Genomic DNA, 55,867 nt, shown 5'->3' with positions numbered 1-55,867 from the left:
GGTGGAGGAGTAATTGCCGATTTGGTTAGGGGGCGCAGGCCCACTGTCACCAGTGAGTCGCCACTTGAGACAACAGCGCGTGTTGAGCCTGTTTCTGAGCCGTTATCGCCGAGCCGCGTATCAGCAGGTGAGCCTGATAATGCATCGCCTTTACTTGACCAGACCATTTCGCGTGAGGCTGACAATTACGCCTACAGTCGCGCATATGATGACGTAATCCCTGAGTATCAGCAGTCGCTTCAGAACCTGCAGCAGGGCCGAATCGATAACGTAGCTGACCTGCGGGCGGAGATAGCCGCAAATGAGCATGCAGCCAGTCGGCTGGATGCAACACTTAAATCGCGGACTGAGCAATATCAGCAACAGCGTATTAAGTATCGTGATGCACGTCAGCGAGCGCTGGCCGATATTGAAAGTGAAAAGCAGGCTCTCTCTTCACGTAACGACGATATAAATCAGGCTCTGGAAGGTAATGCCGCGGCAGAGAAAGCCTCAGGTGAGCTGAGTGCAATCGGTCGCGGAGAAATCCCTGTCGGACTGGCAGGAAGAATCAGCGATCGTGCCGGTCAGATAAAGTCCGGGCTGCAGCGCACCTCTCTTGCCGAGGGAGTACGAACAGCCGCGCAGAGAATCGACGACGCCCACTGGACTCAGCGGCAGAATGCTTTTAGAGCAGGACTGTCGCACATGATGCAGGGTAAAGCGCCAGACGTTGAGCCTTTCTTCGATATGACCGCGCCCGAACTGCGGGAGCCATCTATCGAGCAAATCAGAAAGGGACCGCGCAGCGACACCGAGCCATCTACAGTGAACGCCAGCAGGGATGCAGAAGCAGACTACCAGCGAGCAAGTCGTGATGATGCTGACCTGCTGAATGCTCAGGAAGATTTTGAATCTGAACTGGCGCTGGCTAAAAGCCGTGTCGATGAGCTGGACTCACCGGAACTGCGTGAGGCGTTGGGTGAAATTCAGAAGCAGGTCAGTGACGAAAGTCTGGTTAAAGGGTATCAGGAATATGCAGCCTGTATGCTCAGGAGAATGTAATGGCTAATCAGTTTCTGACGCAGTGCGAGCAAGCAGTCAACAAGGCAGCCGGACGTGAACTGTCTGAGAAGGAGATGGAAACGCTGGTGCGCGACATGGAAAATACCGTGAAGCGTATCCGGGCTGAGAATGAAGGGATTTCACTGCAGGATGCGGCGCTACGCGCAGCGGAAGAGTTAGGTAATCAGGAAAAGCTGGCAAACGTCATTGAGGCGCGTAACAAGGCAATCAATACCCGGGTGGCAGCTGAGCGACTGGCATTCCTGCGAGACAGCTTCCCGGATCGGCCAGACATTGGGCTGTCAGCTATTCTTGTTGGTCGCAACGAGGCTCGAACCGGTAGCCGTTCATCTGCTTCATCAGAGCAGTTTCAGTTGCGCTCCAAATACCTTTCAGGCCTGAATCATGACCTGGAACAGGCTGATGTACTGAAGTTCCTTGCGGCCGGCACAAATGATGCTGAGGTCGCTGATGCAATGTGGCGACTGGGTAAGGGTGAGTCGACCAGTGGCCTGCGGCCTGAGTCAGTGAAAATTGCGGAGATTATCACCAAGTGGCAGGAAGCAGCTCGCATTGACGCGAACAAGGCTGGCGCATGGATTCGTAAAATGCCTGGCTACATTGCCCGTCAGGGGCATGACATGATGAAAATCCGTGCCGCGGGCTTTGATGCGTGGAAGCAGTCAATCCTGCCGCGGCTGGACAATGCCACTTTTGAGGGGGTGACTGACACTGACGCCTTCCTGCGGAGTGTTTATGATGGCCTCGCATCTGGTGTCCATTTGTCCTCCGAAAAGCCTGACTGGATGAAAGGCTTCAAAGGCTCGCAGAACGTTGCACGCCGTGCCAGTCAGGAGCGCGTGCTGCATTTTAAAGATGGCATTGCATGGCACGAGTACAACCAGCAGTACGGCGTTGGCAGCCTGCGTGAGGCCATCTTTGGCGGACTTGAGTCGTCAGCCCGTAATACTGGCCTGATGCGCGTTCTGGGTACAAACCCGGAGAACATGCTTAACTATCTGGCCGACACAGTTTCTAACGATCTGCGCGGCAATGAAAAAGGTCTGCGTGCTTTCACAGATGCGCGCCGTAGTCAGATAAAAAGCCAGATGGCAGAGGTAACCGGCGCAACAAACATCCCAGGCTCAACTGCGCTTGCCCGCTTTGGCTCAACCACCCGCGCCGTGGATTCAATGATTAAGCTTGGCGGCGCGCTGATTTCATCCTTCAACGACCTTGCCAGTAACGCGCTGGAACTCCGCTATCAGGGGAAGAGTTTCCCGCAGGCGCTGACTGAGTCTATTCACGGGAGGCTCAAGCGATACTCTGCACCTGAGCAGAAGCAGATTCTCAGCTCACTTGGCGTTTACGCCGACTCAATGCGTGATGAAATCCTGCAGCGCTTCTCAGGCGACGTTACTCTTCCCGGCAAGGTTTCCCGCCTACAGCGCCAGTTCTTCAAGCTCAACGGCCTTAACTGGTGGACAGATGCTTCACGTAACACGACGGCCACGATGATTTCTCACTGGCTGGCTGACAACGCCGGTTCCGTACACGCATCGCTGAACGGCGATTTAAAGCGCGCCCTTGACCTGCACGGCATTGGTGAGGCTGAGTGGAACATCTATCGCCAGATGGATTTGAAAGGCTCTAAAGGCCGCAAATTCATGACGCCTGACGGAATTGATTCAATCCCCGACGACGTCATCGCGAAGTATGTTTCCGATCGCAATGTTAACGTGAACGAGAAAAGCCTTCAGGCAGGCCGGGAGCAACTGGCTGATAAGTTACGTGGATATGTGCTCGATCGCGTCATGGTGGCAATGACAGAGCCTACGGCACGAACCCGCGCACTGATGAAGCAGGGGACGCAACCGGGAACGGTAGAAGGTGAACTGCTTCGCTTTATCGGACAGTACAAATCCTTTACCGCATCTTTCATGCAGCAGGCGCTGGGTCGTGAAGTGTTTGGTCGCGGCTACACACCTGCACCACTGGGTCAGGGGCGATGGAGTAGCGTGCAGAACGCACTGTTTAAAAGCGGGAAGGGTGAGATGGTTGGGCTGGCTCAGCTTTTCCTGTGGATGACCACGTTCGGATATCTATCCATGCAGACCAAGCTGATGCTGAAGGGGCAAACTCCACGACCGGCAGATAGCAAAACATTGCTGGCAGCAGCGGCGCAGGGTGGCGGGCTGGGGATATTCGGAGACTCCCTTTTCGGTGAAGCAAACCGATTTGGTAATGGTCCGGTAACCTCTCTGGCAGGTCCAGTCGCGGGCAACCTTGACGAGATCGTGACGCTTTTTCAGAAAGCCAGAGCAGGTGATGCCAAGGCGGGGGATGCCTTCAGGTTCACAGTAGACCACACGCCGTTCATAAACCTTTTCTGGGCGCGCCCCGTCATGAACTATCTCATCCTGAATCAGCTACAGGAGTCTTTATCTCCCGGCTCCTTGCATCGCTATGAGCAGAACATCAGGAAGAATCAGGGTAACGATTTTCTGGTTCCGCCTTCGCAATTCATGCTCGGCCGATAAGCTTTTTAAATGCGCTACCTATCCACACCACAAAAGCCATTGAGTAATAAGCCCATGCGAACATTAGCACCATAGCAGGGCCTACCAGAAACCCCCACCAGTCCAAATAAGGGATTGAGATAAGAGATAGCACTACCGCCGTAATGGCAGTCGTTTCAATATCGCTTGTCTGAATGTTTCGCATCAAACCTCTTACCGCAGGATTTCCCCTGTGGAGATTACACACGCCCGGAGAAAGGCAGATGACAGTCTCATCCACCCAAAGTTACGTGGAGTATAACGCTGACGGGGTCACGACTACATTCACCATTCCCTTTTATTTCCTGCTGAACAGCGACATCTCTGTGATGGTGGCTGATGAATCAGGAAAAATCAGTGAGCCGGTAAATGGAACTGACTACACCGTAACAGGCGCGGGAAACAGCAGTGGTGGCTTAATCGCTTTTAACAGCGCTTATTCCTCCGGCAATTCGGTCCTTATTTACCGAGCGCCCCCACTAACTCAGGAAACTAAGTATTACGAGAACGGCAAGTTCCCGGCCTCTTCTCATGAGGCTGCGCTGGATAAGCTGACGATGCTGATTCAGGAATATGGGTGGCACTTCGACTCGTTAACCCTGAGAAAGCCCAGCTTCTTTGCAGGTTATTACGATGCGCTTAATAACCGCATCAGCAATCTTGCCGATCCAGTCGCTGCTACTGATGCAGTGCCAAAGCATTACGTTGATGAATCTGTCTCGGATTTCAAGCAGTACGTAGACGATGAAGTGTCCGCCGAGGCTGCTCAAAGGGCGGCGGCTGACATGGCCGAATCAAATGCGCGTGCGGCAGCCGACGCCAATATTCAGGAGCAGTTGACCGGCAACGTCCCGCTTGAGGCAAGCGCATTCTCGGTTATCTCCTGGCATAAGCAAACGGTAGATAACAGCGTCACCATCCCCGAAAGCATGAATGCATGGTCATTTGGGCCGGAAGTCACTATCAGCCCCGGACAGCAAGTCACTATCCCCCAGAGCAGCTACTGGACGATCGCAAGTGGTCAGCAGGTGAGTAGCTCAGGCGCAAACGTCGATTACGGCGAACTCTAAGGAAACCACATGGCAGCATCATTGCAGTTAAAAGGCGGCACTGCCGCAAAGGTCGCCGCATACACACCACTGGCGCGCGAAGTTGTGATCGACAATGACAACTGGCGGCTGGTTATCGGCGACGGCACCACGGCAGGCGGCAAGGCGCTTACCGTGGCATCTGCAGCAACCTGGACAACAGGACGCACCTTCAACTTCACTGGAGATGTTACTGGTTCGAAAACCGGTGTAGATGGCTCTGCTAACGTGTCAATTGCACTGACTCTGGGTGCCGTCGACCTCGGTACGCTGGCGTAAGGGGAAATAATGGCAACCTCTATTCAGGTAAAGCGCGGCACCACCGCGAAAGTAGCTGCTTATACGCCGCTTGAGGGAGAGCTGGTTCTCGACCTAACAACCAAAAAGCTCTATGCAGGTGATGGCACAACAGCTGGCGGTAATCAGATTTTTGGCAGTAGAAAAGGGGTGACAGATGGTAGCAGCGCAACCGCTGGGGAAATAGGCGAGGCCTTACAAAACACCACGCTAACTACAAGCATGGTTAGCTCGACCGCTGTAAACCTCTCAACAATATCACTCACCCCGGGGGAATGGGATGTTTTTGGCGTAGTGAGCATCAGACCAAATAGCGCCACCTTAGCTCAGATAATTGCAGGCTTGAGCACTTCAAGCGCGGCCTCTCCAGTATTTCCAAATCGCACAGTAGTTAGCAGTTCAGCGACGCTGGTACAGGAGTTCAATACCCCAATCGTCCGCTACAACGTTACAACTTCAACAACCATATATCTGGTAGCTTCAGCTGGGTTCTCAAGCGGCACGGTTACTGGTGATGGCTATCTAAAAGCGCGACGAGTTCGCTAAATAATTTTATAGGCAAAATATGAGCAAGTTACGTGTAGACCAGTTATCACCGACCAACGACAGCATGGTCATCGATGTCTCCGATCTGCTTTCAAAAGGTAACGTTGATGCTTCGCTTATTCCAGCTAAAAGTGCAGTGGCAAACGCAATCGAAAGAACAATTCTGGAGCGGCTTGACGATGCGCTGAGTGTCAAAGACTTTGGTGCCGAAGGCGACGGCGTTACTGATGATACTCTGGCATTCAAACGAGCAATTGAGTATACCAGCAAGAATGGAAGAAGCTGTTTTGTTCCTGATGGGAAATACATGGTTGACCAGGTAGTAATCCTTCCCCACACACGGCTCTTTGGTAATGGAAGAAGTTCCCGTATTGTTCGCAGGTCCGTCAACGGTCTTGACCTGCTGTATGGGGTTAACTCAAACACTTTATGGGATAGCACCGATCCGGATGTTACTGACTTTGCCCATGATGTGGAGATACACAGTTTGCTGCTTGATGGCGGGGTAGATGGCGCACAGGTGCCCTTCGCGACAGGAAAGAGCGGTTCAGGGGTCGCCATTTGGGGGCACGATATTCGGCTATATAATCTGGATATCTTCAACTGCGCTGAGCATGGAATGCGGACGCAGGGAACAGACACCAATGTTGACTTTACGAATACCTGGCAGGAATCCAGCTTTTATAGTTTACGCATTCGAAACTGCGGAGCTCACGGATGGATGTTCTTTGGGCCCCATGATTCGAAGTGTACTGATATAAGCATTATCAATGCCAGCCAGCGCGGCGACAATCTCTACGACGGAATGATAACTGGCGATAAGGGGACAGGGGATTTTTCAGGAATTCACATCAGTGTGAGCGGGAATAATACAAACAACTATGAAAGCCTCAGATCTCGTTACTCATTAAACCTGAACACTTCATGTCGTTTCGGTGGCGGGTCATCTTTCGAAGGCTCACGAATCCCTGTGCGCATGGCGGGTAGCGAGTCTCAGTTTGACGCAAGCTGCCTGTATTATGCGTCATGGGGAATTGGCAATGACTGTATTGCCATTAAAATGGAAGGATCTTGTCGCCTGAACCAAGTACGAGGGCGCATCATAGGGAGTAGTGTATTCAGGCCTGGAACTAACCAATTCGGCGTTGCTTTTGGTTACGCGTCAGGCGATTCAGTTAATAACAACACCATTGACCTTCAGGTGGATGGTTGCAACATCCCGATTAGTTTTGGATCAAGCACCACGACACCGGATGGTGATAAGGGCGGAAATACAATCCGCATAAAATCCTATTATGGTGGAAATAAAACCCCAATGGGAACCTACGGTGTGCCCTACACCGAGGCTGGCACAACAATCGATTTTGAAATGACAGGGAGTGCGACACTCTATCAAAGGTCAACCACTCAGATCTTCAGCTCAGGAATGACTGCTGGTTCGGAGGTAACCTGGACGTTCAAGTATCCATTCCCTTCGGCTCCAGCAATCGTACTGGGCATCCTTCTTCCACTGGCTACACCGACTGGTGGCGTATGGGTTAAGGAGATAACCAACAAATACGCTAAGTTCTACAATGGCTCTGGGGTTGGAGTTACTTTGAACGCTACAGCGGAACGGGCAAGTATAGGTTGAATGGAAGCTAAGACAAAGGGGGCAGTCGCCCCCTCCTGAAAACTTAAAACCAGGTTACAGACTTCATCATTGCAGGTCCCGTGCTAATGGCTATGCAGTTACTTTTACAGTCATCTTTACCAAGGATTGTTGGCTTATAGGGTATTTCATAAGAAAAGCCCTTTGTCCCTTTTAAGTAAAGAGCCATTCCCCACGGAGCCCATTCATTTGCCAGAGATATGTTCCCAAACTCATCAGTGCGCTGAACAGTAGAGAATGCATTATAAGTCGGATCTTTCAGGTCAATCATGATTTTACCTGAGTATTGTTTCCCAACCTTATTAGATAATTCAGCAGCCAATGATTGCAACTCTGAACGCTGAGGGATGACAAATCCACGGACGATATTGAATGAGCAACTTGTCACCATCATCGCAACCAAAGTAAGCATTACGGTTGGGCTGGATTTAAGGAATCTGTCATTTAGATAGAAAATCCCACACAGGAAAAGTGATGTGATTACTATCGATAAGCCAGTAAGCGTTCTCCAGGTTGCCCATGACTCACTGACAATCAAGCTAAGACTGAAGCTGCCAACAGCAAAAGCTGCCGCAAGAAGCACCTTAAACTTGCCGCACTCGATTTTGTATATATAAAATAGCCCAGCCACCGTCAACATTGTACTAGCAATCAAATATGTTATTGATAATGTGATATCATAATTTGACACTGCTATTCTCAATGGCTCTGACAAAAACCATTTTATCTTTCCTACTACATCATTAGTGATCGCCGCCCTCTGAAATGTCTCACCATACATCAACTGTGGTATCACCTTCGTCATTATTGCACTGCTGACAACTCCTGAAGCAGCCAAGAAAAACGGAGGGATGATATTCCTTAATTTTACCGCAGTATCCGAAAGGCACAGATGCAAGAATGCAAATGATAATACTGCCATTCCAGCTGGCTGATAAATAGCGAAGGACGAAGAGATCAACAAAAATGACAGAAAAAATTTGGCGTATCGGTTAATTTTATGAGAAATAAGGACGTCGTAAGATGCCAGAGATAGCCATGTTGCTAAAATGTAAACACTACATGTAGCCCATGAAGTGTAGACCTGAAACGTTGGAATTACGCATAATGACACAGAGAGTAGAGCTCTCTTAAAGTCGTCGCTAAGAGTGGCGCATCGCTTCATGAAAATGAAAAGATGAACTGCGAGGCCGGCCGCGCATAGGGCTGAGAATAGCCGAAGGTAAGCCAGTTCAGGCAGGCTAACTTGAGCTTTGTATGCCATTAGTCTGAGGATGCCGAACAAAGGCCTTCCTGACATTACGTCCCACCTGAAAGTGTCACAGAATCCGGCCAGAACCTGCCCGATCAGTGCGTAATCATCATTGAAAGCATAATCCAACAGATAAGCAGGGGCATACGCAAGCATCACAGAGAAGAATATAATGGCTTTTATGTTATACGACCTGGTGACGACATCCTTCATTATTTCCTCCTGTTCTTTATTATGTATCGAGGCCTTTGCTTAACTTCGATATATATTCTTCCAATATACTCACCAAGTACGCCGACACCTATCAACTGAACCCCACCCAAAAACAGAATTGATACCAAAATTGATGGATAGCCTGCGACGGGGTTCCCCCAAATCATCTTATCGATAATCATCCAGATGCCATATAGAAATGACATGCCAGCTACTACAAAGCCAATGTATGTCCACATCCGTAATGGGAATGTTGAGAATGAGGTTATTCCTTCAAGGGCCAGGTTCCAAAGCTTCCAACCATTGAACTTTGTTTTACCGGCAACGCGGTCAGCACGAACATACTCTACAACTTCGGTTCTTCCTCCAACCCAGCTCAGAACGCCTTTCATAAAGAGATTTCGCTCTTGAAGCAGCTTGATGTTTTCAACCACTTCACGAGACATTAATCTGAAGTCTCCTACATTCTCCTCAATTTTAGGAGAGCTTATTTTATTATGAAGTTTATAAAATAACTCTGCCGTTAACCTTTTCATGTGACTGTCTGAGCTTCTGTCTATGCGCTTGGCAAGGACGACATCTGCTCCTGACTCCCATTTCTGAATTAAATTAGGGATTACATGTATCGGGTCCTGCAGATCTACATCAATAGGGATTATTACATCACCCGTAGCGCACTCAAGGCCGGCGAATAGTGCAGGCTCTTTTCCGAAATTTCGGGTAAATGATATGTGTTTAATCAGGCTGTCGCCAGACTCAATCTCTGTGATGACAGACTCTGTCCTGTCTTTGCTACCGTCATTAATGAACACTATCTCAACATCGTGGCCGGATAAGGGTGTAAATCCTCTGACCTCTCTATAAAATAGAGGGATCGCTTCCTCCTCGTTAAAAACTGGGACTATAAGTGATATCTTCATTATCTATCCTTGAAAACAATAAACTTAGAGTAGAGGAAGCCGCACACAAGACTCATGGCCGAAAAAACAACAAGTGTTACGATAGGATTAGCATGAGATTTGTCAGCGTAAAAACCTACAGCGCTCGCCATGGCTCCCATAAAAAAGAGATATAACAGGTATCGAACTGTTGTTATCTCTGCCGAGAAGGTCCATTTAGCGTTAGCGAAAAACGAGAACGTCACAGCAAAACAAAATGCCGCAAAGTTTGAAAGAGATTGCGTCTGCCCTTGTGTATACAGGACGGTGAACACGATCCAGTGTATAAGCGTATTGATGACGCCTACTGAAGCGTAGCGAGCGAAAACCTTCACCATTAGGAATTTCCCCATTTTTAGATTGGCCTGGATCTTGTCATCTGGCCGACCTGAAGGCAAGTATTTGTAAGGAATCGTAATGCATAAAAAAGCCCCGGCGACGGGGCAGTGACGTTCCGCGCCGATCTGAGCGGGCTACGGGGTGGGTAACTGCAGTGTAAATGCTATGGGACATACATGGGACAAAAAATTGCCGCAATCTTTACCATCTCTTCGCTACAAGGTTGGCAAGTGATTGCGGCAATGCTCTGTTGGCGCGGGCTTTAGATGTGATCTTCGCTCGCTCTATTTTTCCTACCACTGCATTATGAATATGCAGGTTTAACCTTCCAGCAACCGGCACGGCGTAACAGACATCCCAATGAAAAAATTATGGTTATTGGCAGCCGTGCTGCTGCTCACCGCCTGCGCAACCAAGCAGTATCCTCAAGCACCAGCCGTAACGGATGAAGAGGCGGTAACGCTCAACTGTCAGGCCCTGGAACAGGAAATTGTCAAAACACGTCACATCCAGCAGGAAATCACAGAAACTGGCAGCTTTGACTATCGCACCGTACTGGGCTTTATGGGCGACCTCGGTATCGGAAACGGGCTGGCGCGCCACAACGCCACTGAAAAAGCGAAATCGCGCCTGGCCGAGTTACAGGCGCTGCGCGATATAAAGTGCGCAGCAGCAACAGACTCCGGATCGAAGGCAAAGGGGCTTCTTCATTCCAGCTAGCTAAAACATACGCAAAGCTTGTCATCGGAAATGTTATATCATAACATTTTACACTCTTTCACTGATAGAGGGTAAACATGTTGGCAAGCAAAAGGAAAGTTATCGCATTGAGTCTGCTGCTTAGCGGGCAGGCTATGGCGCATGGTCACCACGCGCACGGGCCGGCGCTGTCGGAGATAGAGCAAAAAGCGGCACAGGGCGAGTTTGACGACAGCAATGTCAAGGATCGTCCGCTGTCGGACTGGGATGGCGTATGGGCGTCCGTCTATCCGCTGCTGGAGCAGGGAAAGCTGGATCCCGTCTTCGCGCAAAAAGCGCAAAAGGATGGGCACAAAACTGCAGAACAGATTAAAGCCTACTACCGCAAAGGCTATGCCACAGATATCGAGCGACTCGGCATTGAAGATGGCGTAATCGAGTTTCACCGCGGCGACAGCGTTGCCTCCTGCCGCTACAGCTATGCCGGGCATAAAATCCTGACATACGCTTCAGGAAAAAAAGGTGTGCGCTATCTGTTTGAGTGCCGCGACAAAAACAGTCAGGCGCCAAAATATGTACAGTTCAGCGATCATATTATCGCGCCGCGCAGGTCGACCCATTTTCATCTTTTTAGCGGTAATATCTCTCAGCAGGCGCTGCTGGCAGAGATGGATAACTGGCCCACTTATTATCCCTGGCAGTTAACAGAGAAAGAGGTGGTTGATGAAATGCTGCATCATTAATATGGCTGAAACTGGATGAATATATTTCAGTCAGGCATTTTTTCTGATGAAAAATATATTATTCAGCTGTTATGAGAGGTTTTGCGGGGAATGCTTTTCAGGCAGCAGGCTCGTCACGGGCCTTGCTGAACGGGCTTCTGCGCTGAAGCAACGCTCAGGCAAAGGGCTCGCATCACTGAAAGTATCCCCATCATATTACCGGCGCGTGACCATTCTCTTACTGAATCAAATATATTCCGGCGACAAGGGTGCTGACAGAGATAATATGTAACAGTTCGGTCATGAGCATTTCCTCCATTGCTGTTTCTTATTTCATTGAAGAAGCTATAGAGCGATCCGTCAATAAACAGAATAAAATTTATCTGTGCGAAAAATGAAGGCTGCTGTGAAAAAGTCTGTGGAACAGAGCCTGCTCAGTAAGCCAAACGGCAACAACATAATGTTTGAATTTTTACGCTTCGTTCACGTTTCAGCAAGAGAGGTCATCTGTTGAATAGTCACAGCACTAAACTAAATAAACCTAATGAGGGTAACTGGAGGTGCGTATGTCAGAACGACCCAATGATATCGATCCCATTCCCGGCGACGGCCAGCTCCCAGGCGGCGTAGATGATATCCCCGGCAGAGAGGGGGATGCGATGCCCGATGATGACGAGTATGTAGAAGATGACATCGAGGATGAGGATGAGGATGAGGATGAAAATCTGAATCCCTGAATGTGTAAGCCGTCTGCGGACGGCTTTATTCATTACAGCGAACAAAAAATTGCCCGCACAGCTCAGCGGGCAAGTCCATTCAGGCAGAATTCTCGTTTGCATTACGTAAAGGGTATGCGCATAGCGCCAGATTATCTTCTCACCGGCGGCAGGATAAAGAAACGCAGAAGCAGAGATTCATCACAGGAAATTCTTATGGGCAAAAAAAAGCCCGCGCAAGGCGGGTGAAATCGTTACATGGAATTATCCACATGTTGAATTGGATGCTGCTTCGCAGCGAAAGTTCGAGCGAAGCGGAAGATTTAAGCGGCTTACCGCGCCGTGTCGCGGTAGCGCCGCCACTCTACCAGCGTTCCCAGCACAGAGAGCGCCTGTTCCGAGGATCGCAGCAGTGGATAATCCTCGTTGAGCGGTGCCAGCTCAAAGCTGTGATGAGTGCGCGCGCGGTATTTCCGTAGTACATACTCGTTCTCTCCAGTAAGCGCCAGCACCAGATCCCCTGGCTGCGGCGGTAAGTCTGGATCGATAAACAGCAAATCGCCACGCAGGCATTGCGGTGCCAGCGCGTTATCCCACAGGGTTAATGCAAAGCTGGTGGCAGAGTAGCTGCGATCGGTGGGGACTCGCCTGAGGATCTCCACCTGCTCTGCCTCGGCCAGCCAGTCGCCGATCTGTTCTCTTTCCAGAACAGGCAGGCCGGTTTGCGTTAACGTTTGTACAGTAAATACCGGCCCATCTCCATCTACCAGCCAGGCTGGCGCGCACCCCAGCACTTCCGCGAGCCGCAGCAGGTTTTCTCCGCGCGGCAGCGTTTCCTCTTTTTCCCATTGTGATATCGCTACATGGGATACCGAAATTTTTTCCGCGACTGCTTTCTGCGTCAAATTCAGTGCCTTACGACGAAGGCGAATACGATCGCCCGCTGTTTCTTTTTCCATCTTCTTGACATCTCCTGAGAGCCAGACTTAAGTATACTTAAGCTGTAAATTTAAGCAATCTTAAGTTTCGGCGAGGGAGGCGCTTTGCGTTTTACGCCTGACGTCAGCAGCCGTTACCCGACGAGGTACAGAGGTGATGCATGGAAAGTAGTTTGATTACCAGTGTTGGCGCATTAGTACTTGGAGGCGGAGCGGCCGCGCTTTTCTGGAAGCCGCTCATTGCAGGCATTGCTTCTATTGTCACCAGCAACCGTGCCGGTGGAGAGATCATTACCAGCTACAAGGAGCAGGTCTTATTGCTGAAAGAGAGCAATGCACTTCTCCGTCAGGAAAATGACGATTTGCGCATACGCCATGACACTAATTTACGGCGGATATCTACCCTGGAGACCGATTTGCGCTTAATTAAAAATGCGCTCGGCATTCTGGTGGTCATGACCGATGCCGATCAGAACAGCAAGTTTCGTAATGAAATCGACAGGTTAATTTCCACTCTGGAGGAGCATAGCGATGGCAGAGATACACAGTGAAATAAGACCGACGACCCACAAGCGCAAGATCATGCTCGGGGTGCTGATGCTGGGCATGTCATTGGTATGCATTGTGATGACAATTCTTTTTTTATATGTCAGCAGCACAGCTAACCGGCGCGTTGAAGAGATTCGCCGCGCATCTATTGAGGCTGCCAATCGACGCGAACACAAAGTGGATCAGCTGGCGAAACAGGTGTCCGTACTCCAGCACAAGCTGGATGCGCTGCCGGACCAGACTGCTGCTCAGACGGCTGACAAAGTGAAACGTGTGGTTATACAGGATGAAAAAGCTTTGAAACCGTAACGGGAGAAGGTTATGCGAATTTTTAACCTGATTGGTGAAGGCTTTCATGCCCTCCGATCGTTCATCATCACTAAGGAGTCTGCCATGACCGATACCAGCATCATTAACTCAACCACGCCAGCAGGCGACGCCGAGCTGCCGCAGTTTGCTATACCGGACGCTAATGTGCCGACCGATCCGCAGCTGCAGCGGTTATCTTCTCCTTCGACGGTGGCACCCGCCACCTCCGAAGAGACGCCGGGCGAAACCCATGTAGCGCCTGATGCGACGGCACAGCACACGCCCTCGCCATCGGGGGATCAGAGCGCTGTGCCGGACGCCTCAGCCTCACCGGCCGCTGTTGAGGATGCCGCTACTGTGCAGCCCGCGGAGCAGTCGGCAACGCCCGACGCTGCCGCTGCGCAACCTGCGGATCAGGCTGCGACCCCAGAGGCCGCCGCAGCGCCACAGCCCGCAGAGCAAAGCGTGCCGCTGGACGCGCCCGCTCAGCCTGTCGATCAGCCCGCTGCGGCCGACCCTGCCGCCGATGCGCAACCCCAGGCGCAGACACCCGTGGCGGATGCCGCTGCCGAGCAGGCGAGCGCGCAGGCTGTTAACGCTGCTGTTCAGGAAACGGCACCTGTAGCCGATTCCGGCAGCGCGACGTCTGCTGCGCCATCTTCAGCTCAGCCCGCCGGAGAAGAGGAGCAAAGCGACTTCAGCGCAGGGGTAAAAGATTTCGGCGCCGCGTTTGATTTTGTACAGCAAGGGATTGAGCATCTTGGGATGGCAGCCCGAAAGGAGCTGTTCGAACTGGCGCGTAAGTATCTCTGATAGCTAAACAGATAAAGTATGAAAGGGGACAACGCGTCCCCTGTTTTTATCAGAGGGACGCTTCTGGAGAAGCAGCGTTAAGGCTGGCCTCAAGAAAAGGCCTACCAGCCAGAGAGGGTGAGGGGGCAGGCGCTACTTCCGAATATTCTTAAGGCGGCTTCGTTATATTCCACTATCTTTAATCATTCACGCGAGATATTTATTGGTTAAAACAGCAAAAGGAGAAACTGCATGAGTGATTCAGTCGAAACGAAAAGCAAAACTGACTACCTGCGCGATGTGACCTCGCAGCTGAAAGAGATGCGCCACTATGCGCAAACCAATACCGAAACGCTCTCCAGCCACTGGCTCGCGTTCGATGCTGGCGAATATAAAGATCCCGAGTTTGCCGGACGTATTGATGCGCTGCTGAACAAGCAGGGCACGCTGCTGGATGATTTAGACGCCGTCATTCAGGATATCGAAATCGCCATTAACCACAGCGAGCAGGAGAAGTAATCCTGCTCCCGGCAGTGGTCGGCGCTTAGTCGGCCACCAGCCACATTTCCGCCTCGTCAAACATCTCTTCGACAATGCGCGCCACCGTAGCCTTATCGTTCTTGCTTAAGTCGGTCTCGATGGCGTTACGCTCCATTGGCTTTACGCGCACCTCAATCTCCGGGAAGACGCGCTGAACGCGTTTTTCCAGCTCCTGTAAAATTATCTCGCGTGCGCCTGGCAGGCCGGCAACGTTACGCTTATCGTAAATCAATTCCACAAACATACTGGTATTCCATACAGGGAAGAAATTCGCTGGCACATCATACTGTAAATCCAACCAGTGACAAGCCTCTCAGGCCAGTTGAACGATCTTTTTTCGGCGTGATGCGCAAATTCGTCTCAGATAATAAAACCGGGAGGGGTAACGAGGGGCAAGAAGAGGTAATAAAGCGAAAAAAATCAAACCTCTGGAGGTGGAAATCCAGCAAACACCTCCAGAGGCGGTGCAAACGCACCATTCGTTCAAGGACAATCACGACCGAAGTCGTACAGTAAACTTATACAAGTTTTATGATCTTGTACAATTTAATCCTGACTTATTTCACTGGTTGGAGGTGTTGCTGTTTTTAACCGCTTAAAGCTCGTTCTTGATGCAAAATTCTTCCCAGGTCATCCCCAGCGATTCAGCATGCGATTTAAGATAGTTTTCAATGGCTTCGGCGGCCACCGCTTTATCTGGCTCGGCAAGCTGGATCGAAAAGATCATGCCGTCGAGATTTTTCTGGCGCAGAAAGGCGGCGTAAATACGTTCCGCATGCCATTCGCGCAGCTGGCGCAGTGACATATTAGCGTGGCGCGCATCGCTCTCCGTCAGTTCATCGAGCGCGGCCTGAAAATCGGCATGGGCGGTAAAAAACATCTCGCGCGCCTGCGCGTAATAGGCTTCTGGCGTTTTCATAAGATTTCCCGAAAGATTAAGTGTGGTGCAGCGCGCCAGTGTAACTCACCCTGCCGTCGCTGTCAGGGCGCGGTTAAACCCGGCGCAGAAGAAAAAAAATGGCCGTGCGAGTCGAAGCAGGGCGTAGATAGCTTGCGGAAAGCAGGCGAAAAATTATAACTTAGCCGCCATTGAAGCGATCTCAGGGATTAACGATGAAAAAGTGGATGCTGACGACGGCCGCGCTGGTGCTGGCCGGCTGTGCGCAAATCAACAGCTATCAGGATGCGGTACAGACGCCGGCGCCTGCCAGCCTGCAGGGGACCTGGCAAACGGTCGGGCCGCAAAGCGGGTTGCGCAGCGATCGCGCGCTGGGCACGCTGATCGTCAAGGCGGACGGCACTACGCTTGACTGCCGCCAGTGGATGCGCGTGATCGCCAAGCCAGGCAAGCTGACGCTGCTCAGCGGCGACTACGTTAACGTCAATCGCCAGTCGCGCGTTATGCCTCTGGAGCTGGAGGGGGGCGAGCTGCGCTATGACGGGCTGACGCTGCGTAAGGTCGAGCGCCCGACGGTAGAGTGCCAGCAGGCGCTGGAAGAGGTGGCGAAACAGCCGAACGCGGCCGTTATCCAGAATATTGAACCGGAAATCCTCAAGTCCGCCATCACTCAGGCGAACGAAAACAAGCAGTAATCCCGTCGCGCCTTATTCCATTCGCTGTGAAGGAATAAGGCGCGTGACGTTACTCCGCCAGCACCCAGACGCTGACGCTACCACCGTTGCAGCGCACCACGACGGTGCCCTGTTCATCCGCGGTGAGGATCTCGTCGCAATGACCTAAATAGTCGCGCCACGCTTTACCGGCAAAGCCGTCGCCCATCGCCACGCTTTTCTCACCCTCTTCGCCGTTCGACATAATAACGATGCAGCCCGGCTGCTCAGCGGTGCCGCTGCGGCTGAAGGCTACGCAGTTGGGATGATCGAAATAGTCCGTTTGCGCGCCCCAGCCGTAAATCTGGCGAGCGCGGATCAGCGCTTCCAGCTCCGCAATGGCGGGCATCTCGACGCGGTGGGTTTCGCCGTCGCCGCCTTCATCTTCGTAGCTGGCGCCGAACAGGTCGGGATAGAACACCGTCGGCACGCCTTGCTCGCGCAGCAGGATCAGCGCGTAGGCGAGCGGCTTAAACCAGGCTTCGACCGGCGCCTCCAGCGACTGCAGCGGCTGCGTGTCGTGGTTGGCGACGATCGTAACCGCATGCCAGGGATCGGCCTGCACCAGCGAATTAGCGAAGATCTGACTGAGATCGTAGTCGCTGCCCTGCGTGGACGCCTGATGAAAATTCATATGCAGCGGCGCGTCGAACAGCAGGGTTTTGCCCTCGACCTGCTGGATATACTCCAGCAGTTTATCGGTTTCGAACGACCAGTACTCGGCGACGATAAACATCGGCTCGTCGGCGACCTCCTGAACGTGTTCAATCCACTCTTTGTAGAACCAGGCGGGAATATGCTTCACCGCATCAAGGCGGAAGCCGGTGCAGGGCAGCTGTTCCCTGATCCAGCGCGCCCAGTATTTCAGCTCTTCGCGCACGGCATTATTGCGGAAATCGATATTGGCGCCCATCAGGTAGTCAAAATTGCCCAGCTCGCTGTCGACCTGATCGTTCCAGCCGTCGGCGGTATAGTCGTTGACGATCTTAAAGACGCCGTTTTCATCCGGGTTTTCGATATGGTCGACGCCACTAAAGCATTTGTAGTCCCAGACGAATCGGGAATATTCGCCCGCGCGCGCCGGGAAGCTAAAGCGCGTCCAGGCTTCGCATTCGATAACCTCGTCGCTGATGTCGTCGCGGTTGTCAGGGTTAACACGGTTAACCCGCACCCGCTCTTTCTCGTCGGCGCCCATCTTATGGTTCACCACCACGTCCAGCAGCACGCCAAGGTTGTGGGCGCGTAAGGCCTCCACGGCCGCCTGCAGCTGTTGCCTGTCGCCATATTTGGTGGCGACGCTGCCTTTCTGATCGAACTCGCCCAGGTCAAAGAGATCGTAGCTGTCGTATCCCACGGAATAGCCGCCTGATTCGCCTTTATAAGCAGGGGGCAGCCAGGCCATGGTAATGCCGATCTCGCTCAGCCAGGCCGCTTTTTCAGCGACTTCAGGCCAGAGCTGGCCGCCATCCGGGTAATACCAGTGAAAAAATTGCAGTAGCGTTGGGTTGTGCATTTGCTGTGCTCCAGCGGGAAGGAAAAGCAAGTATGGAGCACGGCGAAAAAAAGACGCACCGGCAGAAGCATTATTTTCTCTGTCGCGGTGCGTTTCAGAATCAGGAGAGCGGCGGGTTCTCTGTCGGCACCATGACGCAGCCCTGTTTGCCGTAGGCGCTGAGCACCGATTTCTGACGGGTGTTCTGGTTTACCAACGTGGAAAGCTCGTTCATGCGTGCCTGCAGCAGGCGCTTCACTTCCCCTTCATTATCAAGAATATGGCGAAGTACCGGGCGCAGCTGCTCCTGCGCCTGCACGGAAGGCGAGGCGGCTTCGGTCGATCGCGCCAGCCGTTGCACCGCGCTGACGTAATCAACTTCCTTTTTGATTAAATCGTCCCATTCTCCCTCGGCCGCAAGACGCAGCATTTGCTGGCTAAGATCGAGTAACTGCTGGTAAATGGTAATCAGTTGCGGTGCAAGTATCATTAAACGGCGTCCTGAATCTGAGGTTGAGGCTGGGCGATTTCCTTCCAGGCATCAGCGATATTACGTAGCAGCGCTTCGACCTCAACAATGGCCTCCACGTCGTTGCGTAAATTCGCCTGCAGGAGTCTTCGCACCATGTAGGCATACAGTGAAATTAAGTTGATGGTAAGCTCATCGCCGCTCTCTTCTGCGAGACCTTGCTTAAGCCCGTTTTCAATAATATTAATGGCCTTTGAAAGGGAAAGGCCTTTCCCTTCAATGTTGCCGTCCTGCATAAACAGGCGGGCGCGCACCAGCGCGCTCAGCGCGCCGTCAAACAGCATGTTGACCAGCTGATGCGGATTCGCGCTCATGACGGCGCTCTCGACGCCGATTTTTGCATAGGCCTGAATGCCATTTGCGGTGTACATGCTCACTCCTTATAAAAATCAGCTTTTGGAGCTGGAGTTCGAGGTGTCGAACTGCTGCGTCAGGTAGCTGCTGGTCTGGTTAAGCGAACTCATCATCACATCGAGCTTCGTAAACTGGGCTTTCAGCCGCGTAATCGTGTCGTTGATGCGATCGTTGACCGAGTTGTACTGGACGGTCAGGGCGTTAAGCGTTTTGCTGACGCCGTCGGTGGCGGACTGTACGATGCCGGTGCTGGAGAGCCAGCTGGTCAGGTTGCTGGAGACCCTGGTGGCGATGCCAGTGGTTTTGCCGTCGCCGATGATCATCTCTTTCACGTCCGACATATTGTTTTTCAGGCTGGTGCTCAGCTTGTCAGAATCGACTTCCAGCTGCCCGGTGGTCGGGTTGGAGGTCACGCCGATCTGCGCCATGGTTTTGAAGGTCGAGGAGCTGGCGGCATTGGTCAGCAGGCTCTTCAGCTGGTTCTGGATGGTACGCAGGGTGCTGTCGCCCAGCAGCGCACCGTTGCTGCTGTCCTGCGAGTCTGCGCCCACATCCACCGCGGTATATTTGGTCAGGCTGGAAAAGGTGTCCTGCAGAGTGTTGTAGGCGGAGACCCAGCCGGTGATAGCGGCGTTGGCTTTGGTGGTATCGGAGGCGATGGTCAGCGTCTGGGTGCCGCTGGTGACGTCGCTGAGATTCAGCGTAACGCCTTCCAGCGCGTCGCTGATGGTGTTGCTGCTGCTCTCAATCGCGACGTTATTGACCGTCAGCTTCGCATTCTGCGCCGTGACGCTTTCGGTCATCCCGTTACTGGTGGCGCTGGCGTCGTAGCCGACGATGCCCGCAAGCGTATCGTCGCCGGTCACCTTAATCGAGCTGACGGCTTTGCCTGAACCGCTCTCATTGGCGCTGACCGAGAGGCGGTAGCTGCCATCCCCAACCTTGATGATGCTGGCGGTCACGCCCGCGCTGGCGCCGTTGATGGCGTCGCGCATGCCGGTCAGCGAGGTCTGCGCGCTGGTCAGCGTAATATCTTTGCTGGAGCCGTCCGCCAGCGCGATGCTCAGCGTGCGGCTGCTGGCCGAGCTGTCGCCCAGCGGGGCGCTGTTGCTGCTCTGTACCGCTGAGGTCAGGGTCTGCGCCTGCGCCAGCTGCGTCACGCTAATGGTGTACTTGCCTGCCGCGACGGAACTGCCGGAGGTGGTGGCGCTAAAGGCGCTTGAGCTGCTGGTCGCCGTGGTGGCGCTAAACAGGCTGGCGTTATTCAGCGTGGTGTTCGCCGTCTGAAAGGTGGTCAGCGCGCTTTTCAGCGTCGCGTAGGCGCTCAGTTTAGCGGTATAGGAGGACTGCTGTTTAGAAATCGGAGTTAGCGCGGCTTTTTCCGCCGTCTGCATACTGTCTAAGATATCGCTTAAGTTAAGGCCTGAACCGACACCCAGGTTAGAGATACTTGCCATGTTTGTTTCCTTATCATGTCGACACGGAGAGTGAATACCGGGGTTATCGGCTGCCAATAAGGAAAGTTTAACGTTATTGATGGCTGCGCGATAAAGCGAATAGCGCATATAGAGAAGGGTATTTCAACGGCTAAAACAGCAGTGATTTTCTTTTAAAGAAGTAAGGGGCGAGGGCGATAAAGATAAGCGTGACAGGTTGAAGGAAAAAATTTTCACCTGGTACTAAAAAAATTCTAAAGGTTGTTTAAGGGCAGACGATAACAACTTTGACGGCGCTGAAGCCGGCGGGTTGAAGCCCACACCTTAACCGAAAGACTTGATTAACAGGAATATTTATCATGGCCCAAGTCATTAATACCAACAGCCTCTCGCTGATCACTCAGAACAACATCAACAAGAACCAGTCTGCTCTGTCTACCTCTATCGAGCGTCTGTCTTCTGGTCTTCGTATTAACAGCGCGAAAGATGACGCTGCTGGTCAGGCGATTGCCAACCGTTTCCAGTCCAACATCAAAGGCCTGACTCAGGCTGCACGTAACGCCAACGACGGTATCTCTGCTGCGCAGACTACTGAAGGCGCGCTGTCAGAAATCAACAACAACCTGCAGCGTATCCGTGAACTGACTGTTCAGGCGCAGAACGGCACCAACTCTGACTCTGACAAAGCATCAATCCAGGACGAAATCAAATCTCGCCTGAGCGAAATCGACCGCGTTTCTGGTCAGACTCAGTTCAACGGCGTGAACGTACTGGCTAAAGACGGCAAAATGTCTATCCAGGTTGGCGCGAACGATGGTGAAACCATCGACATCGACCTGAAAAAAATCGACTCTTCTACGCTGAAGCTGGACACCCTGAACGTGACCGGTCCGCAGGGCACGCCGACTGCTGCCGTTGCTGCTGACTTCCAGAAAGTTTACGGCACCACCAGTAACGTTTCTAAAGCAACCGTAGCGGAATCTGGCGCGACTGACGACCTGTCAACCCGTCTGGGCCTGGCCGCTGGCGGCGCGAAAGTAGACGGCACCAGCGTTTACAAAGACGACAACGGCAACATGTTTGCAAAAGTGACCATCAAGTCTACTTCTGCGGCAGAAACCAACAACCTGAAAGCGAACGGTTTCGACATCGCTAAAGGTTCAAGCCAGGACTTCTACGTCGCTGTTGACCCGCAGTCAGCAACGACCACTGCAGGCGGCGACACCGCAGCGTTCAAAATCGACACCAAAAACATGAACCTGTCTGATTTCTCAACCGGCGCGACCTCTGACCCGCTGGCAAAAATCGACAGCGCAATCGCCAGCGTAGACAAGTTCCGTTCTTCACTGGGTGCGATTCAGAACCGTCTGGATTCAGCGGTAACTAACCTGAACAACACCACGACTAACCTGTCTGAAGCACAGTCTCGTATTCAGGATGCTGACTACGCGACCGAAGTTTCAAACATGTCTAAAGCGCAGATCATCCAGCAGGCAGGTAACTCTGTGTTGGCGAAAGCTAACCAGGTTCCGCAGCAGGTTCTGTCTCTGCTGCAGGGCTAATCGCCCTCTGGTGACATACCTGAAAACCCCGCTTCGGCGGGGTTTTTTTATGCCTGAGAAAAAGACACGAAAGCCTTTGTATTATGCGCATTGCGCTGGCTTACCTGCTGATAGTCTGGCCGCTATCGTTGTGTTTTTGCCGTTTTAACGCCATCAGCAGGTAAGATCATGAAAGAGATTTCTGTAGTTGAACCGCTGTTTTTCAGCGAATTTAAGTGCGCCGGCAGCGCCTGCCTCGACCACTGCTGCAAAGGCTGGGACATCTATCTGGATAAGCCTACGGTCAACCGTTATTTAAAGAGCGGCGACATTACGGTGCGCCAGATTGCGGAAGAAAACATTGTCAAAACCAAAAAGAGTTTTGATAACTGGGGCACCATGAAGTTTTCTGCTAACGGAAACTGCGGTTTCCTTGATGAGAATAGCCTCTGCAGCATCCATAAAAAAATGGGTGAAAAGGCGCTGAGCCCGACCTGTTCCAGCTATCCTCGCTCGCAGAAAAAAACCAAATATGAGATCCGGAACAGCCTGACGCTCTCCTGCCCGGAAGCGGTCAAAGGCCTGCTGGCCAGCCCTGATGCGATGCTGCTTAATGAACATAAATCGCTGCGTATTTCAGCGCTGAACGCGCCGGAAGTCGATCAGGCGTCGCGCTTTATCAATCTGATGTGCAGTAATCTGCTGCTGGCCAGCGGCGCTAACATCGAGCAAGGGTTGTACGGCATTGCGATGCTTTTTCTTTTTGCCGAGAAAACAGGCGACAGCGCAGATAAATATACCCGGCTTGAAGAGTACTTTTTCTCGGTTCTGAATCTGATCGAACAGGGAGAGATGGCTGCGAATATCGACAGCATCAAGCCTGACTATCAGCTGCAGTGGGCATTGCTGTTGCGTCTCCAGGCCTATCTGGGCAGTCACAAGGCGATTCGCGGGTCGGCGACGCTTATCCACTATGTCAATAAGCTGATTTACATCCAGAGCGATCTCGCTGAGGGCAATGACGTCACGGTATCGATGAAGCGTCTGGCAGCCGTCTGGCAGGATAAGCTGAAACCCTGGCTGGCGGAGCGCCCGCATATTATGGGTAATTATCTGCAGTACCGGATGTATCACGATGGCTTCCCATCGCACAGCGAGCAGAGCGCACTCGCAAATCTCTATCTGTTAACGGCGGAGTGGTTCCTGCTGAGATCGCTTCTCGCAGCCAGCCTGGATCTGGTAGGCACCGTCAGTGAAAACGACATCGTGAATATTATTTACAGCTTTCACTCCGTGACGAAACACGATCAAATTTCCGATAAAGCTTTTATGCGAGAAATTGAAAAAAGCAAAGTTAACGACGATCTCTCGCTGCTTCATCTGCTGCGATAAGTAAAACAGGCGTACTGATTCGCCCGAAACAGTACGCCTGACCTGGTCAGTTTGCTTTGATGACGCCAGCTCCTGCCTGATGCGTTACAGATCCCCGCGCGCCTGCCGATAACTTCCTACAGAACAACACACGCATTCAGTTTGATTATTTTCTGGAGTGTCTATGCGCTTCAATTATGACTTGTTACCCGGCGAGCAGCTCACCTTTGACGAGATCGCGCTGCGTTACGCGCGGCAGTATCCCGACGAAAAGGCGCTGACCGTGCGCGGCTTGCTAAGCCCGTCTACCAGCTATCGTACGCTGCGCATCCGCGCAGTCTTCGCCAGCGAAGAGAGCAACAGCCCGCTGGAAGAGTTGCTCTTTATCTCTGACGACAACGAGCGGAAGAACTACCTGCGCCGCTTCGAGCACTATATGAAGTCGCAGCAGCCGTTCGCCTGTTTTCGCCGCGCCAGAGAGGCGCAGCGCGAGAACCTCTGGCAGGTCATTGGCGAAAGCCGGGTCTACGCCATGCTCGATCCCCATTCCGCGACCGCGCAAAACCTGCTCGCCAGCCGGGGCTATCAGCTGGTGCTGATGCGTGAAGATGAGAACGAGGCGTACTGGCAGCTTTTCGACGCGCAGTCGCATCCCTGTTTCCCATATTCGCGCCGTATCCAGTTCATCGTGGTACTAAGCACGCCGCAGCATAAAATCCCGACGGCGGTGATGGCGGGCACGGAGGTCGGGCGGCGCGTAAAAACCAGCCTCTTTCAGCGCGCCAGCCAGGCGGAGTTTCTGGCTGCGGTAAAGGCACGCTACGGCGGTTGCGTCATTACCGGGACGCGTGTAACAGACAACACCCCTTTCCCCTGGGTAGAAACCTGCCACATCTCGCTGGCGGAAAATGAAGAGGGGCTGATCACCGACAACAGCGCTGATAACGGCCTCTACCTGCGCAGCGATCTTCAGCGCCTGTTTACCAGTAAGTTGCTGAAGATAGATGCGCAGACCGGTCAGGTCAGCTTCCTGCAGCAGGCGATGGAGGAAGAGACCCTGCAGCAGGATTACGCCTTGCTCGATCAACAGATTTGCAAGTTATGGCACCTGGTGCCTGAAAGAACGCGGGCCTATCTGGCCAACGTCGGATAAACGCTATTAAAGGGAAAGATATGTTTAAATCAGGCGAAACGCTGTTATTCAACGACATTGCTCTGCGCTGGCGTGCGCAGAGTCCGGATGAACCCGGCCTGACCACGGGGGGAATGCTGAATCCATCGCGAGGCAATGAGGCGACCCTGGTTCGGGCGCTCTTCGCCCATGACCGCATCAACGGCGATCTGGATGAGTTTATCTTTATTGCCGGTGACAATGACTACAGGCATTACTTTGATCGGCTGAAGCGCGCTCAGCAGGATCAATCACCGTTCTGGGTATTTCGTAAGCCGCTCACAGGCGACGCGTGGATTGCGCAAGGGCACATGCAGGTGGCAGAGCTGCTCTCGCCGCACAGTCGCGCGTTAAAGATGCAGCTGGCGGCAAAGGGTTATCGACTGAAGCTGGATAACCGGTCAGGCGACGAGCGCTGGCAACTCTTTAATGGCATGGTGCCCGTGCTGGAATCGCCACGCAGCATTGAGTTTGTCCTTCAGCTTTCTCCCGCCGCGATGCCCGAGCAGGGCGCAGAGGAGAGGGGGAGGCGTGTCAGGCGCGAAGTCTGGATGCGTACCCAGCAATCCTTGTTCTCCAGCCGCGTGCGGCAGCGCTATGGTGCGTGCGTTATCACCGGCCTGCCGTTAAGCGAGCAGGTTGCATCATGCTGGATAGATGCCGCCCATATCGACGCGGCAAAGAGCGCCGATGGCTGCTATCTCCGCGATAACAGTACAGATAATGGCCTGTGCCTGCGCAAAGATCTGCACGCCCTGTTTGATAACAGATTACTTTTCATTGAGCTTCCAGAGGGGCGTCTGCGCTTCGATCGCGAAAAACTGGGTGAAAAGGTGTTTGAACATTATGCTTCGCTTGAGGGGCAGATCTGCGCCCTTTGGGACCTCGTGCCGCCTGCCACGCGGCAGCGGCTGCGCGCGTCAGACTAAGCAGCGTGATGAGAGCGGAACAATCCGCTCTCTGACATAACAAAAATGAAATAACCTCGCTTTTGCCCGCCTATTCAGCCAATCAATCCCCCTACAGAATTGGATAATCTTGCCGATAACTTCATTAACGCAGGGTAGTCAACGTGAACGATTTCTATACCGCCGAAGGCGTGATGGATAAACATTCGCTCTGGCAGCGCTACGTGCCGCTGGTGCGCCATGAAGCGCTGCGTTTGCAGGTCCGTCTGCCAGCCAGCGTTGAGCTGGACGATCTGCTGCAGGCGGGTGGTATTGGCTTGCTGAACGCTGTAGAGCGTTACGACGCGCTGCAGGGAACAGCCTTCACCACCTACGCCGTGCAGCGCATCCGAGGCGCAATGCTGGATGAGCTTCGCAGCCGGGACTGGGCGCCACGCAGCGTGCGACGCAACGCGCGCGAAGTGGCGAGCGCGATGCACCAGGTTGAGCAGAACATGGGGCGTGCCGCCACCGAGCAGGAGGTAGCCGAGAGGCTGAATGTTTCGATGGAAGAGTACCGGCAGATCTTGCTGGATACTAACAACAGCCAGCTCTTCTCCTACGACGAGTATCGGGAAGAACACGGCGACAGTGCGGAGCTGGTCACGGAAGGGCATGAAGAGGCCAATCCGTTGCATCAGCTGCTTGAAGGGAATCTGCGTGAACGCGTCATTGAAGCGATCGAAGCCTTACCCGATCGCGAGAAAATGGTGCTGACACTGTACTACCAGGAAGAACTGAACCTGAAAGAGATTGGAGCGGTACTCGACGTGGGAGAATCACGCGTCAGCCAACTGCACAGTCAGGCGATCAAACGCCTGCGTGCCCGACTTACGGGAGCGCGCTGACGGCCTCAGTTCTAGGCGATCTAAAAATAATAAAACCGGGGACTCAGCAATGGGAGCCAAATCCAAGGCCAGACCTTTAAGCCGTTATCTTAAAGATTATAAACATAGCCAGAGCCACTGTTCACACTGTGGCAAAGTACTGGACCGCATGGCGTTGGTCTTTCGCGGTCAGATCATCAATAAAGAGGCCATTGCGCGCATGGACCAAATGATTGATGAGCAGCTGTGGCTGAAATTACAGCCAGAACTGACCGCACTGTGCCGTTTTTGTAGTGATATTTTTTGCAATACGCATCCTAATTATTTCGACATTATGGCCTTCAAGCAGTATCTGTTTGAGCAGACGGAAATGAGCCACAGCACGATCCGCGAATATGTGGTCAGGCTGCGTCGTCTGGACGATATGCTTAAGGCCAAAAATTTCCCGGCCGACCGTTTAAGCGGCAACAGCTGGCACGCGTGCCTGGAGAACGATCTGCCCGATGCGGGCAATAATAACTATCGCATCGCGCTGCGCAAATATGACCAGTTTTTAGGGTGGCAGCGCGGCTAGCGTCTGACGCGCTGGCCGTCTGAACCCTTCTGCTCAGGCGAAAGCGAGCCAGATAGCGCCAGCAATGCGTGAAGCACTCTGCCGCCGCGCACTCAGCCGGCGGCGGATGGCGAGGCAGGGCGCTAAGACTCGCCCCCTGTGAGCGAGCGATGCTGCATCAGGCGCATCGACCGCCTCTTTTACGCGCGAAGTCAGATGATCCTTCGCGCAACTTCTGCAACACTGTAAAGATTACTGTGACTGCCCTGGAGGCCGCATTGTCTTTACATCTTATTCATCAGTATCCGCGTCTGGAACTGCTCGGCGCGCCCACGCCGCTTGAGCATCTGCCGCGCCTCTCTGACTACGTTGGCCGCGATATCTTTATCAAACGTGACGATGTCACGTCTGTCGCCCTGGGCGGCAATAAGCTGCGCAAGCTGGAATTTCTGGCGGCGGATGCGCTGCGCGAAGGCGCAGATCTCTTGCTGACGGCGGGCGCCATTCAATCTAACCACGTGCGTCAGACCGCCGCCGTCGCCGCGAAGCTCGGCCTGAAGTGCGTCGCGCTGCTGGAAAATCCGATCGCCACCCAGGCGGAAAACTATCTCAGCAACGGCAACCGGCTGCTGCTGGATCTGTTCGACTGCGAAATCGTGCTGGTGGACGCGCTGGACAATCCGGCGGCGCAGCTGGCGGCCCAGGCGGAACGCCTTGAGGCGCAGGGTTTTCGTCCCTATGTGGTGCCGGTCGGCGGTTCGAGCTGGCTCGGCGCGCTTGGCTATATCGACTGCGCGCAGGAGATTGCGCACCAGAGCGAAGGCGTGGTCGACTTCGCCGCGGTCGTGGTCGCGTCCGGTAGTGCCGGCACCCACGCCGGACTGGCGGTCGGGCTTGAGCAGCTGCTGCCGGAAACAGAGGTGATTGGCGTCACCGTCTCGCGCCACGCGGAGCAGCAGCTGCCGGTGGTGGACAGCCTGCGGCAGCAGCTGATCGCTAAACTGGAATTGACCAGCACGGCCCCCGTAACCCTGTGGGACGACTACTTCGGCCCGCGCTACGGCGAGCCGAACCAGGAAGGAATGGAGGCGGTGAAGCTGCTGGCGCGGCTGGAAGGTATCCTGCTCGATCCGGTTTACACCGGCAAAGCGATGGCGGGCCTGCTCGACGGCATCAGCCAGAACCGATTCCGTCGTGAAGGGCCGCTGCTGTTCGTTCACACCGGCGGGGCGCCCGCGTTATTTGCTTATCATCCTTCGGTCTGAGCAGTTGGGAAAAAAACATTTATACTTCGCGGGTTATGACAGCAATATCGGGCGGCGCGCAGGCGCAGCCTGGCAATACACACATCACATACTAATAAATGGGGTAGATATGATTTTTTCTCGTGTTGGTCGCCATCTGGCGATGGGCGTGATGGCGGCGGCGCTGATTGCCGGCGTTAACCTGAAAACGCATGCGGCGGAAAACCTGCTGGCGCAGGTCAAAGACAAGGGCGAGCTGCGCGTTGGCCTGGAGGGCACCTATCCGCCGTTCAGCTTCCAGGATGAGAGCGGCAAGCTGACCGGATTTGAAGTGGAGTTCGCGCAGCAGCTGGCGCAGCATCTGGGCGTGAAGGCCAAACTGCAGCCGACCAAATGGGACGGCATGCTGGCGTCGCTGGACTCAAAACGCATCGACGTGGTGATCAATCAGGTGACCATCTCCGACGAGCGCAAGAAGAAGTATGACTTCTCTACGCCATACACCATTTCCGGCGTACAGGCGCTGACGATGAAGGCGAAAGCGGGCACCATCAGCAAGCCGGAAGACCTGGCCGGTAAGAAAGTGGGCGTCGGCCTGGGCTCGAACTATGAGCAGTGGCTGCGCGACAACGTAAAAGGCGTCGATATCCGTACCTATGATGACGACCCGACTAAATATCAGGATCTGCGCTCTGGCCGTCTTGATGCGATCCTGGTGGATCGTCTCGCTGCGCTGGATCTGGTGAAGAAAACCGGCAACACCATGGCAGTAGCCGGCGCGCCGTTCTCGCGTCTCGAGTCAGGCGTCGCGCTGCGCAAAGGCAACGACGATCTGCTTAACGCCGTCAATCAGGCGATCGCCGCCATGCAGAAAGATGGTTCGCTGACCAGACTCTCTGAAAAATGGTTCGGCGCGGATGTGACTAAGTAATGCAGGAAAGTCTTCAACTGGTGCTGGATTCAGCACCTTTTTTATTAAAAGGCGCGCTCTTTACGCTACAGCTCAGCATCGGCGGCATGTTCTTCGGGCTGGTGCTGGGCTTTGTGCTGGCGCTGATGCGACTGTCGCGTTTCTGGCCCGTTAGCCTGCTTTCCCGCTTTTACGTGTCGGTGTTTCGCGGCACGCCGCTGATTGCGCAGCTGTTTATGATTTACTACGGCCTGCCGCAGTTTGGTATCGAGCTCGATCCTATTCCCTCCGCCATGATTGGCCTGTCGCTGAACACCGCCGCCTACGCGTCGGAGTCGCTGCGCGGCGCGATTGCGGCTATCGAGCGCGGCCAGTGGGAAGCAGCGGCGAGTATCGGCATGACCCGCTGGCAGACGCTGCGCCGCGTCATTTTGCCTCAGGCGGCGCGCACAGCGCTGCCGCCGCTCGGCAACAGCTTTATCAGCCTGGTGAAGGATACGTCGCTGGCGGCCACGATTCAGGTGCCGGAGCTGTTCCGTCAGGCGCAGCTGATTACCTCGCGCACGCTGGAGGTTTTTACCATGTACCTGGCGGCGTCGCTGATCTACTGGGTCATGGCGACCGTGCTGTCGGCGCTGCAAAACCGGCTGGAGAAACGGGTTAATCGTCAGGATGAGGAGGCGAAATGAGCGCCATCGAAATCAGCAAGCTGGTGAAAACCTTCAACGGCCAGACGGTGCTGCACGGCATCGACCTTGAGGTGGCTTCCGGCGAAGTGGTGGCGATTATCGGCCCCAGCGGCTCGGGTAAAACCACGCTGCTGCGTTGCATCAACCTGCTGGAAACGCCGGACAGCGGCACCGTCAAGGTCGGGGAGATCGCTATCGACGCCCGGCTGGCGCAGACCAGGCAGAAAGAGCAGGTGCGCCAGCTGCGCCAGCAGGTCGGCTTTGTGTTCCAGAACTTCAATCTGTTTCCCCACCGCTCGGTGCTGGAAAACATTATTGAAGGGCCGGTGATCGTCAAAGGCGAACCGAAAGGGGAAGCCGAAGCGCGTGCGCGTGCGCTGCTGGAGAAAGTGGGGCTGCAGGGCAGAGAGGGCAGCTTCCCGCGTCGTCTCTCTGGCGGCCAGCAGCAGCGCGTGGCTATCGCCCGCGCGCTGGCGATGCGTCCGCAGGTGATCCTGTTCGACGAGCCGACGTCGGCGCTCGATCCTGAGCTGGTGGGCGAGGTGCTCAACACCATTCGCGCGCTGGCTCAGGAGAAGCGTACCATGGTGATCGTAACCCATGAAATGAGCTTTGCCCGCGACGTCGCGGATCGGGCGATTTTTATGGATCAGGGGCGCATCGTCGAGCAGGGCGCGGCGAAAGCGCTGTTCAGCAATCCTCAGCAGGCGCGCACCCGGCAGTTCCTGGATAAATTCCTCAACCAGTAATCAATACGCCTCTACGGGGGCGTATTCTGTTTTTCTGCTGCGCGCGAGCCACACCCGCCACTATTTCCTTATTCGCTCTACCACAGTTAATTATTTATGCTTAAACCATTTGGGGCAAAAGCGTTAACTATTTTCGTACGCATCAATCATTTTCTGGTTTAACCGATTCAGGCTTACTCCTATTTACCTGGGCGAATAAAGGTTGCCTGCCTGCCGCATTTTTTCCGCTTAGTCGTTAACAGATAACTAAAAAAGCGCTGTACGGAAGGAATGTAAAGAAAAAACGAAACGCGTAAAGCCTTGTTAATTCAGGGCCAGATTAAAACTTTTAAGACTTTCGCTAGAGTCAGCGGCAGGGGAAAGGCGAATAATCGCCAGATAGTCCTAAAAGTATTATCTCGTTTTTTCTTTTTTCCTCTCTCATTTCTGACCTACACAGCAGGAGTCAAATTATGAACAGCGCTAAGTCAGATGAAATATCGTGGGTCAATACCCTTAAGGGGGTCTGCATATTGCTGGTCGTGCTCTATCACACCGTGCTGCCAGGCTTTGAAGGCACGCTGAAGTATCTTTCTGCAGGCTGGATCCCGGCGGAAATGTGGGTGCAGTTTAATACCGTGCTGTCGCCGCTGCGTATGCCCGCCTTTTTCTTTGTCTCCGGCCTGCTGGCCACGAACGGCATTCTTAATCGTCCCTGGAAACAGGTTTTCACCAGCCGTATTACCAATCTCTTTTATCTCTACATTCTGTGGGGCTTTATTCAGTGGTGGTCGATTGTCGGCATCTCAACTGAAATAACCGGCCAGCGTATTTCTCAAAATCTTAACGCCGCCTATGCCGGTTCGCTGTTTGAATTTTTAAAACTGACGTTTCTGGCGATGAGCACTTCCTGGTATCTCTACGGGCTCGGCCTCTATTTTCTCTGCGCCAAAATCTTTCGCCAGCAAAAAGTGGCCCTGCTGGCGGTTGCCGTGCTGCTTAATTATCTGGCGGTAGAGAAAATTATTCCCTTCTGGGGGCCGCAGAGCGTGGCACAATATTTTGTCTTCTTCCTGCTGGGCGTGTTCTGGAGCCCGATGATGCTGCGCCTGAGCGAATGGCGACGGGAAAACTGGATGCCCTGGGCGATACTGGCGGCGCTGGCGGGCATGCACGTTATTTTCGGCCTCGATAAGAGCCTGTTTATGTGCATTATCGCGGTGCTGGGGAGCGTGGCGGCCTGCCGCTGGCTCAATCAGCATTTCAGCATGAGCTACATGAACTGGATAGGGCGCAACACGCTGCAGATTTATGTGATCCACCGTATCTTTATCGAATTCTTTGGCATGTCGGCGATTCTGTTCGCTCAGCGGCACCACCTGTTTGAGCAAGCCTGGTTCTCGTTTCTGTGGGCCTGCCTCTATCCGGTAGCGATAGTCGGTCTCTGCTCGCTCTGTTCGGTGGCGGTGTGGTCGGTGACCAATCGCGGCCTGGGGCAGTCGCTGTTTATCTTCCCGACGCTGATCGGCCTGAAACGCGCCCGTTCCACTACCTGAAAAAAAGCCCCGCGCAGGCGGGGCTGTTCAGTGCGCGGCAGCGGGCGGTAGGCCCGCGGCTGGCTTAGCTTTTTACGCGGCTGGCGAAGCTTTTACGCAGCTTCTGCAGCTTCGGCGGAATGACCGCCATGCAGTAGCCGTTGCGCTGGCCCGCGCCTTCCCAGTAATCCTGATGATAGGCCTCGGCGGGATACCACTCTTTCAGCGGTTCAATGGTCGTGACCACCGGATCCTGATGGTCCTGCTGCGCGCGCGCAGTAGCGGCGACCGCCTCTGCTTCCTGCTCCGGGGTGGCCGGAAAGATGGCGGAGCGGTACTGCGTGCCAATGTCGTTGCCCTGGCGGTTAAGCTGCGTCGGATCGTGGGTGGCGAAGCTGATATCCAGCAGATCGCCGTAGCTCACTTTCTCGGGATCAAATCCGATGCGAATCGCTTCCGCATGCCCGGTCGCGCCGCTGCAGACCTGCTCATAGGTCGGATTAGGACGCGCGCCGCCGGTATAGCCGCTTTCAACCGACTCCACGCCGATCACATCTTTAAAAACCGCTTCGGTACACCAGAAACAGCCGCCTGCGATCACTGCGTATTCGATTGCCATAATGCTTAACTCCTGTCGAGGTCGAGTATGAGAGAGTAGGGACGGCCGCGCGCCTTTTCAACCCGCGCCGGGCAAGATTGGCCGAGGGCAGGCTAAATCAGCATCTCAGGTTTAAACTGACCGCTGCGATCCAACACCCGGTCGCCCATGATGGTAAAGCGTCCTTCGCCGGTGTAGTGCAGGGTCGGCGGAAATTCCGGCTCGTCGGCGACGTGGGCTTTGACGATCTCGAAGATAAACAGGTTGTAGTTATCCACCATCGAATCGTCATAGAGCTGGCACTCAAAGCTGGCGAAACACTCATTAATCAGCGGAGCGTTCACCACGCTGGCCGGTTCGGCGGTGAGGCCAAAGGCATCGAACTTATCCAGCTTGTCGCCGTGGCTGTTGCCGATAGCGACGACCTTATCGATCAAATCCGCCGAGGGAACGTTTAGCACGCACTGTCCGCTGTCGCGGATCAGCGCATGACTGTGGTTCATGCTGGAGATCATGCAGCCGACCAGCGACGGTGAAAACTCCAGCACCGTATGCCAGCCGAGCGTCATGATGTCGCTGTGGGTGTCGAACTGCGAGCTGAGCAGCAGCACCGGGCCGGGCTCGAGGTATTTACGCGCCTTGCTGACCGGAAAGGCGGTTTTGTGCAGACGTTGACTCATGGCATCTCCTTATTTCGGGGCGATGCCTTTAAGTGTAGAAGCTACAGGTCGATCACCAGCGCTTTACTGCGGCTGCGCGAGCAGCAGAGCGCGATTTGTTGAAGCGGCGCAGACTTTTCCGTTTCGGTCTGCACGGTGTCGCGATGGTCCGCTTCCCCGGACACCACCGGGGTGAGGCAGGCGCCGCACAGCCCCATTTCGCAGGAGAGTGGCACCTCGACGCCGTTCTCCAGCAGCACGCGGGCGATGGTTTTATCCGCAGGCACCGGCCAGCTGGCACCGGAAGAGGCCAGCGTAACGATAAAGCTTTCGTCGCCTGCCTGCGTCGGCGTCGGCGCGGCGGCGCTAAAGGCTTCGGTATGCAGCTGCTCTGCCCGCCAGCCGAGCGCCTGCGCCTGCTGCTGCATGTGCCTCATAAAACCCTGCGGCCCGCAGAGGTAGAGATGCGTCCCGTGCTCAGGGGCGCGCAGCGCCTCAGGCAGGTGCTGACGCGGGCTCCGCCCCTCGGCGCTGCACAGGATCTCGCCGTAGCCGTAGCGGAAGGGCTGCAGCAGCTGGCGCGTCAGGGCCGCATCCTGGCGTTGCTTCACATAATAGTGCAGCGAAAAGGGCACGGCGTCCGCTTCGAGCTGCGCCGCCATCGCCAGCAGCGGCGTCAGGCCGATGCCGGCGGCGATAAGCACCACGCGCTGCGCCGCCACCAATGGAAACAGGTTGCGCGGCGCTGAAATAGTCAGCCGCTGGCCCAGCCGCAGCTGCTGATGGATATAGCGCGAGCCGCCGCGCGAATCGGCGGCCAGCCCGACGCAGATCAGATAGCGATCCTGGCGCAGCGGCGAACCGGTCAGCGAATATTGCCGCATCATGCCGTTGCCCAGCTGCAGGTCGATATGCGCGCCCGCCTCCCAGCGCGGCAGCGGCAGGCCGTCATCGCGCACCAGGCTCAGCGCAACGGCGTGGCGTCCCTGACGCGACAAACCATCGACAGTTACCGTAAACGTTGTCATCTCATCTCCTCGCTACACCAGGAAAAAGTCGCCGTAGCCCTGTTTTTTCAGGCCGCGACGGTAGGCGATAGAGCTGCGGTCGGCGGGAATATGCGCCTCCAGCGTCAGATCGAGCGGCAGGCGCTCCGGCATCTGCGTCTCCACCATCAGCCGGTCTTCCTCGAACACGCGATGGTTAAAGGCGTGCACCTCCTCGACCGGAATATGCAGGTCGAAGTTGCGCGCGATGGGCGCGAACATCCGCGTTTTGCGCGCTGAAACCGGCGAGGCGGCGTTCATAATTACTAAGCGCGCGGCTTCGGGAAAATGCACCGTCAGCGTGGCGGTAAAGGGAAGATGCATCTCAAAATGGCGCAGCCACTGAAAGCCCTCCGGCGCCTGCTGATCGGAGCCCGCCGCGAAGTTGGAAACCGAGCTCCAGTAATCCACCGCAAAGCCATACGCCGTCTCGACCGGGTTGTAGGGCGGCACCTCCTGATTGTCGGGATCGGCGAAGGTTTCGCTGTGCACCCACGCGAAATGGGCGACGTCGAGAAATCCCTCGACCTGGCGTCCGGCAAAGCCGGCGACGTCGAAAGGAGGACAGGTGATCTGCTGAAAGCTGGCGTCGTCCCAGTGCGGCATCTGCGGCAGCGCGGCGGGGTTATCCGCATCCGGGGCGAGGCAGACCCATACCAGCCCGAAGCGCACCTCTACCGGAAAGTTGATGAGATTGAGCTTGGCGGGCACCGGCTGGTTGGGGCTGGAGGGAATGCGGTTACAGCGGCCATCCTCGCCAAAGCGCAGTCCGTGGTAAGGGCAGATAATGCCGTGTTCGTCGTGAAAGCCGAGCGTCAGCGGCACGCCGCGGTGCGGGCAGACATCTTTCGCGGCGACAATCTGCTCATTGATGCGGTAGATCACCAGCTGCTCGTCAAGCAGCACCGCTTTCATCGGCGCAGGACCAACGTCGCACAGACGCGCCACGGGATGCCAGCAGCGCGCCAGTCGCAGCCAGTCGTCAGGTTCAAAGGTGCAATGGGCGGGAGGCGAAGGTTGTTTCATGGCGATTACCTGTCTGAGGCGCAAGAGAAGATGTGAACATTGTGGACAAAGGTGGGTGCAACGATCCATCATCGTTTTTTCACTAAGGTGTTGCGTTAAACGGTACAGGTAACTGATGCTCCCTTTTTCTCGCTTCTCTCACTATTTTCTCGAACTGGCGCGCAGCGGTAGCCTGCGTAAGGCGGCGGAACGGCTGCACGTCTCCGCTTCAGCGATTAACCGGCAAATCTTACAGGCGGAAGAGGAGCTGGGCATGCGGCTGTTCGAACGGCTGCCGGACGGTATGCGTCTGACCAGCGCTGGCGAGCTGCTGCTGGATGACCTGCGTCGCTGGCAGCGCGAGTACCAGCGCACCCGTCAGCGCTTCGATGAGATTCAGGGGCTGCGGCGCGGCCACGTCACGCTTGGGCTGATTCAGGCGCTAAATGAAGGGGCGATTGCCGATGCGCTGTCGCACATTGCGCAGACGCACCCCTGGCTGCGGCTCGACCTCAGCGTGCACGACAGCGCGCAGATCGGCGAGCAGGTGCGGATGGCGGAGCTGGATGCCGGACTGGTGCTCGATCCGCAGGTGCAGGCCGGACTGAGCGTGATGGCCTTCGCCGAGCTGCCGATGGGGGTGGTGCTGCCCGCCGGGCATGCGCTTAGCGCACGCGCGACGCTCTCCACCGGCCAGCTCAGCGCGGAGCGGCATATCATTCCCGGCGCGCCGCTGGTGGTACATGAGCGGGTCGAGATGCTCTACCAGAAGCACAGCCTGCAGCCGGAGAACATCATTACCTGTAACGATATTCGTCTGATTAAATCGCTGATCAAGCAGGGCAGTGGCATCAGCATATTAAGCCTGCTGGATGTAATGGATGAGGTGGAGCGAGGGACGCTGAGCTTTGTGCCGCTGCGCGACGCTAACGTGCGGCCGCTGACGCTGGCGCTATGCTGCGCGCCGGCGCGGCAGCTGTCGCGCGCCGCCCAGCAGGTGATTCAACATTTGACCGGAGTGATCGAATCGCTTAACGCGTCAGGCTAAGGTGAAGATTTGCCTTAAAATCAGCAGATAGCGCGCATCGGTCGCCCTTTTTGTAAATTAACGTAAAGCGGAAGCGGGTCAGGTTTAGCGGAAAGCCTAATTAGGCTATAAGTCCTCTACCACGCCAACCTGCTTAGGGTTTCACCTTACACGATGATGACTCTGCGACCTCTGCTGACGCTTCTGTTAGCTTCCGCTTTTTTGCTTGGCGGCTGCTCCCGCCATTCTACTGAACCCTCCGCACGGAACGATACGCAGGTCAGCGATACGGGCCAGGGCGATCAAGGTGACCTCATTCCGGTTGTTGCCGCGCTGCACGATCAGATGCATACCTGGCACGGCACGCAATATCAGTGGGGCGGCACCGAACTTTCCGGCGTCGACTGCTCCGGCTTTGTCTGGCGCACGCTGAAGGATCGCTTTAACCTGCCGATGGATCGCGTCACCACCACCGAACTGCTGAAGATGGGCAAGCGCATTGCGCCGCGCGATCTGCAGCCGGGCGACCTGGTCTTTTTCCGCATCAAAGGCGGCATGCATGTCGGCTTCTATGATACCGACCAGCACTTTTTCCACGCCTCGGTCAGCCAGGGCGTGGTGCGCTCCGAGCTGAATAATCCTTACTGGCAAAAAGTCTTCTATCAGGCGCGGCGCCTGCCGAAAGAGTACAACGCGCAGATCACCCTTAATAAAGGCAGCGGTATGACGCTGGCGCGTAAGTAATATTATCTGCGGGCACACATGACCAACGGTAAAAGCCCGCCTTACGGCGGGCTTTTCGATCAGTGCCGAACGGCGCAGCCGCACTGGCCCATTTCGCCCAGCGCCGCTCTGCCCTGATGGGAGTGGCGTACCCGCAGCTCGCCGCGGCGCCAGGCGCCATCCTCCGCCATGCGATTAAGCAGCAGCCGGTTTAGCGCCTCCGTGACCCGCAGCGCCTGCGGCTGCGCCCAGCTGGTAAGATGCCAGGGCGAGGCGCCCGCCTCCAGGCAATCACCAAATCCCACCACGGCGACATGCGCCCCCTGGCCAAAATCCCGCACCGCCTGTAGCGCGCCGAACGCCAGCGGGTCGCTGTCGCAGAATAGCGCCTGGATGCGCTCCGAGGCGCGGGCGCGCTTCAGGTAGGCAAGCATCGCCTGATAGCCGCTGATGCGCTCATCGCCCTCGTCGGCAATAAGCGACTGATCCAGGCGTTTATCCGCCGCCGCTAATACGCTGCAGAAACCGTCGATGCGGGCGGGATCGGCGCAGCGCGCCGGTTGCAGGTAGCCGAAACGCTGATGGCCCTGCGCCAGCAGCAGCTGACCCATATCTGCGCCAGCGGCATAGCCGTCCAGATTTAGCTCATCCAGCGTCAGCAGCGGGATCGGCCCGGCAGCGGCGCGAAACGTATCGCTGAACTGACCGGAGAGGTGGAGCGCGCCGCTCAGCAGCGGCGCCAGCTGACGCGCGCGCTGATCGGCAGCGTCGACCAGCAGCGCCGCGCAGCCGCGCGCGTTAAGCTGCCGGTTCACCTCCTGCAGCAGCGCCGCCGTCTGCGGATGGCTGAAATCATGGCTCAGCACGCCAATGGTTTTACAGGTGTTGTTATACATTATGAAGACCCTGTTAAGGTGAGTAGAGGTCCCCCGTACCATAAAGGATGCGGCGCCTGTTTCACAATGGTTCTGCGTCCGCCAGCTGCAGTTCGCGCCTGCCCAGCGTGCGGGTCGCCAGAACCGACTGCTGGGCATACAGGCTCGCCTGCTTGACCGCCTGGCTCAGCGGCGTGCCGCGCAGCAGGCGGGCGGTCAGCTCGGCGGTAAAGAGATCGCCTGTGCCTTTGGGCGGATTATCGTAGCGCGGGTGTTCGGTGACGAAGGTCTCTTCCGCGGTCACGCAAAACACCTCCATGCAGTGACGCGTCTCGTCGTGCGTAGCGCTGGTCACCACCACCCATCGGGTTTGGGCGCTGAGCAGCGAGCGGGCGGCGTCGATAATCTCGGCGTTCCTCTCCAGCGGCGCGTCGCACAGACAGCCCAGCTCAAAGCGGTTCGGCGTCAGGCCGGTCGCCAGCGGCGCAAGCTGTTGCCGATAGTGGACCGCCAGCTGCGGATCGACGTAGAAGCCACTGTCGTCATCGCCCAGAACCGGATCGATAATCACCGGCATCTGCGGGTTTTTCTCACGCATCAGCCGCAGCCAGCGCGCCAGCGACGCTGCCTTATCGGTGGATTTCAGATAGCCCAGCACCACGGCGCGCGCGGCGCTATCCAGGTTCCGCTCGGCTAGCGCGGTCAGATAGCCTTCAAACCAGGCCTGAGGGATTTCGCCGCCGTAGCAGCTGGCATAGTGGGGCGTATTGCTCAACAGCACCGTAGGCACTGCCACAACCTGTAGCCCATGGCGGCGCAGCGCAGGGACGGCGATGCTGTTGCCTACGCTGCCGTAAACCACCTGCGACTGAACGGAGATGACGTCGATGATTTCGCCATCTGCGGCGTCGGAAACCTGAAACATATTGCGCTCCTTGTTGGCACTCTTGCACCAGTATACCGCTACGAGGGGACCAGCGGCAGGCAGCGCCTGGCGGTGCCGCTTCCCTTAACCCGCTTCAGCCCTTGCCGGACAAAGCGCGGCGCAACGCTAAGCGAAGCGCTAACGGCAGAATATTCTGCTAACAACACGCAAATAATGCCGCGTCGAGTGGCAAATATGGCAAGGCCGTCTACACTTAATCGCGACGATGTTTTCAGTCAGGTTGATATGTCTGTGAAGGTTCTAAAAAGTAGTGGCGTCTTATCTGAAGTGACTTGCTGGTACCCGCAGTTTTTGCCCTGCACCTTACCCCACGCTCGGCCGTTCCGGCTGGCGCTCCCGCAGACATTCATCCTCACTCAAACATCCTGCAATGGCGCGTTGACGAGCCAGGCCTCTGACCTGACAAGCCGCGAATCGTACGCGCCCGAATCAACTACAGGAGAAGACACGTGACCCAAGCGGCGAATGAACATGCCTCGCTTCCTGCGCTAAGCGGCGGTCTTTATGCCTTCTTTTTTGACGTAGACGGCACCCTTGCGGCCATTCAGCCGCAGCCTGACGCCGTTTTTATCCCGGAAAAGGTGCGTCAGCAGCTGCAGCAGCTCGCCTCCCTCTGTCACGGCGCACTGGCGCTGGTGTCGGGGCGGCCGATTTCACAGCTCGACGCGCTGGCCGCACCCTTAATTGCGCCCGCTGCGGGCGTTCACGGCGCAGAGCGTCGCGATGCGCAGGGCGAACAGCACTTTATCCGTCTGGATCCAGCGGTCGCCGACGCCCTGCAGCAGCAGCTGCAAGAGGCGATGGCGCGCTGGCCAGGCACGCTACTCGAGGCCAAAGGCATGGCCTTCGCGCTGCACTACCGTCAGGCGATGCAGCATGAGCAGGATGTCCTCACGCTGGCCGAACAGGCCGTGAAACGCTTTCCGGCGCTGGCGCTTCAGCCGGGGAAATGCGTTGTGGAGATCAAACCGCAGGGCGTTGATAAAGGCGAAGCCGTACGCGCCTTTATGCGCGAAGCGCCCTTTGCCGGTCGTATCCCGGTATTTGTCGGAGACGATCTAACGGATGAGAAAGGATTTATCGCCGTAAACGCCATGCAGGGCATTTCCGTGAAGGTTGGCCAGGGTTCCAGTCAGGCGCGTTATCGGCTGCCAGACGTTGAGGCGGTTTACGCATGGCTGGAGCGATTACTATTACAAATAAAACAAGACAATGTCGGTAAGGAGTAAAGGTTATGAGTCGTTTAGTGGTCGTATCTAACCGAATCGCCATTCCTGATGGGAAAAAAGCCAGCGCAGGCGGCCTCGCCGTCGGCATTCTTGACGCGCTGAAAAGCACCGGCGGCCTGTGGTTTGGCTGGAACGGGGAGATCAGCGAATTTTCCGGAGAAGAGGAAGACGAGCTGGTACAGGTAGAGCATGACGGCATCTCCTACGCCGCGCTGCCGCTGAGTCAGAACGATTACGATCTGTATTACTGCCAGTTCTCTAATACCGTTATCTGGCCCGCGTTCCACTACCGTCTCGATCTGGTACAGTTCCAGCGCGAAGCCTGGGACGGCTACTGCCGCGTCAACGAGATGCTGGCGCAGCGCCTGAAGCCGCTGATTAAGCCGGACGACACCTTGTGGATCCACGATTATCATCTGCTGCCGTTCGCCGCCGAACTGCGCAAGCAGGGCGTGAATAACCGCATCGGCTTCTTCCTGCACATCCCGTTCCCAATGCCGGAAATTTTCAACGCGCTGCCGCCGCATCAGGAGCTGCTTGAGATGCTGTGCGAATACGATCTGCTGGGCTTCCAGACCGAATCGGATCGCGTCGCCTTTCTCGACTGCCTCAGCCAGCTGACGAAGCTGCAGAATGCAGGCGACAAAAAGCACCGCGCGTTCGGCAACACCTTTATGACCGAGGTCTATCCTATCGGCATCGAGCCCGACAGTATCAAGGAGATGGCTGAAGGTCCGCTGCCGCCGAAAATGGCGGCGATGAAACGCGAGCTGGGCGATGCGAAAAACATTATTGCCTGCGAGCGCCTCGACTATTCCAAAGGGCTACCGGAGCGGTTCCTGGCCTATGAGGCGCTGCTGGAAAATTTCCCTGAGCATCGCGGCAAAATCCGCTATTCGCAGATCGCGCCAACCTCGCGCGGGGACGTGCAGGCGTATCAGGATATTCGTCATCAGCTTGAAACTGAAGCGGGCCGCATCAACGGTAAGTACGGTACGCTGGGCTGGACTCCGCTCTACTATCTGAACCAGCATTTTGACCGCCGTCTGCTGATGAAGATCTTCCGTCTTACCGATGTCGGGCTGGTGACGCCGCTGCGCGACGGCATGAATCTGGTGGCGAAGGAGTATATTGCCGCGCAGGACCCGGACGATCCAGGCGTGCTGGTGCTGTCGCGCTTTGCCGGTGCTGCCAACGAGCTGACCTCGGCGCTGATTGTTAACCCTTACGATCGTGATGAAGTGGCGGCGGCGCTGAATAAAGCGCTGACCATGCCGCGCACCGAGCGTATTTCACGCTACAACGACATGATGGCCGTGCTGCGCAAGCATGACATCACTCACTGGCGCGAAAGCTTCCTGAAGGATTTGTGGGCTATCCCGCCGCGCAGTGAAGATCACAGCACGGTGAATAAAGTGGCCACTTTCCCCAAACTCGCCTGATTCTCATGGCGGTCCGCTCTATGGACCGCCCTTTATCCTGCCTCTCTCGCTCACTCACTCACTCATCGCTCTCCAGCTCCGCTTAAGATTATGGTTGTCAGATGACAATTCCGACCGAGTCTGTTTGCTGTTTTAATCCACAGTTAAGAAAAAAACGGCTTTTTTTCCCCACGCGAACCTAAAGTCTGACGGCAAAATGCCGATAGTTATGAGTCATAAAAGTGTCAAATGCATTATTCATTCATATCTCTAATGTAACACCTTGTTACACCTGCTGTTCTCTGCTTTACGCCCACCTTAAAACATTAACGATTCGTTGTTAAAACGCGACGATTATGCGTCATCTCTCTTTACGCTTCGCTTACGCCCTCCAGGAAATATTTGCCCTAAGTAATTAATTTTCCAGCGGTTAGTCACGCCTGTTTTTAGCATATTATGCTGGTATACGATAAGTAAATGGCGCCTTGTAGGGCGTTAATGGCATTGTTAAAAATAATCGATCGCTGGCGAGGCGGGATAAAAGAGATATCGGGTCCATTAGGGTAATAAGCCCTTTGTTAGGACGAAATATAAATGAAACAAAGCTGATTTGTACAAAAAATAGACAAAATAAAAGCATCCCTGAAGGGTTCGCGAAAAAATTTGCCTTAAAAGTGTGATGCAGATCACGCTTTATCTAAAATTTCATGGTCCTGTCGTTGTATGTGTAAATCAGACGGGATAGATTTGCGTTGTTTTAGGAATAGTCTTAAAAGAATGTAAAAAGACGTCACGGAAGAGCGCAATAATTTAAAAAAGAATGGCCCTGGGGTTTTGACTAACACTGTAAATATGTCGTTCAGGACATGAGGCAGACTTCAGAGTACGTTTGGTTTTTGGCTGTCAATTTTTGCCATCTTTATACCTAACAACCAGCAACCCGTAACGCAGAGGGTTTTTCTGCGAAGCTCTCACGTCGTGTCTGTCAGGATGGAAAAAATGGGTACATCTGATTTACTGAAACATATTTATGATCTCAATCTGTCATATTTACTGCTTGCACAGCGATTAATTAACCAGGAAAAAGCTTCTGCAATGTTTCGCCTCGGAATTGATGAAGAGATGGCTAACGCATTGTCGCAATTAACTCTGCCGGAAATGGTAAAGTTAGCGGAAACCAATCAGTTGGTTTGCCAGTTTCGCTTTAACGATCACACTATTATTAACCGCCTGACGCAGGAATCTCGCGTGGATGATTTACAGCAAATCCACACCGGCATTTTATTATCCAGCCGTTTACTGCGTAATGCTTCTAAAGATGAAGTGCCGGCGAAGAAGAGGGCGATGTAAATGTCGGAAAAGAGCATTGTTCAGGAAGCGCGCGATATTCAACTCGCGATGGAGTTAATTACGCTCGGCGCGCGTTTGCAAATGCTGGAAAGCGAAACCCAGTTAAGCCGCGGCCGCTTAATTAAACTTTATAAAGAGCTGCGCGGCAGCCCGCCGCCGAAGGGCATGCTGCCTTTTTCCACCGACTGGTTTATGACGTGGGAGCAAAATATCCACGCCTCTATGTTCTGCAACGCCTGGCAGTTTATGCTAAAAACCGGCATGGCGACCGGCGTTGACGCGGTCATTAAAGCTTACCGCCTCTATCTCGAACAGTGTCCGCAATCGGACGAGGGCCCGCTGTTGGCGCTGACGCGCGCCTGGACCCTGGTGCGATTCGTTGAAAGTAATATGCTCGAACTGTCCGATTGCAAAAGCTGCAACGGCAGTTTCATTAACCATGCGCATCAGCCGGTCGGCAGCTTCGTCTGCAGCCTGTGCCAGCCGCCGTCGCGCGCGGTAAAAAGACGTAAACTTTCTGCAGATTCTGCCGATACCTTTCCACAACTGCTGGATGAACAGGTTAAACACGCCGTTTAAGTTTGTTCGCATCGTGGAAAGTCATCCAGCAGCGGGTATCCCCCGCTGCTTTTTTTTTGCCCACGATCTGAATAGCGCCTGCGGCTCTCTGGCTTAACTTCCACCAACACGTTACGGACGTAAGGATGTTCTAGTGCTGATCTTATTGGGTTATATCATTGTTGTCGCATCCGTGTTGGGCGGATATGCGCTGGTGGGTGGCCATCTGGGCGCCCTTTACCAGCCGTCAGAGCTGTTAATTATCGGCGGTGCCGCGCTTGGCGCTTTTTTCGTCGGCAACAACGGCAAGTCGATTAAAAAGACGGTAAAAGCGCTGCCAAAGCTGATGCGCGGCTCAAAATATAATAAAGCCCTTTATATGGATTTAATGGCGCTGCTCTATCGCCTGATGGCTAAGTCGCGTCAGCAGGGCATGCTGTCGCTGGAACGCGATATTGAAGATCCAACACAGAGCGAAATATTTGCTAATTATCCGCGTATTCTCGCCGATAAACAGCTAGTGGATTTTATTACCGATTATCTGCGTCTGATGGTCAGCGGCAACATGAACGCCTTTGAGATCGAGGCGCTGATGGATGAAGAGATCGAGACCTACGAACATGAAAGTGAAGTGCCAGCGCAAAGTCTATCCGCCGTCGGCGACGGCCTGCCCGCCTTCGGCATCGTGGCGGCGGTAATGGGCGTGGTGCACGCGCTGGCCTCAGCGGACCGTCCGGCGGCCGAACTGGGCGCGCTGGTGGCGCACGCGATGGTAGGAACCTTCCTCGGCATTCTGCTGGCGTATGGCTTTATTTCGCCGCTGGCGTCGGTACTGCGCCAGAAGTGCTCTGAAACCACCAAGATGATGCAGTGCATCAAGGTCACGCTGCTCTCCAGCCTGAACGGCTATGCGCCGCAGATTGCAGTGGAATTTGGCCGTAAGACGCTTTACTCCACCGAGCGTCCGTCGTTCAGCGAGCTGGAGGAGCACGTACGTAACGCGAAGAACCCGGCGAAACAGACTTCGGACGAAAGTGCATGAAGAACAGCAACCGCCCAATCATCGTCGTCAAAAAGCGCAAGCATAAAGGTCACGAAGGCGGTCACGGTTCCTGGAAGATCGCCTATGCCGACTTTATGACGGCGATGATGGCCTTCTTTATGGTGATGTGGCTGATCTCCATCTCCAGCCCGCAGGAGCTGGTGCAGATCGCTGAATATTTTAAAACGCCGCTTAAGGTCGCTCTGACCGGCGGCAAGCGCAGTAGCGATAGCGACAGCCCGATTCCAGGCGGCGGCGACGACGCGACGCGCATCCAGGGCGAGGTAAAAAAAGTCGTCAATATGGATGAGCAGAAGCGCAAGCTGGATGACATTCGCCTGAATCGCCTGCGCGAAAAGCTGGACCAGCTGATTGAAGCGGATCCGCGCCTGAAAGCCCTGCGTCCGCACCTGATTATCAACATGGTGGAAGAGGGGTTACGCATCCAGATTATCGACAGCCAGAACCGGCCGATGTTTAAAACCGGCAGCGCCGAAGTCGAGCCCTATATGCGCGACATCCTGCGCGGCATTGCGCCGCTGCTTAACGATATACCGAACCGCATCAGCCTGGCGGGCCATACCGACGACTTTCAGTACGCGAATGGCGATCGCGGCTACAGCAACTGGGAGCTTTCCGCCGATCGCGCCAACGCCTCGCGTCGCGAGCTGGTCATAGGCGGGCTCGACGGCGGCAAAGTCCTGCGCGTGGTCGGCATGGCCGACACCATGAAACTGAAAAATCGCGTCGGTAACGATGCCGTTAACCGCCGCATTAGCCTGCTGGTGTTGAACCACGACACCGAAGCGGCGATTGAAAAAGAGAACGCCGAGAGCGACGCCGTACAGGTGAGCGATCCGGCGGCCATAGAAAAGATTACCGCGCCGCCTGTGCCGCAAGGCAGCAGCCCGGTAACCACAACAGCCCCCTCACAGCCGAGGTGATCCCGTGAGCATGGACATCAGCGATTTTTACCAGACGTTTTTCGATGAGGCCGATGAGCTGTTAGCTGATATGGAGCAGCATCTGCTGGGGCTCGACCCCCAGGAGCCGGACTCCGAACAGCTAAATGCCATTTTCCGCGCCGCCCATTCGATAAAAGGCGGAGCCGGAACCTTCGGGTTTACGGTTTTGCAGGAAACTACCCACATTCTGGAAAATATTCTGGATGGTGCTCGTCGCGGCGAGATGCAGCTCAGCACCGACATCATCAACCTGTTTTTGGAAACCAAAGATATTATGCAGGAACAGCTCGATGCCTATAAAACCGCGCAGGAGCCTAACGCGGAAAGCTTTAACTACATCTGCGAAGCGCTGCGCCAGCTGGCGTTAGAAGCGAAAGGCCTGCCGGTAGCGGCTCCGGTCGTTGCCGTTGCGCCAGTGGCGCAGAGCGCGCCAGCCAGCAGTGGTCTGCGCGTGAAGCTGGTCGCCCTGAAAGAGAAAGAGGTCGACCTGATGCTGGAGGAGCTGAGCAATCTCGGCAGCCTGAGCAACGTGGTTAAAGGCAGCGATTTCCTTGAGGCGAGCATCGACGGCGTCAGCAAAGACGACATCGTCGCGGTGCTCTGCTTCGTGATTGAAGAGGCGCAGATCCGCTTCCCGGACGCTGACGCCGCGCCGGTTGCGGAGGTTGTGCCGGTCGCCGCGCCTGCGCCGGTCGCAGAGGCCGCGCCAGTGCAGAGCGCCAGCGTGAGTGAACTGCCGGTGGCGAAGCGCGAAGGCAAACGCGCCGCCGCGCCCGCTAAAAGCAGCGAATCCAGCAGCATCCGCGTCGCGGTGGAGAAGGTCGATCAGCTGATCAACCTGGTCGGCGAGCTGGTGATTACCCAGTCGATGCTGGCGCAGCGCTCGGGCGAACTTGACCCGGTGGCGCACGGCGACCTGCTGAACAGCATGGGCCAGCTGGAGCGCAACGCGCGCGATCTGCAGGAATCGGTGATGTCGATTCGTATGATGCCGATGGAGTATGTCTTCAGCCGCTTCCCGCGCCTGGTGCGCGACCTGGCGAGCAAGCTGGGTAAAGAGGTGGAGCTGACGCTGCTCGGCAGCTCTACCGAGCTCGACAAGAGCCTGATCGAACGCATTATCGATCCGTTAACGCATCTGGTGCGCAACAGCCTGGATCACGGCATCGAAGCACCTGAAAAACGCCTGGCGGCGGGCAAGGTGGCCACCGGCAACCTGACGCTGTCGGCAGAACATCAGGGCGGCAACATCTGTATCGAAGTCTCTGACGACGGTGCTGGCCTGAACCGTGAACGCATTCTCGCCAAGGCGCTCTCTTCCGGCCTGCCGGTCAGCGAAAACATGAGCGACGAAGAGGTCGGCATGCTGATTTTCGCACCGGGCTTCTCCACGGCTGAGCAGGTCACCGACGTGTCGGGCCGCGGCGTCGGCATGGATGTGGTTAAGCGAAACATTCAGGAGATGGGTGGCCATGTGGAGATCGCCTCGAAGCAGGGTAAAGGCACCACCATCCGTATTCTGCTGCCGCTGACGCTGGCGATCCTTGACGGCATGTCAGTGCGCGTGGCGGACGAAGTCTTTATCCTGCCGCTCAACGCGGTGATGGAATCCCTGCAGCCGCGCAGCGAAGAGCTGAAGCCGCTGGCGGGTGGCGAATGCGTGCTGGAGGTGCGCGGCGAGTACCTGCCGCTGGTTGAACTGTGGAATGTGTTTGACGTGCAGGGCGCGAAAACCGAGGCGACGCAGGGCATCGTGGTGATCCTGCAAAGCGCCGGAAAACGCTACGCGCTGCTGGTTGATCAGCTTATTGGCCAGCATCAGGTCGTGGTGAAAAATCTCGAAAGCAACTATCGCAAGGTGCCTGGCATCTCCGCCGCCACCATCCTCGGCGACGGCAGCGTCGCGCTGATCGTTGACGTGTCGGCGCTGCAATCGCTTAACCGTGAAAAACGTGTGGCCGGCGCGGCCGCCTGACTGACAACAAAAGGGTAGAAAAATGACTGGAATGGCAACCGTGACCAAAATCGCCGGCGAAACCGTCGGCCAGGAGTTCCTGGTATTTACGCTGGGAGACGAAGAGTACGGTATCGATATTCTTAAGGTGCAGGAGATCCGCGGCTACGATCAGGTCACGCGCATCGCCAACACGCCGGAGTTTATCAAGGGCGTCACCAATCTGCGCGGCGTCATCGTGCCGATTATCGATCTGCGCGTGAAGTTTTCCCAGCCGGACGTCGAGTACAACGACAACACCGTGGTGATCGTGCTGAATCTGGAGCATCGCGTCGTCGGCATCGTGGTGGACGGCGTCTCTGACGTGCTGTCGCTGACGCAGGATCAAATCCGTCCTTCGCCGGAATTTGCCGTCACCATGTCGACCGAATATCTGACCGGCCTTGGCGCGCTCGGCGAGCGTATGCTGATTCTGGTAGACATCGAGAAGCTGCTGAGCAGCGAAGAGATGGCGCTGATGGATACGCTGCGCAGCGCGTAAATCCTGCTTTTCACGAGCCGGGAATAAACCGGCTCGTAATTATTTACTTTAAAAACAATAAGAAGCGCATTTTAGCCATCCCACCTTGCGCTAAATATATCCCGTACTCTGCCGATACCCCTACTGCTTGATCTCCTACTTTTCCAGGGCTCCCTTATGCTAACCAAAATTCGTGTCGTCACCAGCCTGCTGCTGGTGTTATTGATGTTCGGCCTGTTCCAGGCGTTCTCAGGAGCAGTGTTTTTCTCTGCGTTGAGCGATGATAAAACCAGTTTCAACATATCGCAGCTCGCCAGCAAAAATTTGCAGGCGCTTAACGACGCCTATATGAGCCTTAACCAGAGCCGCGTCGTGCTGACGCGTATTCAGCTGCGTATCGCCAACAGTAAGGTGGATGGCAGCACGCCGGATATCGCCTCGCTGTTTACCGACAGCCAGCAATTTCAGAAAACCGCGGCAGCTAACTTTGAGCTGTTCAAGGCAATTCCGGACACGCCGGGGCTGAATAAAACACTCAACGACCGTCTGATGAACGCCTACGGCGCCTATGCGACCGCGCTGACCCAGCTGCAAACCGCGCTGCAGGCTAACAATCTCGCCGAGGCGGGCAAGGCGCCGGTGGCGCCGAGCCAGAACGCCTTTCTGCAGATCTACACCGACTGGCGCGCCGATCAGGCGCATCTGACCGAGCTGGGCGTGAAGAAAAACGCCAGCGCCTACACGCGCATGCTCTGGATCCTCGGCACCATCATGGCGCTGGTGGTGGTGGTTATTGCGCTGTGCTGGGTTGGCCTGCGCCGCGTGCTGATCGCTCCGCTGAACGCCAACATCGCCCATATCCAGCAGATTGCGCAGGGCGACCTGACGCAGCAGATCCACGCGGAAGGGCGCAATGAGATGAGCCAGCTGGCCGCCAGCCTGCACCAGATGCAGCAGGCCCTGGTGCAAACCGTCAGCAACGTGCGCGACGGCTCTGACGCCATCTTTACCGGCGCCAGCGAAATCTCTGCAGGCAACAACGATCTCTCCGCCCGCACCGAAGAGCAGGCGGCGTCGCTGGAGCAGACCGCCGCCAGCATGGAGCAGCTCACCGCCACGGTGAAGCAGAACGCCGAGAACGCCCGTCAGGCGTCGCAGCTGGCGCTGAGCGCTTCGGAAACCGCGCAGAAGGGCGGCAGCGTGGTGGACGGCGTGGTGAAAACCATGAGCGACATCGCGGGCAGCTCGAAGAAGATCGCCGATATTACCGGCGTCATCGACGGCATCGCCTTCCAGACCAATATTCTGGCGCTGAACGCGGCGGTGGAAGCGGCGCGCGCGGGCGAACAGGGCCGCGGCTTCGCGGTAGTGGCTGGCGAAGTGCGCAGCCTGGCGCAGCGCAGCGCGCAGGCGGCGAAAGAGATCAAATCGCTGATCGAAGACTCGGTGAACCGCGTCAACGCGGGCTCGCAGCTGGTGGGCACCGCGGGCGACACCATGAACGAAATCGTCAGCGCGGTGACGCGCGTCACCGACATCATGGGGGAGATCGCCTCGGCGTCGGACGAGCAGAGCCGCGGCATCGACCAGGTTGGTGAGGCAGTGACGGAGATGGATCGCGTGACCCAGCAGAACGCCTCGCTGGTGGAGGAGTCCGCCGCGGCGGCCGCCTCGCTGGAGTCGCAGGCGAGCCGTCTGAGCCAGTCGGTAGCGGTCTTCAGGATCCCGCGCGCCGCGGCTGTCGGCACCCGCCACGTGCAGATCGCGGCGCCTGTGGTCAGCCCGGCCTCCGCCGCGCCGCGCAAAGCGCTGGCCGCCCCTGCCAGCGACGCCAACTGGGAAACCTTCTGATCGGCCTCACCCTTTACTCTGCCGGGCAGCCGCCCGGCAGTCACCCCTCCAGCGTCACACCGCACTTTAAAAACCTACATAACTGTAAAAACCGTTAAAGAGGCTCAAATCTGGTGGCCGCCCGCCGATAGAGAGCCTGCACGTTTTTTTATGACTTCCGGGAAAATATATGTTGAAACGAATCAAAGTGGTAACCAGCCTGATCGCCGTGCTGGCTATCTTTAGCCTGCTGCAGCTCACGTCAGGCGGGCTCTTCTGGTCCGCGCTGCACAAAGATAAAGAGGCCTTCGCGCTGGCACAGGTCTCCACCAGCAACGTCACGGCGATGACCGACGCCTGGATCGCGCTGAATCAGACGCGTATCACCCTCAATCGCGCCATGCTGCGGCTGCAGAGCAGCACGGCGGCGCAGATCAATGGCGGCCAGCTGGACGAGCTGGTCAGGCAGACCGAGCAGCAGCTGGCGCAGGCCGATCGCCATTTCAAAGTCTATTACGATCTTCCAGCTACGCCGGGCCTTGAGGTCGCGCTGCGCGACCGTCTCGAAGCGCAGTACGCCAGCTATCATGACGGCCTTGCTGGCATGCTGGAGCGCCTGAAGGCGCGCGATCTGGAGGGAATGTTCCGCTTCAATATCGAGCAGATCCAGAACTCAACGCAGGCGGCCTACGGTGAATGGCGCGCGAAGCAGACCCTGCTCGCCGCGCAGGGTGCCGAGCAGAACCAGCGCGCCTTTACCCAGATGATGTGGCTGCTGGCGGCGGTGGCGCTGCTGGTAATCGGCGTGGTGGTCGCCTGCTGGTTCGGCCTGCGTCAGGTATTGATCCTGCCGCTGCGCCAGCTGCTGACCCATATTCGCACCATTGCGGCGGGCGATCTTACCCAGCCGATTACGGTAGAAGGGCGCAATGAGATGAGCCAGCTGGCGAACGGCCTGCAGGAGATGCAGCAGGCGCTGGTCAGCACCGTCAGCAACGTGCGCGACGGCTCCGACGCCATTCTGAGCGGTGCCAGCGAAATCGCTGCGGGCAACAACGATCTCTCCGCCCGCACCGAAGAGCAGGCGGCGTCGCTGGAGCAGACCGCTGCCAGCATGGAGCAGCTCACCGCCACGGTGAAGCAGAACGCCGAGAACGCCCGTCAGGCGTCGCAGCTGGCGCTGAGCGCCTCGGAAACCGCCCGCAAAGGCGGCAACGTGGTGGACGGCGTGGTGAAAACCATGAGCGACATCGCGGGCAGCTCGAAGAAGATCGCCGATATTACCGGCGTCATCGACGGCATCGCCTTCCAGACCAATATTCTGGCGCTGAACGCGGCGGTGGAAGCGGCGCGCGCGGGCGAACAGGGTCGCGGCTTCGCCGTAGTGGCTGGCGAAGTGCGCAGCCTGGCGCAGCGCAGCGCGCAGGCGGCGAAAGAGATCAAGGCGCTGATCGAAGACTCGGTGAACCGCGTCAACGCGGGTTCGCAGCTGGTGGGCAGCGCGGGCGATACCATGAGTGAAATCGTCGGCGCGGTGACGCGCGTCACCGACATCATGGGGGAGATCGCCTCGGCGTCGGACGAGCAGAGCCGCGGCATCGACCAGGTTGGTCAGGCGGTGACGGAAATGGATCGCGTGACCCAGCAGAACGCCTCGCTGGTGGAGGAATCCGCCTCGGCGGCCGCCTCGCTGGAAGAGCAGGCGAGCCGCCTCAGCCAGTCGGTGGCGGTGTTTAACATCCCACGCGCCGCGCAGACGGCTGTCGGCACCCGCCATGCCCAGATCGCGGCGCCTGCGTTCAGCGCCGCCGCCGCGCCGCGTAAAGCAGTGGCGGCGCCCGCGGGCGGCGATAACTGGGAAACCTTTTAACCCGCAACGCACTGCCCGCAGGGAAGCGGGTCTCTTCTATCCTGTCTGTTGCCGCGCCGGTGACGCGCTCTTTTTTCATTTTCTCTCCAGCTGGTCCAACCCTTCGTTTCCTGCAAAAAGATCCCCTCGCTGAGGCCGATAACTGGTGAGATCCGCCAACCAATGAGGTGTTTATGTTTAATCGAGTACGCGTTGTTTCCGGGCTGCTGGGTGTGCTGGCGCTGTTTGTTCTGCTCCAGCTGGTTTCCGGAAGCGCTTTTTTTAATACGGTGAAAGCCGACAAAGAGAATTTTGCTTATAACCAGCGTCTCGCGACGCTACAGCAGGCGATGGGCACCTCATGGGTTTCCCTGGTACAGGCACGCAATACCCTGAACCGGGCTGGCATCCGTTACCTGCTGGACAGTCAGCAGGCCGGTTCCGGCGCGACGGTGCAGGATCTGGTGGCGCTGGCCAACCAGGAGCTGAAGGTCGCCGATCAGGGCTTCGCCGACTTTAACGCCAATCTGTCCGAAAAGGGGAAAACCGCCGAAAACGTGCTGGCGCTGCAGGCGAACTATAAAGCCTACCGCGACGCGCTGACCGAGCTGACCGGCTTCCTTGCCGCCGGTAACTTCAAGGGCTTTGTCGACCAGCCGACACAGGGTTTTCAGGATAAGTTTGAAAACGATTACAACGCCTGGCAGAGCCACAACCAGCAGCTGGCAAAGGAGGGGGTTGACGCCAATGACCTCGCTTACAGCCACGCCATTCTGATGGCGATCGGCCTGGTGGTCGCCTCGCTGCTGATTAGCCTGCTGGTCTGGACGGTGATGCGCAGCGCGCTGATCGCTCCGCTGAAGCTGAGCATCGAGCATATCCGCCATATCGCGCGCGGTGACCTGACGCAGCCCATTACCTGTAGCGTCCGCAACGAGCTGGGCGACTTGCTTGAGGCGCTGCAGGAGATGCAGCAGGCGCTGGTGCGCACCGTCTCAACCGTGCGCGACGGCGCGGACGCCATCTATACCGGCGCCAGCGAAATCGCCGTTGGTAATAACGATCTCTCGTCTCGCACTGAAGAGCAGGCGGCGTCGCTGGAGCAGACCGCCGCCAGCATGGAGCAGCTCACCGCCACGGTGAAGCAGAACGCCGAGAACGCCCGTCAGGCGTCGCAGCTGGCGCTGAGCGCCTCGGAAACCGCGCAGAAGGGCGGCAGCGTGGTGGACGGCGTGGTGAAAACCATGAGCGACATCGCGGGCAGCTCGAAGAAGATCGCCGATATCACTAGCGTCATCGACGGCATCGCCTTCCAGACCAATATTCTGGCGCTGAACGCGGCGGTGGAAGCGGCGCGCGCGGGCGAGCAGGGCCGCGGCTTCGCGGTGGTGGCGGGAGAAGTGCGCAGCCTGGCGCAGCGCAGCGCGCAGGCGGCGAAAGAGATTAAAGCGTTGATCGAGGATTCAGTGGCGCGCGTCAATACCGGCTCGGTGCTGGTAGAGAGCGCAGGCGAGACCATGCATGACATCGTTAGCGCGGTGACGCGCGTCACCGACATCATGGGCGAGATCGCCTCGGCGTCGGACGAGCAGAGCCGCGGTATCGATCAGGTTGGCCTCGCGGTGACGGAGATGGATCGCGTCACTCAGCAGAACGCTGCGCTGGTGGAAGAGTCCGCTTCGGCGGCCGCCTCACTGGAAGATCAGGCAAGCCGACTGAAACAGGCCGTTTCTGTGTTCAATATTGGTAAAGAATTTGTCGCCCAGGCCGTTAACAGAACTACGGCGTCGAAAAGTTTACGGCTGGATGCGCTGGCTGCGGCCTCCCGTGCGCCAGCTGTTCGCAGCGACGATAACTGGGAAACCTTTTAATTGCCTGGATGGTCGGGCTGGCGGCAACGCCGCCCGACATAGCAGCAAAATTTAATGAATTACGTACAGTGCCAGGTGACCTGAAATGAAGAAATCGACGTTACTGGATCAAACCGAAGCGACCACGCTGCTCTCGCAGATGGTGCAGCGCCTGCCGCTTTCGGATACACACTTTCGTCGTATCAGCCAGCTGATCTATCAGCGCGCTGGCATTGTGCTGGCCGACCACAAGCGCGAGATGGTCTACAACCGTCTGGTGCGCCGTCTGCGCACGCTGAACATTGACGACTTCGGCCGCTATCTGGCGCTGCTGGAGAACGACGTCAACAGCGCAGAGTGGCAGGCCTTTATCAACGCACTGACCACCAACCTGACGGCGTTTTTCCGCGAGGCGCACCACTTCCCCATTCTGGCGGAACATGCGCGCAAGCGCGCGGGCAGCTTTAACGTCTGGTGCGCCGCCGCCTCGACCGGCGAAGAGCCTTACTCGATCGCCATGACGCTGGCGGAAACGCTGGGCGCCGGTCCGGGCAAGTTCCAGGTGCACGCCAGCGATATCGATACCCAGGTGCTGGAGAAGGCGATTTCCGGCGTCTATCGCCAGGAAGAGCTGCGCACGCTGTCGCAGCAGCAGATGCAGCGCTTTTTCCTGCGCGGCACCGGCCCGCATAGCGGCATGGTGCGGGTGCGTCCGGAACTGGCGAACAGCGTTAACTTCGCCCAGCTTAACCTGCTGGCGAACGAGTGGGCGCTGCCGGGGCCTTTCGATGCGATCTTCTGCCGCAACGTAATGATCTATTTCGATAAAGAGACGCAGGAAAAGATTCTGCGCCGTTTTGTTCCCCTGCTGAAGCCGGGCGGACTGCTGTTTGCCGGTCATTCAGAGAACTTTAGTCAGATCAGCAAAGAGTTCTGGCTGCGTGGACAAACCGTCTATGGACTGACGAAGGAAAGATGATGAGCAAAATCACCGTAATGTGCGTGGACGACTCCGCGCTGATGCGCCAGTTGATGACCGAAATCATTAACAGTCATCCCGATATGGAGATGGTGGCGACAGCGCCCGATCCGCTGGTCGCCCGCGATTTAATCAAGCAGTACAACCCGCAGGTGCTGACGCTGGACGTGGAGATGCCGCGCATGGACGGCCTCGACTTTCTCGAGAAGCTGATGCGTCTGCGTCCGATGCCGGTCGTGATGGTGTCGTCGCTGACCGGCAAAGGGTCGGAGATTACCCTGCGCGCGCTGGAGCTGGGGGCGGTGGATTTCGTCACCAAGCCGCAGCTCGGCATCCGCGAAGGGATGCTCTCCTACAGTCAGACGATCGCCGACAAGATCCGCGCGGCGGCGCGCGCGCAGCTGCACGCCCGTCCGATGATGCCGGCGCCAGCGACCTTAAAGGCGGGGCCGCTGCTGAGCAGCGAAAAGCTGATCGCCATCGGATCTTCCACCGGCGGCACCGAAGCGATTCGCCACGTGCTGCAGCCGCTGCCGCCGACCAGTCCGGCGCTGATGATCACCCAGCATATGCCGCCGGGCTTTACCAAATCCTTCGCCGATCGCCTTAACAAGCTCTGTCAAATCACGGTGAAAGAGGCGGAGGACGGCGAGCGCATCCTGCCTGGGCATGCCTACATCGCCCCTGGCGCGATGCATATGGAGCTGGCGCGCAGCGGCGCCAACTATGTCGTAAAACTGAACGAAGGGCCGCCGGTGAACCGTCACAAACCCTCTGTGGACGTGCTGTTCAAATCGGTGGCGCTTAACGCCGGACGTAACGCGGTGGGCGTCATTCTCACCGGCATGGGCAACGACGGCGCGACGGGCATGCTGGAAATGCATCGCGCCGGCGCCTGGACCATCGCACAGAGCGAAGCCTCCTGCGTGGTCTTTGGCATGCCGCGAGAAGCCATCGCCAGCGGCGGTGTAAGCGAAGTCGTGGATTTAGGCAACATCAGCCAGCATATGCTGGCAAAAATTAGCGCCGGACAGGCACTGCGTATTTAACAGGCCCGTCCTGCCGGGCGAGATAACATAGGAGTAATTATGGCTGATAAAAACATGCGCTTTTTGGTGGTGGACGACTTCAACACGATGCGTCGTATTGTACGTAACCTGCTAAAAGAGCTGGGCTTCAATAACGTCGAAGAAGCGGAAGATGGCGTAGACGCGCTGGGCAAACTGAAAGCGGGCGGTTTCGACTTCGTGATCTCCGACTGGAACATGCCGAACATGGATGGCCTGCAGCTGCTGCAGACCATTCGCGCCGA

At 56.1% G+C, this 55,867-nt stretch carries 57 protein-coding genes (2 of these 57 cut by a window edge); 41 read left to right on the top strand and 16 right to left on the bottom strand.

All coding sequences use genetic code 11. The features are described from left to right. From Q9R34_RS12565 to Q9R34_RS12540, 6 genes are all read left to right on the top strand, one after another. Positions 1 to 1,044: the 3' portion of a hypothetical protein gene (locus Q9R34_RS12565; RefSeq protein ID WP_485894073.1), read on the top strand. 627 nt of this gene lie to the left of the window's left edge; 1,044 of the gene's 1,671 nt are visible here — the last part of the coding sequence; its start codon lies off the left edge, out of view; it ends in the stop codon at positions 1,042 to 1,044. Next, positions 1,044 to 3,584 (top strand): hypothetical protein, encoded by a 2,541-nt coding sequence (locus Q9R34_RS12560; RefSeq protein ID WP_485894071.1) that lies wholly within the window; start codon positions 1,044 to 1,046, stop codon positions 3,582 to 3,584. Before Q9R34_RS12565 ends, Q9R34_RS12560 begins: the two co-directional genes overlap by 1 nt. A 242-nt stretch (positions 3,585 to 3,826) precedes the next feature. Further along, positions 3,827 to 4,672, top strand: coding sequence for a phage tail fiber domain-containing protein (locus tag Q9R34_RS12555; RefSeq protein WP_325974576.1), 846 nt, complete (start codon positions 3,827 to 3,829; stop codon positions 4,670 to 4,672). Positions 4,673 to 4,681: 9 nt separating this feature from the next. After that, positions 4,682 to 4,969, top strand: coding sequence for a hyaluronate lyase N-terminal domain-containing protein (locus Q9R34_RS12550; RefSeq protein ID WP_485894068.1), 288 nt, complete (start codon positions 4,682 to 4,684; stop codon positions 4,967 to 4,969). A gap of 9 nt (positions 4,970 to 4,978) precedes the next feature. Beyond that, a complete protein-coding gene (locus Q9R34_RS12545) occupies positions 4,979 to 5,533 on the top strand; it encodes a hyaluronate lyase N-terminal domain-containing protein (RefSeq protein WP_485894066.1) in 555 nt (184 codons plus the stop codon). A gap of 19 nt (positions 5,534 to 5,552) precedes the next feature. Further along, positions 5,553 to 7,166, top strand: a complete 1,614-nt coding sequence (locus Q9R34_RS12540; protein ID WP_485894064.1) for a glycosyl hydrolase family 28-related protein — start codon at positions 5,553 to 5,555, stop codon at positions 7,164 to 7,166. Between the two features lie 43 nt (positions 7,167 to 7,209). Here the strand turns inward: Q9R34_RS12540 and Q9R34_RS12535 are convergent, their stop codons facing one another. The 3 genes from Q9R34_RS12535 to Q9R34_RS12525 are packed head-to-tail and all read right to left on the bottom strand — an operon-like array spanning position 7,210 to position 9,925. After that, on the bottom strand, positions 7,210 to 8,649 hold the full coding sequence (locus Q9R34_RS12535; RefSeq protein WP_485894063.1) for a hypothetical protein: 1,440 nt from the start codon (positions 8,647 to 8,649) through the stop codon (positions 7,210 to 7,212). Further along, positions 8,649 to 9,569 carry a glycosyltransferase family 2 protein gene (locus tag Q9R34_RS12530; protein ID WP_485894061.1) on the bottom strand — a complete coding sequence of 307 codons (921 nt, stop codon included), beginning with the start codon at positions 9,567 to 9,569 and terminating at the stop codon, positions 8,649 to 8,651. The genes Q9R34_RS12535 and Q9R34_RS12530 overlap by 1 nt, the downstream gene beginning before the upstream one ends. Beyond that, complete coding sequence (locus Q9R34_RS12525) at positions 9,569 to 9,925, bottom strand: GtrA family protein (protein WP_485894059.1); 357 nt, start codon at positions 9,923 to 9,925, stop codon at positions 9,569 to 9,571. The genes Q9R34_RS12530 and Q9R34_RS12525 overlap by 1 nt, the downstream gene beginning before the upstream one ends. Positions 9,926 to 10,286: 361 nt before the next feature. Between Q9R34_RS12525 and Q9R34_RS12520 the strand changes: the two genes are divergently transcribed. The 3 genes from Q9R34_RS12520 (at position 10,287) to Q9R34_RS12510 (ending at position 12,084) form a co-directional block, all read left to right on the top strand. After that, entirely contained in the window at positions 10,287 to 10,646 is a 360-nt protein-coding gene (locus Q9R34_RS12520; protein WP_485894057.1) for a hypothetical protein, read from the top strand. A gap of 77 nt (positions 10,647 to 10,723) precedes the next feature. Continuing rightward, the gene (gene zinT, locus Q9R34_RS12515; protein ID WP_485894055.1) at positions 10,724 to 11,368 is read left to right on the top strand and encodes a metal-binding protein ZinT; all 645 of its coding nucleotides are present in this window, start codon (positions 10,724 to 10,726) and stop codon (positions 11,366 to 11,368) included. 545 nt (positions 11,369 to 11,913) lie between these two features. Continuing rightward, positions 11,914 to 12,084: a hypothetical protein gene (locus Q9R34_RS12510; protein WP_485894053.1), complete on the top strand. Its 171-nt coding sequence runs from the start codon at positions 11,914 to 11,916 to the stop codon at positions 12,082 to 12,084. A 311-nt stretch (positions 12,085 to 12,395) separates the two neighbouring features. On the opposite strand, the gene Q9R34_RS12505 is transcribed toward Q9R34_RS12510, so the two are convergent. Beyond that, complete coding sequence (locus Q9R34_RS12505; RefSeq protein WP_434123075.1) at positions 12,396 to 13,022, bottom strand: helix-turn-helix domain-containing protein; 627 nt, start codon at positions 13,020 to 13,022, stop codon at positions 12,396 to 12,398. A gap of 140 nt (positions 13,023 to 13,162) precedes the next feature. Between Q9R34_RS12505 and Q9R34_RS12500 the strand changes: the two genes are divergently transcribed. The 4 genes from Q9R34_RS12500 to Q9R34_RS12485 all read left to right on the top strand — a co-directional run bounded on the left by Q9R34_RS12500 (position 13,163) and on the right by Q9R34_RS12485 (position 15,170). After that, the gene (locus tag Q9R34_RS12500) at positions 13,163 to 13,552 is read left to right on the top strand and encodes a hypothetical protein (RefSeq protein WP_033791350.1); all 390 of its coding nucleotides are present in this window, start codon (positions 13,163 to 13,165) and stop codon (positions 13,550 to 13,552) included. Further along, positions 13,533 to 13,859, top strand: a complete 327-nt coding sequence (locus Q9R34_RS12495; protein ID WP_485894050.1) for a hypothetical protein — start codon at positions 13,533 to 13,535, stop codon at positions 13,857 to 13,859. Before Q9R34_RS12500 ends, Q9R34_RS12495 begins: the two co-directional genes overlap by 20 nt. Positions 13,860 to 13,943: 84 nt before the next feature. After that, complete coding sequence (locus Q9R34_RS12490) at positions 13,944 to 14,672, top strand: hypothetical protein (RefSeq protein WP_485894049.1); 729 nt, start codon at positions 13,944 to 13,946, stop codon at positions 14,670 to 14,672. Positions 14,673 to 14,903: 231 nt separating this feature from the next. Further along, positions 14,904 to 15,170 carry a hypothetical protein gene (locus tag Q9R34_RS12485; RefSeq protein ID WP_434123078.1) on the top strand — a complete coding sequence of 89 codons (267 nt, stop codon included), beginning with the start codon at positions 14,904 to 14,906 and terminating at the stop codon, positions 15,168 to 15,170. Positions 15,171 to 15,195: 25 nt separating this feature from the next. On the opposite strand, the gene Q9R34_RS12480 is transcribed toward Q9R34_RS12485, so the two are convergent. Beyond that, complete coding sequence (locus Q9R34_RS12480) at positions 15,196 to 15,435, bottom strand: DinI-like family protein (RefSeq protein ID WP_434123080.1); 240 nt, start codon at positions 15,433 to 15,435, stop codon at positions 15,196 to 15,198. A 351-nt stretch (positions 15,436 to 15,786) separates the two neighbouring features. Next, positions 15,787 to 16,110 (bottom strand): DUF6388 family protein, encoded by a 324-nt coding sequence (locus tag Q9R34_RS12475; protein ID WP_033749791.1) that lies wholly within the window; start codon positions 16,108 to 16,110, stop codon positions 15,787 to 15,789. 194 nt (positions 16,111 to 16,304) lie between these two features. On the opposite strand from Q9R34_RS12475, the gene yedD reads away from it, so the two are divergent. Continuing rightward, the gene (gene yedD, locus Q9R34_RS12470; RefSeq protein WP_434123082.1) at positions 16,305 to 16,784 is read left to right on the top strand and encodes a lipoprotein YedD; all 480 of its coding nucleotides are present in this window, start codon (positions 16,305 to 16,307) and stop codon (positions 16,782 to 16,784) included. 49 nt (positions 16,785 to 16,833) lie between these two features. On the opposite strand, the gene amyA is transcribed toward yedD, so the two are convergent. The 4 genes from amyA to fliD form a co-directional block, all read right to left on the bottom strand. Further along, a complete protein-coding gene (gene amyA, locus Q9R34_RS12465; protein ID WP_485894046.1) occupies positions 16,834 to 18,315 on the bottom strand; it encodes an alpha-amylase in 1,482 nt (493 codons plus the stop codon). A gap of 100 nt (positions 18,316 to 18,415) precedes the next feature. Further along, positions 18,416 to 18,784, bottom strand: coding sequence for a flagella biosynthesis regulatory protein FliT (gene fliT / locus Q9R34_RS12460; protein ID WP_434123085.1), 369 nt, complete (start codon positions 18,782 to 18,784; stop codon positions 18,416 to 18,418). Then, positions 18,784 to 19,194, bottom strand: coding sequence for a flagellar export chaperone FliS (gene fliS / locus Q9R34_RS12455; RefSeq protein ID WP_485894044.1), 411 nt, complete (start codon positions 19,192 to 19,194; stop codon positions 18,784 to 18,786). The genes fliT and fliS overlap by 1 nt, the downstream gene beginning before the upstream one ends. An 18-nt stretch (positions 19,195 to 19,212) precedes the next feature. Beyond that, positions 19,213 to 20,634, bottom strand: coding sequence for a flagellar filament capping protein FliD (gene fliD, locus Q9R34_RS12450; RefSeq protein WP_485894042.1), 1,422 nt, complete (start codon positions 20,632 to 20,634; stop codon positions 19,213 to 19,215). A 338-nt stretch (positions 20,635 to 20,972) separates the two neighbouring features. Between fliD and Q9R34_RS12445 the strand changes: the two genes are divergently transcribed. From Q9R34_RS12445 to Q9R34_RS12395, 11 genes are all read left to right on the top strand, one after another. Beyond that, entirely contained in the window at positions 20,973 to 22,175 is a 1,203-nt protein-coding gene (locus Q9R34_RS12445) for a FliC/FljB family flagellin (protein ID WP_485894040.1), read from the top strand. A 168-nt stretch (positions 22,176 to 22,343) separates the two neighbouring features. Next, positions 22,344 to 23,546 carry a flagellin lysine-N-methylase gene (gene fliB, locus Q9R34_RS12440; RefSeq protein ID WP_434123092.1) on the top strand — a complete coding sequence of 401 codons (1,203 nt, stop codon included), beginning with the start codon at positions 22,344 to 22,346 and terminating at the stop codon, positions 23,544 to 23,546. A 163-nt stretch (positions 23,547 to 23,709) separates the two neighbouring features. Continuing rightward, entirely contained in the window at positions 23,710 to 24,678 is a 969-nt protein-coding gene (locus Q9R34_RS12435) for an HNH endonuclease signature motif containing protein (RefSeq protein WP_485894038.1), read from the top strand. 20 nt (positions 24,679 to 24,698) lie between these two features. Beyond that, the gene (locus Q9R34_RS12430) at positions 24,699 to 25,625 is read left to right on the top strand and encodes an HNH endonuclease (protein ID WP_485894036.1); all 927 of its coding nucleotides are present in this window, start codon (positions 24,699 to 24,701) and stop codon (positions 25,623 to 25,625) included. Positions 25,626 to 25,768: 143 nt separating this feature from the next. After that, positions 25,769 to 26,491, top strand: coding sequence for an RNA polymerase sigma factor FliA (locus Q9R34_RS12425; protein WP_434123095.1), 723 nt, complete (start codon positions 25,769 to 25,771; stop codon positions 26,489 to 26,491). 49 nt (positions 26,492 to 26,540) lie between these two features. Then, entirely contained in the window at positions 26,541 to 27,044 is a 504-nt protein-coding gene (gene fliZ / locus Q9R34_RS12420; protein ID WP_434123327.1) for a flagella biosynthesis regulatory protein FliZ, read from the top strand. 257 nt (positions 27,045 to 27,301) lie between these two features. Beyond that, entirely contained in the window at positions 27,302 to 28,288 is a 987-nt protein-coding gene (locus tag Q9R34_RS12415) for a D-cysteine desulfhydrase (protein ID WP_485894034.1), read from the top strand. A gap of 109 nt (positions 28,289 to 28,397) precedes the next feature. After that, entirely contained in the window at positions 28,398 to 29,198 is an 801-nt protein-coding gene (gene tcyJ / locus Q9R34_RS12410; protein WP_434123098.1) for a cystine ABC transporter substrate-binding protein, read from the top strand. Then, positions 29,198 to 29,866, top strand: a complete 669-nt coding sequence (tcyL, locus tag Q9R34_RS12405) for a cystine ABC transporter permease (protein WP_048785860.1) — start codon at positions 29,198 to 29,200, stop codon at positions 29,864 to 29,866. The genes tcyJ and tcyL overlap by 1 nt, the downstream gene beginning before the upstream one ends. Continuing rightward, positions 29,863 to 30,615: an L-cystine ABC transporter ATP-binding protein TcyN gene (gene tcyN, locus Q9R34_RS12400; protein WP_434123099.1), complete on the top strand. Its 753-nt coding sequence runs from the start codon at positions 29,863 to 29,865 to the stop codon at positions 30,613 to 30,615. Before tcyL ends, tcyN begins: the two co-directional genes overlap by 4 nt. 452 nt (positions 30,616 to 31,067) lie before the next feature. Beyond that, entirely contained in the window at positions 31,068 to 32,150 is a 1,083-nt protein-coding gene (locus tag Q9R34_RS12395) for an acyltransferase family protein (protein WP_485894031.1), read from the top strand. Between the two features lie 64 nt (positions 32,151 to 32,214). On the opposite strand, the gene msrA is transcribed toward Q9R34_RS12395, so the two are convergent. From msrA to hpxD, 4 genes are all read right to left on the bottom strand, one after another. After that, positions 32,215 to 32,748: a peptide-methionine (S)-S-oxide reductase MsrA gene (gene msrA, locus Q9R34_RS12390; protein ID WP_485894029.1), complete on the bottom strand. Its 534-nt coding sequence runs from the start codon at positions 32,746 to 32,748 to the stop codon at positions 32,215 to 32,217. A 92-nt stretch (positions 32,749 to 32,840) separates the two neighbouring features. Then, positions 32,841 to 33,407, bottom strand: a complete 567-nt coding sequence (locus Q9R34_RS12385) for a flavin reductase family protein (protein ID WP_033749763.1) — start codon at positions 33,405 to 33,407, stop codon at positions 32,841 to 32,843. A 41-nt stretch (positions 33,408 to 33,448) separates the two neighbouring features. Beyond that, positions 33,449 to 34,414 carry a PDR/VanB family oxidoreductase gene (locus Q9R34_RS12380; RefSeq protein ID WP_485894026.1) on the bottom strand — a complete coding sequence of 322 codons (966 nt, stop codon included), beginning with the start codon at positions 34,412 to 34,414 and terminating at the stop codon, positions 33,449 to 33,451. Between the two features lie 12 nt (positions 34,415 to 34,426). Further along, on the bottom strand, positions 34,427 to 35,458 hold the full coding sequence (gene hpxD, locus Q9R34_RS12375; RefSeq protein WP_485894024.1) for a molybdenum cofactor-independent xanthine hydroxylase subunit HpxD: 1,032 nt from the start codon (positions 35,456 to 35,458) through the stop codon (positions 34,427 to 34,429). Between the two features lie 115 nt (positions 35,459 to 35,573). Here hpxD and Q9R34_RS12370 point away from each other — a divergent pair, with 115 nt between their 5' ends. Together Q9R34_RS12370 and Q9R34_RS12365 are read left to right on the top strand one after the other, a co-directional pair. Continuing rightward, positions 35,574 to 36,485 (top strand): LysR family transcriptional regulator, encoded by a 912-nt coding sequence (locus tag Q9R34_RS12370; protein ID WP_485894022.1) that lies wholly within the window; start codon positions 35,574 to 35,576, stop codon positions 36,483 to 36,485. A gap of 162 nt (positions 36,486 to 36,647) precedes the next feature. Next, the gene (locus Q9R34_RS12365) at positions 36,648 to 37,208 is read left to right on the top strand and encodes an NlpC/P60 family protein (RefSeq protein ID WP_434123329.1); all 561 of its coding nucleotides are present in this window, start codon (positions 36,648 to 36,650) and stop codon (positions 37,206 to 37,208) included. Positions 37,209 to 37,267: 59 nt separating this feature from the next. Here Q9R34_RS12365 and Q9R34_RS12360 read toward each other — a convergent pair whose 3' ends face one another. Together Q9R34_RS12360 and pdxK are read right to left on the bottom strand one after the other, a co-directional pair. After that, the gene (locus Q9R34_RS12360) at positions 37,268 to 38,083 is read right to left on the bottom strand and encodes a substrate-binding domain-containing protein (protein ID WP_485894020.1); all 816 of its coding nucleotides are present in this window, start codon (positions 38,081 to 38,083) and stop codon (positions 37,268 to 37,270) included. Between the two features lie 61 nt (positions 38,084 to 38,144). After that, on the bottom strand, positions 38,145 to 38,987 hold the full coding sequence (pdxK, locus tag Q9R34_RS12355; RefSeq protein ID WP_485894018.1) for a pyridoxine/pyridoxal/pyridoxamine kinase: 843 nt from the start codon (positions 38,985 to 38,987) through the stop codon (positions 38,145 to 38,147). A 470-nt stretch (positions 38,988 to 39,457) separates the two neighbouring features. Here pdxK and otsB point away from each other — a divergent pair, with 470 nt between their 5' ends. The 14 genes from otsB to cheY form a co-directional block, all read left to right on the top strand. Continuing rightward, the gene (gene otsB, locus Q9R34_RS12350; RefSeq protein WP_485894016.1) at positions 39,458 to 40,237 is read left to right on the top strand and encodes a trehalose-phosphatase; all 780 of its coding nucleotides are present in this window, start codon (positions 39,458 to 39,460) and stop codon (positions 40,235 to 40,237) included. A 5-nt stretch (positions 40,238 to 40,242) separates the two neighbouring features. Next, entirely contained in the window at positions 40,243 to 41,679 is a 1,437-nt protein-coding gene (gene otsA / locus Q9R34_RS12345; protein ID WP_485894014.1) for an alpha,alpha-trehalose-phosphate synthase, read from the top strand. Between the two features lie 978 nt (positions 41,680 to 42,657). Further along, complete coding sequence (flhD, locus tag Q9R34_RS12340; RefSeq protein ID WP_434123110.1) at positions 42,658 to 43,008, top strand: flagellar transcriptional regulator FlhD; 351 nt, start codon at positions 42,658 to 42,660, stop codon at positions 43,006 to 43,008. Next, positions 43,009 to 43,587 (top strand): flagellar transcriptional regulator FlhC, encoded by a 579-nt coding sequence (flhC, locus tag Q9R34_RS12335; RefSeq protein ID WP_434123111.1) that lies wholly within the window; start codon positions 43,009 to 43,011, stop codon positions 43,585 to 43,587. It begins immediately after the preceding gene. Positions 43,588 to 43,720: 133 nt separating this feature from the next. After that, positions 43,721 to 44,608, top strand: coding sequence for a flagellar motor stator protein MotA (motA, locus tag Q9R34_RS12330; RefSeq protein ID WP_485894011.1), 888 nt, complete (start codon positions 43,721 to 43,723; stop codon positions 44,606 to 44,608). Further along, complete coding sequence (gene motB, locus Q9R34_RS12325; RefSeq protein WP_485894009.1) at positions 44,605 to 45,552, top strand: flagellar motor protein MotB; 948 nt, start codon at positions 44,605 to 44,607, stop codon at positions 45,550 to 45,552. The genes motA and motB overlap by 4 nt, the downstream gene beginning before the upstream one ends. Positions 45,553 to 45,562: 10 nt before the next feature. Beyond that, the gene (gene cheA, locus Q9R34_RS12320; RefSeq protein WP_485894007.1) at positions 45,563 to 47,548 is read left to right on the top strand and encodes a chemotaxis protein CheA; all 1,986 of its coding nucleotides are present in this window, start codon (positions 45,563 to 45,565) and stop codon (positions 47,546 to 47,548) included. 22 nt (positions 47,549 to 47,570) lie between these two features. Then, positions 47,571 to 48,068 carry a chemotaxis protein CheW gene (cheW, locus tag Q9R34_RS12315; RefSeq protein ID WP_033749739.1) on the top strand — a complete coding sequence of 166 codons (498 nt, stop codon included), beginning with the start codon at positions 47,571 to 47,573 and terminating at the stop codon, positions 48,066 to 48,068. Between the two features lie 156 nt (positions 48,069 to 48,224). Then, complete coding sequence (locus Q9R34_RS12310) at positions 48,225 to 49,898, top strand: methyl-accepting chemotaxis protein (RefSeq protein WP_485894004.1); 1,674 nt, start codon at positions 48,225 to 48,227, stop codon at positions 49,896 to 49,898. Between the two features lie 169 nt (positions 49,899 to 50,067). Beyond that, on the top strand, positions 50,068 to 51,747 hold the full coding sequence (locus tag Q9R34_RS12305) for a methyl-accepting chemotaxis protein (protein WP_485894002.1): 1,680 nt from the start codon (positions 50,068 to 50,070) through the stop codon (positions 51,745 to 51,747). 173 nt (positions 51,748 to 51,920) lie between these two features. Next, complete coding sequence (locus Q9R34_RS12300; RefSeq protein WP_485894000.1) at positions 51,921 to 53,597, top strand: methyl-accepting chemotaxis protein; 1,677 nt, start codon at positions 51,921 to 51,923, stop codon at positions 53,595 to 53,597. 85 nt (positions 53,598 to 53,682) lie between these two features. Continuing rightward, on the top strand, positions 53,683 to 54,555 hold the full coding sequence (gene cheR / locus Q9R34_RS12295) for a protein-glutamate O-methyltransferase CheR (RefSeq protein WP_084882343.1): 873 nt from the start codon (positions 53,683 to 53,685) through the stop codon (positions 54,553 to 54,555). Then, the gene (locus tag Q9R34_RS12290; protein ID WP_434123119.1) at positions 54,555 to 55,604 is read left to right on the top strand and encodes a protein-glutamate methylesterase/protein-glutamine glutaminase; all 1,050 of its coding nucleotides are present in this window, start codon (positions 54,555 to 54,557) and stop codon (positions 55,602 to 55,604) included. Before cheR ends, Q9R34_RS12290 begins: the two co-directional genes overlap by 1 nt. A gap of 39 nt (positions 55,605 to 55,643) precedes the next feature. Then, positions 55,644 to 55,867, top strand: partial view of a chemotaxis response regulator CheY gene (cheY, locus tag Q9R34_RS12285; RefSeq protein ID WP_033749727.1) — the 5' portion only. It continues 166 nt past the right edge of the window; 224 of the gene's 390 nt are visible here — the first part of the coding sequence; its start codon is at positions 55,644 to 55,646; its stop codon lies off the right edge, out of view.

The organism is Enterobacter sp. BRE11 (assembly GCF_031844285.1).
In the GTDB taxonomy this organism is placed as follows: Bacteria; Pseudomonadota; Gammaproteobacteria; order Enterobacterales; family Enterobacteriaceae; genus Pantoea.
Note: the sequence above shows the minus strand (reverse complement) of the source record. Positions and strands in the feature narration are given on the sequence as shown.

Excerpts from the sequence above, each read along its gene's own strand:
- flhD (WP_434123110.1), top strand. The coding sequence starts at position 42,658 with ATGGGTACATCTGATTTACTGAAACATATTTATGATCTCAATCTGTCA.
- fliZ (WP_434123327.1), top strand. The coding sequence starts at position 26,541 with ATGGGAGCCAAATCCAAGGCCAGACCTTTAAGCCGTTATCTTAAAGAT.
- cheW (WP_033749739.1), top strand. The coding sequence starts at position 47,571 with ATGACTGGAATGGCAACCGTGACCAAAATCGCCGGCGAAACCGTCGGC.
- zinT (WP_485894055.1), top strand. The coding sequence starts at position 10,724 with ATGTTGGCAAGCAAAAGGAAAGTTATCGCATTGAGTCTGCTGCTTAGC.
- Q9R34_RS12360 (WP_485894020.1), bottom strand. The coding sequence starts at position 38,083 with ATGTATAACAACACCTGTAAAACCATTGGCGTGCTGAGCCATGATTTC.
- Q9R34_RS12475 (WP_033749791.1), bottom strand. The coding sequence starts at position 16,110 with ATGAAAACGCCAGAAGCCTATTACGCGCAGGCGCGCGAGATGTTTTTT.
- Q9R34_RS12540 (WP_485894064.1), top strand. The coding sequence starts at position 5,553 with ATGAGCAAGTTACGTGTAGACCAGTTATCACCGACCAACGACAGCATG.
- Q9R34_RS12480 (WP_434123080.1), bottom strand. The coding sequence starts at position 15,435 with ATGTTTGTGGAATTGATTTACGATAAGCGTAACGTTGCCGGCCTGCCA.
- Q9R34_RS12525 (WP_485894059.1), bottom strand. The coding sequence starts at position 9,925 with ATGGTGAAGGTTTTCGCTCGCTACGCTTCAGTAGGCGTCATCAATACG.
- yedD (WP_434123082.1), top strand. The coding sequence starts at position 16,305 with ATGAAAAAGTGGATGCTGACGACGGCCGCGCTGGTGCTGGCCGGCTGT.
- fliB (WP_434123092.1), top strand. The coding sequence starts at position 22,344 with ATGAAAGAGATTTCTGTAGTTGAACCGCTGTTTTTCAGCGAATTTAAG.
- Q9R34_RS12290 (WP_434123119.1), top strand. The coding sequence starts at position 54,555 with ATGAGCAAAATCACCGTAATGTGCGTGGACGACTCCGCGCTGATGCGC.
- Q9R34_RS12545 (WP_485894066.1), top strand. The coding sequence starts at position 4,979 with ATGGCAACCTCTATTCAGGTAAAGCGCGGCACCACCGCGAAAGTAGCT.
- Q9R34_RS12500 (WP_033791350.1), top strand. The coding sequence starts at position 13,163 with ATGGAAAGTAGTTTGATTACCAGTGTTGGCGCATTAGTACTTGGAGGC.
- Q9R34_RS12510 (WP_485894053.1), top strand. The coding sequence starts at position 11,914 with ATGTCAGAACGACCCAATGATATCGATCCCATTCCCGGCGACGGCCAG.
- Q9R34_RS12300 (WP_485894000.1), top strand. The coding sequence starts at position 51,921 with ATGTTTAATCGAGTACGCGTTGTTTCCGGGCTGCTGGGTGTGCTGGCG.
- Q9R34_RS12305 (WP_485894002.1), top strand. The coding sequence starts at position 50,068 with ATGTTGAAACGAATCAAAGTGGTAACCAGCCTGATCGCCGTGCTGGCT.
- tcyJ (WP_434123098.1), top strand. The coding sequence starts at position 28,398 with ATGATTTTTTCTCGTGTTGGTCGCCATCTGGCGATGGGCGTGATGGCG.
- amyA (WP_485894046.1), bottom strand. The coding sequence starts at position 18,315 with ATGCACAACCCAACGCTACTGCAATTTTTTCACTGGTATTACCCGGAT.
- Q9R34_RS12555 (WP_325974576.1), top strand. The coding sequence starts at position 3,827 with ATGACAGTCTCATCCACCCAAAGTTACGTGGAGTATAACGCTGACGGG.
- fliS (WP_485894044.1), bottom strand. The coding sequence starts at position 19,194 with ATGTACACCGCAAATGGCATTCAGGCCTATGCAAAAATCGGCGTCGAG.
- cheR (WP_084882343.1), top strand. The coding sequence starts at position 53,683 with ATGAAGAAATCGACGTTACTGGATCAAACCGAAGCGACCACGCTGCTC.
- Q9R34_RS12535 (WP_485894063.1), bottom strand. The coding sequence starts at position 8,649 with ATGAAGGATGTCGTCACCAGGTCGTATAACATAAAAGCCATTATATTC.
- Q9R34_RS12370 (WP_485894022.1), top strand. The coding sequence starts at position 35,574 with ATGCTCCCTTTTTCTCGCTTCTCTCACTATTTTCTCGAACTGGCGCGC.
- Q9R34_RS12430 (WP_485894036.1), top strand. The coding sequence starts at position 24,699 with ATGTTTAAATCAGGCGAAACGCTGTTATTCAACGACATTGCTCTGCGC.
- Q9R34_RS12505 (WP_434123075.1), bottom strand. The coding sequence starts at position 13,022 with ATGGAAAAAGAAACAGCGGGCGATCGTATTCGCCTTCGTCGTAAGGCA.
- Q9R34_RS12385 (WP_033749763.1), bottom strand. The coding sequence starts at position 33,407 with ATGAGTCAACGTCTGCACAAAACCGCCTTTCCGGTCAGCAAGGCGCGT.
- Q9R34_RS12310 (WP_485894004.1), top strand. The coding sequence starts at position 48,225 with ATGCTAACCAAAATTCGTGTCGTCACCAGCCTGCTGCTGGTGTTATTG.
- motB (WP_485894009.1), top strand. The coding sequence starts at position 44,605 with ATGAAGAACAGCAACCGCCCAATCATCGTCGTCAAAAAGCGCAAGCAT.
- Q9R34_RS12445 (WP_485894040.1), top strand. The coding sequence starts at position 20,973 with ATGGCCCAAGTCATTAATACCAACAGCCTCTCGCTGATCACTCAGAAC.
- cheA (WP_485894007.1), top strand. The coding sequence starts at position 45,563 with ATGGACATCAGCGATTTTTACCAGACGTTTTTCGATGAGGCCGATGAG.
- Q9R34_RS12435 (WP_485894038.1), top strand. The coding sequence starts at position 23,710 with ATGCGCTTCAATTATGACTTGTTACCCGGCGAGCAGCTCACCTTTGAC.
- Q9R34_RS12490 (WP_485894049.1), top strand. The coding sequence starts at position 13,944 with ATGACCGATACCAGCATCATTAACTCAACCACGCCAGCAGGCGACGCC.
- Q9R34_RS12395 (WP_485894031.1), top strand. The coding sequence starts at position 31,068 with ATGAACAGCGCTAAGTCAGATGAAATATCGTGGGTCAATACCCTTAAG.
- Q9R34_RS12550 (WP_485894068.1), top strand. The coding sequence starts at position 4,682 with ATGGCAGCATCATTGCAGTTAAAAGGCGGCACTGCCGCAAAGGTCGCC.
- msrA (WP_485894029.1), bottom strand. The coding sequence starts at position 32,748 with ATGGCAATCGAATACGCAGTGATCGCAGGCGGCTGTTTCTGGTGTACC.
- Q9R34_RS12530 (WP_485894061.1), bottom strand. The coding sequence starts at position 9,569 with ATGAAGATATCACTTATAGTCCCAGTTTTTAACGAGGAGGAAGCGATC.
- flhC (WP_434123111.1), top strand. The coding sequence starts at position 43,009 with ATGTCGGAAAAGAGCATTGTTCAGGAAGCGCGCGATATTCAACTCGCG.
- Q9R34_RS12495 (WP_485894050.1), top strand. The coding sequence starts at position 13,533 with ATGGCAGAGATACACAGTGAAATAAGACCGACGACCCACAAGCGCAAG.
- hpxD (WP_485894024.1), bottom strand. The coding sequence starts at position 35,458 with ATGAAACAACCTTCGCCTCCCGCCCATTGCACCTTTGAACCTGACGAC.
- tcyL (WP_048785860.1), top strand. The coding sequence starts at position 29,198 with ATGCAGGAAAGTCTTCAACTGGTGCTGGATTCAGCACCTTTTTTATTA.
- Q9R34_RS12560 (WP_485894071.1), top strand. The coding sequence starts at position 1,044 with ATGGCTAATCAGTTTCTGACGCAGTGCGAGCAAGCAGTCAACAAGGCA.
- pdxK (WP_485894018.1), bottom strand. The coding sequence starts at position 38,987 with ATGTTTCAGGTTTCCGACGCCGCAGATGGCGAAATCATCGACGTCATC.
- Q9R34_RS12520 (WP_485894057.1), top strand. The coding sequence starts at position 10,287 with ATGAAAAAATTATGGTTATTGGCAGCCGTGCTGCTGCTCACCGCCTGC.
- fliD (WP_485894042.1), bottom strand. The coding sequence starts at position 20,634 with ATGGCAAGTATCTCTAACCTGGGTGTCGGTTCAGGCCTTAACTTAAGC.
- otsA (WP_485894014.1), top strand. The coding sequence starts at position 40,243 with ATGAGTCGTTTAGTGGTCGTATCTAACCGAATCGCCATTCCTGATGGG.
- Q9R34_RS12485 (WP_434123078.1), top strand. The coding sequence starts at position 14,904 with ATGAGTGATTCAGTCGAAACGAAAAGCAAAACTGACTACCTGCGCGAT.
- tcyN (WP_434123099.1), top strand. The coding sequence starts at position 29,863 with ATGAGCGCCATCGAAATCAGCAAGCTGGTGAAAACCTTCAACGGCCAG.
- fliT (WP_434123085.1), bottom strand. The coding sequence starts at position 18,784 with ATGATACTTGCACCGCAACTGATTACCATTTACCAGCAGTTACTCGAT.
- Q9R34_RS12380 (WP_485894026.1), bottom strand. The coding sequence starts at position 34,414 with ATGACAACGTTTACGGTAACTGTCGATGGTTTGTCGCGTCAGGGACGC.